At 63.8% G+C, this 57,671-nt stretch carries 47 protein-coding genes and 2 pseudogenes (1 of these 49 only partly in view); 21 read left to right on the top strand and 28 right to left on the bottom strand.

Annotation, left to right across the window (positions count from 1 at the left end; all coding sequences use genetic code 11):
- Nucleotides 1-64: 64 nt before the first annotated feature.
- From IAE34_RS06405 to IAE34_RS06385, 5 genes are all read right to left on the bottom strand, one after another.
- On the bottom strand, nt 65-1,063 hold the full coding sequence (locus IAE34_RS06405) for a 4-hydroxyproline epimerase (RefSeq protein ID WP_200138031.1): 999 nt from the start codon (nt 1,061-1,063) through the stop codon (nt 65-67).
- Between the two features lie 9 nt (nt 1,064-1,072).
- A complete protein-coding gene (locus IAE34_RS06400; protein WP_200138030.1) occupies nt 1,073-1,918 on the bottom strand; it encodes an ABC transporter permease in 846 nt (281 codons plus the stop codon).
- Complete coding sequence (locus IAE34_RS06395; RefSeq protein ID WP_200138029.1) at nt 1,908-2,768, bottom strand: ABC transporter permease; 861 nt, start codon at nt 2,766-2,768, stop codon at nt 1,908-1,910. Before IAE34_RS06395 ends, IAE34_RS06400 begins: the two co-directional genes overlap by 11 nt.
- A complete protein-coding gene (locus tag IAE34_RS06390; RefSeq protein WP_200138028.1) occupies nt 2,765-3,883 on the bottom strand; it encodes a quaternary amine ABC transporter ATP-binding protein in 1,119 nt (372 codons plus the stop codon). Before IAE34_RS06390 ends, IAE34_RS06395 begins: the two co-directional genes overlap by 4 nt.
- Nucleotides 3,884-4,000: 117 nt before the next feature.
- A complete protein-coding gene (locus IAE34_RS06385) occupies nt 4,001-4,852 on the bottom strand; it encodes a glycine betaine ABC transporter substrate-binding protein (protein WP_200138027.1) in 852 nt (283 codons plus the stop codon).
- Nucleotides 4,853-5,354: 502 nt separating this feature from the next.
- Here IAE34_RS06385 and IAE34_RS06380 point away from each other — a divergent pair.
- On the top strand, nt 5,355-6,062 hold the full coding sequence (locus IAE34_RS06380) for a GntR family transcriptional regulator (protein WP_200138172.1): 708 nt from the start codon (nt 5,355-5,357) through the stop codon (nt 6,060-6,062).
- A 144-nt stretch (nt 6,063-6,206) separates the two neighbouring features.
- Here IAE34_RS06380 and IAE34_RS06375 read toward each other — a convergent pair whose 3' ends face one another.
- From IAE34_RS06375 to IAE34_RS06340, 8 genes are all read right to left on the bottom strand, one after another.
- Complete coding sequence (locus tag IAE34_RS06375) at nt 6,207-7,697, bottom strand: aldehyde dehydrogenase (RefSeq protein WP_200138026.1); 1,491 nt, start codon at nt 7,695-7,697, stop codon at nt 6,207-6,209.
- A 12-nt stretch (nt 7,698-7,709) separates the two neighbouring features.
- Complete coding sequence (locus tag IAE34_RS06370) at nt 7,710-8,603, bottom strand: dihydrodipicolinate synthase family protein (protein WP_200138025.1); 894 nt, start codon at nt 8,601-8,603, stop codon at nt 7,710-7,712.
- A 64-nt stretch (nt 8,604-8,667) separates the two neighbouring features.
- Nucleotides 8,668-9,996: an MFS transporter gene (locus tag IAE34_RS06365; protein ID WP_200138024.1), complete on the bottom strand. Its 1,329-nt coding sequence runs from the start codon at nt 9,994-9,996 to the stop codon at nt 8,668-8,670.
- Nucleotides 9,997-10,132: 136 nt separating this feature from the next.
- The gene (locus IAE34_RS06360; RefSeq protein ID WP_200138023.1) at nt 10,133-11,452 is read right to left on the bottom strand and encodes an NAD(P)/FAD-dependent oxidoreductase; all 1,320 of its coding nucleotides are present in this window, start codon (nt 11,450-11,452) and stop codon (nt 10,133-10,135) included.
- Between the two features lie 85 nt (nt 11,453-11,537).
- Nucleotides 11,538-12,260 carry a GntR family transcriptional regulator gene (locus tag IAE34_RS06355; protein ID WP_233630974.1) on the bottom strand — a complete coding sequence of 241 codons (723 nt, stop codon included), beginning with the start codon at nt 12,258-12,260 and terminating at the stop codon, nt 11,538-11,540.
- Between the two features lie 582 nt (nt 12,261-12,842).
- Nucleotides 12,843-14,243 carry a GABA permease gene (gabP, locus tag IAE34_RS06350; RefSeq protein WP_200138021.1) on the bottom strand — a complete coding sequence of 467 codons (1,401 nt, stop codon included), beginning with the start codon at nt 14,241-14,243 and terminating at the stop codon, nt 12,843-12,845.
- 136 nt (nt 14,244-14,379) lie between these two features.
- Nucleotides 14,380-15,282: a DMT family transporter gene (locus tag IAE34_RS06345; RefSeq protein WP_200138020.1), complete on the bottom strand. Its 903-nt coding sequence runs from the start codon at nt 15,280-15,282 to the stop codon at nt 14,380-14,382.
- Between the two features lie 345 nt (nt 15,283-15,627).
- A complete protein-coding gene (locus tag IAE34_RS06340; RefSeq protein ID WP_200138019.1) occupies nt 15,628-16,959 on the bottom strand; it encodes an MFS transporter in 1,332 nt (443 codons plus the stop codon).
- A gap of 651 nt (nt 16,960-17,610) precedes the next feature.
- On the opposite strand from IAE34_RS06340, the gene IAE34_RS06335 reads away from it, so the two are divergent.
- From IAE34_RS06335 to IAE34_RS06290, 10 genes are all read left to right on the top strand, one after another.
- Nucleotides 17,611-18,930 (top strand): NAD(P)/FAD-dependent oxidoreductase, encoded by a 1,320-nt coding sequence (locus tag IAE34_RS06335; protein ID WP_325100974.1) that lies wholly within the window; start codon nt 17,611-17,613, stop codon nt 18,928-18,930.
- A gap of 342 nt (nt 18,931-19,272) precedes the next feature.
- Nucleotides 19,273-20,421: a UDP-4-amino-4-deoxy-L-arabinose aminotransferase gene (gene arnB / locus IAE34_RS06330; RefSeq protein WP_200138017.1), complete on the top strand. Its 1,149-nt coding sequence runs from the start codon at nt 19,273-19,275 to the stop codon at nt 20,419-20,421.
- Nucleotides 20,418-21,428: a glycosyltransferase gene (locus tag IAE34_RS06325; RefSeq protein WP_200138016.1), complete on the top strand. Its 1,011-nt coding sequence runs from the start codon at nt 20,418-20,420 to the stop codon at nt 21,426-21,428. The genes arnB and IAE34_RS06325 overlap by 4 nt, the downstream gene beginning before the upstream one ends.
- Before the next feature lie 4 nt (nt 21,429-21,432).
- Nucleotides 21,433-23,421, top strand: a complete 1,989-nt coding sequence (gene arnA, locus IAE34_RS06320) for a bifunctional UDP-4-amino-4-deoxy-L-arabinose formyltransferase/UDP-glucuronic acid oxidase ArnA (RefSeq protein WP_200138015.1) — start codon at nt 21,433-21,435, stop codon at nt 23,419-23,421.
- Complete coding sequence (arnD, locus tag IAE34_RS06315; RefSeq protein WP_200138014.1) at nt 23,418-24,305, top strand: 4-deoxy-4-formamido-L-arabinose-phosphoundecaprenol deformylase; 888 nt, start codon at nt 23,418-23,420, stop codon at nt 24,303-24,305. The genes arnA and arnD overlap by 4 nt, the downstream gene beginning before the upstream one ends.
- Complete coding sequence (gene arnT, locus IAE34_RS06310) at nt 24,302-25,945, top strand: lipid IV(A) 4-amino-4-deoxy-L-arabinosyltransferase (RefSeq protein ID WP_200138013.1); 1,644 nt, start codon at nt 24,302-24,304, stop codon at nt 25,943-25,945. Before arnD ends, arnT begins: the two co-directional genes overlap by 4 nt.
- Nucleotides 25,942-26,292, top strand: coding sequence for a 4-amino-4-deoxy-L-arabinose-phospho-UDP flippase (locus IAE34_RS06305; protein WP_200138012.1), 351 nt, complete (start codon nt 25,942-25,944; stop codon nt 26,290-26,292). Before arnT ends, IAE34_RS06305 begins: the two co-directional genes overlap by 4 nt.
- Entirely contained in the window at nt 26,289-26,702 is a 414-nt protein-coding gene (gene arnF / locus IAE34_RS06300; RefSeq protein ID WP_200138011.1) for a 4-amino-4-deoxy-L-arabinose-phosphoundecaprenol flippase subunit ArnF, read from the top strand. Before IAE34_RS06305 ends, arnF begins: the two co-directional genes overlap by 4 nt.
- On the top strand, nt 26,699-28,042 hold the full coding sequence (locus IAE34_RS06295) for a UDP-glucose 6-dehydrogenase (protein ID WP_200138010.1): 1,344 nt from the start codon (nt 26,699-26,701) through the stop codon (nt 28,040-28,042). The genes arnF and IAE34_RS06295 overlap by 4 nt, the downstream gene beginning before the upstream one ends.
- Before the next feature lie 220 nt (nt 28,043-28,262).
- Entirely contained in the window at nt 28,263-28,973 is a 711-nt protein-coding gene (locus tag IAE34_RS06290; protein ID WP_200138009.1) for a response regulator transcription factor, read from the top strand.
- A 108-nt stretch (nt 28,974-29,081) separates the two neighbouring features.
- Here the strand turns inward: IAE34_RS06290 and IAE34_RS06285 are convergent, their stop codons facing one another.
- On the bottom strand, nt 29,082-30,017 hold the full coding sequence (locus tag IAE34_RS06285; RefSeq protein WP_442793192.1) for a homocysteine S-methyltransferase family protein: 936 nt from the start codon (nt 30,015-30,017) through the stop codon (nt 29,082-29,084).
- A gap of 67 nt (nt 30,018-30,084) precedes the next feature.
- Here IAE34_RS06285 and IAE34_RS06280 point away from each other — a divergent pair, with 67 nt between their 5' ends.
- On the top strand, nt 30,085-30,906 hold the full coding sequence (locus IAE34_RS06280; protein ID WP_200138007.1) for an ABC transporter substrate-binding protein: 822 nt from the start codon (nt 30,085-30,087) through the stop codon (nt 30,904-30,906).
- The gene (locus IAE34_RS06275; protein WP_200138006.1) at nt 30,903-31,700 is read left to right on the top strand and encodes an amino acid ABC transporter permease; all 798 of its coding nucleotides are present in this window, start codon (nt 30,903-30,905) and stop codon (nt 31,698-31,700) included. The genes IAE34_RS06280 and IAE34_RS06275 overlap by 4 nt, the downstream gene beginning before the upstream one ends.
- Before the next feature lie 20 nt (nt 31,701-31,720).
- On the opposite strand, the gene IAE34_RS06270 is transcribed toward IAE34_RS06275, so the two are convergent.
- From IAE34_RS06270 to IAE34_RS06260, 4 genes and pseudogenes are all read right to left on the bottom strand, one after another.
- Nucleotides 31,721-34,075 carry an FdhF/YdeP family oxidoreductase gene (locus tag IAE34_RS06270; RefSeq protein ID WP_200138005.1) on the bottom strand — a complete coding sequence of 785 codons (2,355 nt, stop codon included), beginning with the start codon at nt 34,073-34,075 and terminating at the stop codon, nt 31,721-31,723.
- Between the two features lie 150 nt (nt 34,076-34,225).
- Nucleotides 34,226-34,684: pseudogene (locus tag IAE34_RS24710) on the bottom strand (methyl-accepting chemotaxis protein); the annotation flags it as partial.
- A gap of 105 nt (nt 34,685-34,789) precedes the next feature.
- Nucleotides 34,790-35,470, bottom strand: a pseudogene (locus IAE34_RS24705) (PAS domain-containing protein); the annotation flags it as partial.
- Between the two features lie 176 nt (nt 35,471-35,646).
- Entirely contained in the window at nt 35,647-37,437 is a 1,791-nt protein-coding gene (locus IAE34_RS06260; protein WP_200138003.1) for a sensor domain-containing phosphodiesterase, read from the bottom strand.
- Nucleotides 37,438-37,674: 237 nt separating this feature from the next.
- On the opposite strand from IAE34_RS06260, the gene IAE34_RS06255 reads away from it, so the two are divergent.
- The 3 genes from IAE34_RS06255 (at nt 37,675) to IAE34_RS06245 (ending at nt 41,308) form a co-directional block, all read left to right on the top strand.
- Entirely contained in the window at nt 37,675-39,603 is a 1,929-nt protein-coding gene (locus tag IAE34_RS06255) for an ATP-binding protein (protein WP_200138002.1), read from the top strand.
- Nucleotides 39,604-39,615: 12 nt separating this feature from the next.
- Nucleotides 39,616-40,107, top strand: coding sequence for a DUF1543 domain-containing protein (locus IAE34_RS06250; RefSeq protein ID WP_200138001.1), 492 nt, complete (start codon nt 39,616-39,618; stop codon nt 40,105-40,107).
- Between the two features lie 64 nt (nt 40,108-40,171).
- Nucleotides 40,172-41,308 carry an MFS transporter gene (locus tag IAE34_RS06245; RefSeq protein WP_200138000.1) on the top strand — a complete coding sequence of 379 codons (1,137 nt, stop codon included), beginning with the start codon at nt 40,172-40,174 and terminating at the stop codon, nt 41,306-41,308.
- A gap of 8 nt (nt 41,309-41,316) precedes the next feature.
- Here the strand turns inward: IAE34_RS06245 and IAE34_RS06240 are convergent, their stop codons facing one another.
- The 6 genes from IAE34_RS06240 to pstS all read right to left on the bottom strand — a co-directional run bounded on the left by IAE34_RS06240 (nt 41,317) and on the right by pstS (nt 46,513).
- On the bottom strand, nt 41,317-41,925 hold the full coding sequence (locus IAE34_RS06240; RefSeq protein ID WP_200137999.1) for a hypothetical protein: 609 nt from the start codon (nt 41,923-41,925) through the stop codon (nt 41,317-41,319).
- Complete coding sequence (locus IAE34_RS06235) at nt 41,925-42,623, bottom strand: hypothetical protein (RefSeq protein WP_200137998.1); 699 nt, start codon at nt 42,621-42,623, stop codon at nt 41,925-41,927. The genes IAE34_RS06240 and IAE34_RS06235 overlap by 1 nt, the downstream gene beginning before the upstream one ends.
- Before the next feature lie 94 nt (nt 42,624-42,717).
- Complete coding sequence (gene pstB, locus IAE34_RS06230) at nt 42,718-43,479, bottom strand: phosphate ABC transporter ATP-binding protein PstB (protein WP_233630991.1); 762 nt, start codon at nt 43,477-43,479, stop codon at nt 42,718-42,720.
- Between the two features lie 74 nt (nt 43,480-43,553).
- On the bottom strand, nt 43,554-44,447 hold the full coding sequence (gene pstA, locus IAE34_RS06225) for a phosphate ABC transporter permease PstA (protein ID WP_200137996.1): 894 nt from the start codon (nt 44,445-44,447) through the stop codon (nt 43,554-43,556).
- The gene (gene pstC, locus IAE34_RS06220; RefSeq protein ID WP_200137995.1) at nt 44,444-45,412 is read right to left on the bottom strand and encodes a phosphate ABC transporter permease subunit PstC; all 969 of its coding nucleotides are present in this window, start codon (nt 45,410-45,412) and stop codon (nt 44,444-44,446) included. Before pstC ends, pstA begins: the two co-directional genes overlap by 4 nt.
- Nucleotides 45,413-45,484: 72 nt before the next feature.
- A complete protein-coding gene (gene pstS / locus IAE34_RS06215; RefSeq protein WP_200137994.1) occupies nt 45,485-46,513 on the bottom strand; it encodes a phosphate ABC transporter substrate-binding protein PstS in 1,029 nt (342 codons plus the stop codon).
- A gap of 223 nt (nt 46,514-46,736) precedes the next feature.
- Between pstS and IAE34_RS06210 the strand changes: the two genes are divergently transcribed.
- Nucleotides 46,737-47,831 carry a catalase family protein gene (locus IAE34_RS06210; RefSeq protein ID WP_200137993.1) on the top strand — a complete coding sequence of 365 codons (1,095 nt, stop codon included), beginning with the start codon at nt 46,737-46,739 and terminating at the stop codon, nt 47,829-47,831.
- Between the two features lie 93 nt (nt 47,832-47,924).
- Nucleotides 47,925-49,991 (top strand): maltose alpha-D-glucosyltransferase, encoded by a 2,067-nt coding sequence (treS, locus tag IAE34_RS06205; RefSeq protein WP_200137992.1) that lies wholly within the window; start codon nt 47,925-47,927, stop codon nt 49,989-49,991.
- A gap of 48 nt (nt 49,992-50,039) precedes the next feature.
- On the opposite strand, the gene IAE34_RS06200 is transcribed toward treS, so the two are convergent.
- The 4 genes from IAE34_RS06200 to IAE34_RS06185 all read right to left on the bottom strand — a co-directional run bounded on the left by IAE34_RS06200 (nt 50,040) and on the right by IAE34_RS06185 (nt 54,419).
- On the bottom strand, nt 50,040-51,368 hold the full coding sequence (locus IAE34_RS06200; protein WP_200137991.1) for a c-type cytochrome: 1,329 nt from the start codon (nt 51,366-51,368) through the stop codon (nt 50,040-50,042).
- A gap of 11 nt (nt 51,369-51,379) precedes the next feature.
- Nucleotides 51,380-53,149: a GMC family oxidoreductase gene (locus IAE34_RS06195; protein WP_200137990.1), complete on the bottom strand. Its 1,770-nt coding sequence runs from the start codon at nt 53,147-53,149 to the stop codon at nt 51,380-51,382.
- 34 nt (nt 53,150-53,183) lie between these two features.
- Nucleotides 53,184-53,903, bottom strand: a complete 720-nt coding sequence (locus IAE34_RS06190; RefSeq protein ID WP_200137989.1) for a gluconate 2-dehydrogenase subunit 3 family protein — start codon at nt 53,901-53,903, stop codon at nt 53,184-53,186.
- Between the two features lie 210 nt (nt 53,904-54,113).
- Nucleotides 54,114-54,419 carry a DUF6482 family protein gene (locus IAE34_RS06185; RefSeq protein ID WP_200137988.1) on the bottom strand — a complete coding sequence of 102 codons (306 nt, stop codon included), beginning with the start codon at nt 54,417-54,419 and terminating at the stop codon, nt 54,114-54,116.
- A 118-nt stretch (nt 54,420-54,537) separates the two neighbouring features.
- Here IAE34_RS06185 and IAE34_RS06180 point away from each other — a divergent pair, with 118 nt between their 5' ends.
- The 3 genes from IAE34_RS06180 to IAE34_RS06170 all read left to right on the top strand — a co-directional run.
- A complete protein-coding gene (locus tag IAE34_RS06180) occupies nt 54,538-55,308 on the top strand; it encodes an SDR family NAD(P)-dependent oxidoreductase (RefSeq protein WP_200137987.1) in 771 nt (256 codons plus the stop codon).
- A 173-nt stretch (nt 55,309-55,481) separates the two neighbouring features.
- Complete coding sequence (locus IAE34_RS06175; protein WP_200137986.1) at nt 55,482-56,732, top strand: MFS transporter; 1,251 nt, start codon at nt 55,482-55,484, stop codon at nt 56,730-56,732.
- Nucleotides 56,733-56,739: 7 nt separating this feature from the next.
- Nucleotides 56,740-57,671 carry the 5' portion of an arsenic transporter gene (locus IAE34_RS06170; protein WP_200137985.1) on the top strand. It continues 322 nt past the right edge of the window, so only the first 932 of its 1,254 coding nucleotides appear in the window; its start codon is at nt 56,740-56,742; the stop codon falls past the right edge of the window.

Raw genomic sequence — 57,671 nt, 5'->3', positions numbered from 1 at the left:
CCTTTGCCTCACGGCTGGCGGCGACCCGCGAAAAATGGCGGATGACTAGAAGCTGTACCTTTGTTCAGACGACCTGAAACCCATGCGCCAACGGATCCTGCTCGTCGACGAACAGCGTGTTCAACCCGATCACCCGCGCCCACCCAGAAATACTCGGCACGATGGCATCGTACTCGCCAACCTTGCAGGCCGATTCGACCCGTCCCAGGTAGGTCGTGCCGATCAGGCTTTCGCTACAGTAGGTGTCACCCACCTGCAGTCGACCCTTGCCGTACAGCTGCGCCAGGCGTGCCGAGGTGCCAGTGCCACCGGGTGAGCGGTCCAGTGCGCTGTCGCCATAGAACACGATACCGCGGCCATCGGCGTGCGCCTGGCGGGCGTCATCGCACCACAGCACATGGTGGACGCCACCGATATCGGCGTGCTCGGGGTGCTGGGGGTTGCACACCGAGGCGAGTGCGCTGCGCAGGCGCCGGCTCTGATCGACGATCTGCGCCGCTGACAGACCCTCCAGCCCTGGCCACGCAGGCTGAGGCTCGACCACGGCGTAGTAGTTGCCGCCGTAAGCGACGTCCACGCTCAGCGTCCCCAGCCCCGGCACCTGCACTTGGACATCACGCTCGTGCAGGTAGCTTGGCACATTGATCAAGCGCACCGAGGTCACCTTGCCGGCTTGCTCGACATACGCCACCTCCACTTTGCCGGCCGGGGTCTCGATGGCCAGCCGCCCTGGCGTGCGCGGTTTGACGAGCCCATGCTCGATCACCACGGTACTGAGCCCGATGGTGCCGGCGCCACACATCGGCAGGCTCCCGCTGACCTCGATGAACAATACGGCGAAGTCGCAATCCTCGCGTACGGTCGGGTAGATCATGGCGCCAGACATCACGTCATGACCGCGGGGTTCGAACATCAGTGCCTTGCGCATCCAGTCATGATCGCGCACGAACATCGCTCGGCGCTCGGCCATGCTCACGTGAGGTAACAGCGGCGCGCCACCGACCACGACGCGCACGGGGTTGCCGCAGGCATGGGCATCGATACAGAAGAACGTCTTGCTCATGGGTATCCCCTAGTGTTGACGAACCGGTTGGCGTTGCAGAAAGCCACGCGAGAGGCGGTCCAACAGCAGCGCCACCGCCACGATCGCCAGGCCTGCCCGCAAGCCCAGCCCCATCTCCATGCGCGTGAGGCCGCGCGTGACCTCGGCGCCCAGTCCCCCGGCCCCGACCAGTCCCGCCAACACCACCATTGCCAGCGACAACAGGATGCACTGGTTCAAGCCGACCAGCAGGCTCGGCACGGCGGCCGGAATCTCGATCTTCAACAGAGTCACCCGGGGCGTCGCACCGAGCGCCTGACCGAGCTCCAGCAAATTGCGCGGTACTTGACGGAACGCCAGGGTGGTCAGGCGCATCATCGGCGCAACACCGTAAATGACCGTCGCCATGATGGCCGGCACCTTACCCAGGCTGAAGATCATCACGGCAGGGATCAGGTAGACCCAAGGCGGTACGGTCTGCATCACGTTGAGGACAGGGCTGGCGGCACGCTCGAAGCGTGGTCTGCGCGCGGCGAGGATGCCCAGTGGAAAAGCGATGGCGACGGACAGCAGCACCGACACCGATACCAGGGCCAGGGTCTGCATGGACGCGGTCCACAGGCCCGAAAGCCAGCAGAAGCCCAGCATGGCAGCGGCCAGCACGGCCGTGCGCAGGTTGATCAGCCACAGCGCCAGCACGCTGATCAGCGCGATCACCCCCCAGGCCGGGAGTGCGAGCAACGCGGTTTCGATGCCGCCAAGCACCGCATCGACGATGCGGCTGATGAAGGCGAATACAGGATGGAAGTTCGCGTTGAGCCAATCGACCATCGGCGCCAGGACCGCACCCAGCGAGAAACGCATGTCAGTGAGCATCGTGCTGAGCCTCGCGTTGGGACGGGGTGGCGTTCTGGGCCATGCGGTCCAGGATCAGGGTAAGGATGACGATCGCCAGTGCCGCATCGATCGAACGCGCGATATCCAGTGTGCGAATGGCGCCATAGATGGCCTCGCCGAGGCCACCCGAGCCGACGATGCCCGCGATCACCACCATGCCGAAGGCCATCATCAGGCTCTGGTTGACGCCGGTCATGATGCTGGGCAGGGCGAACGGTAGGCGAATCATGAAGAACAGCTGCGCCGGTCGGGTGCCGCTGGCCTCACCGAGCTCGATGAACGGGCGAGGTGTCATGCGGATGCCGAGCGCGGTCAGGCGCAAGACGGGGGGAATGGCGACGATGAAAGTCGCTACGAGAGCGGTCGCGGAGCCGTAGCCCAGCAAGGCGATGGCGGGCAGCAGGTAAATGTGGGGTGGCAGGGTCTGCAGCAGGTCGAGCACCGGCTCCACGACGCCATCGAGCTTGGGCCACAGCCCGCCCATCACCCCCAGCGGAATGCCGACCAGCAAGGCCAGCGTCGTGGCCGCCAGGACCAGCGCGAGGGTGCTCATGGTTTCCGTCCACAACCCGAGAAACGCACAGATCAGCAGGCCGATGGCCGTGAGTGCAGCAGAGCGCCAATGGCCTGAAAGCCGCCAGGCCAGCGCGCCGAACACCAGCGCCACCACGTAGAAAGGTGCCAGGTTCAGCACCCAGGTGAGCCCATTGACCAAGCCGGTGAGCACGTCGTTGAGCCACTCGAATACCTGAGCGCCGCTGTCCGTTACCCACTCCAGCCCCGCATCCACCGAGGCGTCGAACGTGGAGGGAAAGGTAGACGGGTTCATGCCTGCACCTCCCGCTGAACGATCGACCCGCCCTCCTCGCTCTCCCGTTCAGCCCCTTGAACCCCGCGCAGCAGGTCGGTTGGCGTGACGATACCCAGTGGCCGCCCCTCCTCTGCGATCAGCACGGCCTCGCTGCGGGAGTGGATCAGGCGATTGATGAGCGTGTCCAAGTCCGCCTGCGGTCCCGCTGCGGGCAGGGTGTCGACGTCCAGGTGCGGGTGCAGCGCGCGCCACGTGTCGAGGCTGGACATCACCGAGTGCGCCTTGACCAGATGCAGCCGCGAGATGCCGGCGACGAAATCGGCGACGTAGGCGTCGGCCGGGTTCAGGACGATATCCTCGGCGGTCCCGACCTGGATGATGACGCCGTCTTTCATGATCGCGATGCGGTCACCCAGACGAATGGCCTCTTCAAGATCGTGGGTGATGAACACGGCCGACTTGCCCAGTGACTTGGTCAGGCCGCGGAACTCATCCTGCAGTTGGCGACGGATCAGAGGATCCAGGGCGCTGAAGGGCTCGTCCATGAGGATGATTTCGGGGTCGCAGGTCAACACCCGGGCCAGGCCCACGCGTTGCTGCATACCGCCGGACAGCTCGCCTGGATAGCGCAGCGCCCAATCGCTCAGGCCAACTTTTTCCAACGAGCGTTGCGCCGAGGCGTGGCGCTCGGCCTTGGCGACGCCCTGCACTTCGAGACCGAACGCAACGTTCTCGAGCACCGTGCGGTGCGGCAGCAAAGCGACACTCTGGAACACCATGCCGATTTGCTGAGCGCGTACCTTGCGCAGGCCCGGGCCGTCGAGCGTGGCCAGGTCCTGCCCCTTCACCACCACCTTGCCGGCACTGGGCTCGATCAGCTTGTTGAGCAAGCGGATCAGGGTCGATTTACCGCTGCCCGAGAGCCCCATGATGCAGAAAATCTCACCTCGCTTCACTTCCAGGCTGACATCGGATACCCCGATCACGCAGCCATGGTCCTGCAGGATCTGCTTCTTCGATGCGCCCTGCTCGCGGCTCGCCTTGATCGCGTCGGCCACCTGCTCGCCGAATACCTTCCAGACACCCTGGCAACTGACCAGCACGTCATTCGTGCAAGGAACTGAATTCTTCATGTCACACCCGTCAACCCAGTCAACGCTGGTCTTGTTATTCAAATCGGTTACGGCAGTGTTGGTAACAGCGTAATGCGGTGAAGGCGGCCCCGGGCAACGAGAGGCCGCGACGTCCCGTCAGGGCTTCTTGATGTTTTCCCAGCGTTTGATCAGCTCGGCGTTGCGCGCGGTCCAGTCGGCCATGGCCTGATCCATCGTCTTGCCGTCCTTGACCTCGCCATTGATGGCAGTGATATCGCTCAAGGGAACGTACACTCCGGCCAGCACTTCGCGGGCATGCGGGTTCTTCTCGGAAAAGCCTTTCTGGCCGATCCAGTAGTAGCCCTGTGGCGGCGGGAACACGCCTTTCGGGTCCTTCAGGAACTTCAAGTCATACTTCTGCGTCATCCAGGAAGGCTCCCAGATGGTGACTGCAACCCACTCCTTGCGGTCAATGGCGGACTTGAGCGCCGCGGTCATGGCCGCAGAACTGCCTTCGAGCAGGTTCAGACGGATGCCGTACTCGGTGACGGCCTTGGCCGCATCGCTCATCAACCCCGAACCCGGCTCGATGCCGATGATCTTGTTGTTGAACTTGTCGGCCTGTTCATTGAGCTGCTCGAGCGAGTCGATCGGCACGTACTTGGGCACCGCGATGCCCTGGTACAACCCATGGGAAACGGGCGAAAGTTTCTCCAGGCGATTCTTGTTGCGGTTCCAGTAATCCTGGGCCACGTAGTCGATCTGCGACGCAAGTATCTGGATATCCCCTTTGCTCAATGCGGCGTAGGCGATACCCCACTCCGAGAACGAAGTGACCTTGACGGTATAACCGGAGTCTTCGAGCACTTTTTTGGTGATACCGGTAATCGGTGTGAGGTCCTCCCAAGAGAGCGTGCCCATCTGGATCACTTTGTCTTCGGCATGCGCGTTGACGATCGTTGCGCTCAGCATTGCAAGTGCACACAGCGCTTTCTTGATTACACCCATTGGCTGATACCTTTTTTATGGAGTTATAAAGTGTCGCCCGGACCGGTCATATGCGTTGTTGGTATTGGCGCTGTACGCAGATGGCAGGCCGTCTGCGCCGAGACTGGCATGGGTACGAGGGGTGGTCAATACGGGCTGAATTCAATCTGTATACTTACTGAATTCATGATCGGGCCGCAAACCGTTGCGTTTACTGCCCTGGCGCCTGTTGCCCGAGATGACAGGGGGTGATGAACTCGTCGTGATTGGGTATCACCTTGTCGTCAATAGAACAGCGCGCGCGCCTGGGTTTCAGCGTACGGTGGCGTAGCCGCGCAAGCGTCATGCAAAAGCAGTGCGTTCGCTTCGCCACGCGCAGGTCGATAACCAAGCGACGCTGTAGTCAATGCCGTAGACTCATGCCGAATACACTCACATCACTGTCTATAGACGTCTTGTCTAACAACATCCTATAGTCATTATTCAAACCGTAGACACCCTCATGACCCAGAAGAAGTTCTCCATGAATGCGTCCAAGACCCCGGATGTGCCTGTCGATCGCAAAAGCGTGCTGAGCGAGGCCTTGCGCCGTCGCATCCTCAACATGGAGCTGGCGCCCGGCGCTGTGGTCGACGAGATCGCGCTGGGTAACGAGTTCGGCCTGTCCCGCCCTCCCGTCCGAGAGTTGTTGCGCCAGATTGCCGCCGAGGGATACATCGAGCTGGAAACCAACCGCGCGCCGCGTGTCGCCGCGATGAACCATGACTCGCTGCGCAGCTTCTTTCTGGCTGCACCACTGATCTACATCGCGACCACGCAGCTGGCAGCCCTGCATGCCAGCCCGGCGGAAATCGAAGTGCTCAGGCAGATTCAGCATCAATTTCGTCAAGCCATCGAGGACAAGGACGTCGAAAACCGCGTCATCCTCAACGATGCATTCCACCTGGAAATCGGCAAGATGGCGCACAACGAATACTTGATGCCAAGCCTGCGCCGCTTGCTGATCGATCACGCACGGCTAGGCCGTATCTTCTACCGCCATCCCACGACCGACGATATGCAACGCGACCTGGAGCTGGCCTGCGACCAGCACGATCAGATGATCGAGGCGATCGAGCGACGGGACCCGCAGGCAGCGACCGAAGTGGTTCAGGCACACTGGGAACTCTCCCGGCGTCGCATGGCCGAGTACACCGCCCCCCGTGGCGTCGAGGTCGCGCTGGCGTATTGACTGGACTGAGGACGCATCTGGGCGCGGCGCGCCCACGATCGCTTGTGGGACGAGTTGGCCAGTGCACAAAAAACCACTGCCCCCTAGAGGGCAGTGGCCAGTTGCGTGCCGAACTCCGTCAGAACAGCGACGCGACTGCTCGCCTCACGAAGCGTTGATCCAGATGGTCTTCAACTCCGTGTATTGATCGTGGGCCCAGATGGACTTGTCGCGTCCCCCGAAGCCCGATTCCTTGTAGCCACCGAACGGCGTGCTCACATCCCCCTCACCGAAGCAGTTGACCGTGACCACACCGGCGCGGATTTCCCGCGACAGGCGCAGCGCATTGCGCAGGCTGCCGGTGTAGGCCGAAGCGGCCAGACCGTAGACGGTGTCGTTGGCCAGCTCGATGGCCTCGTCGAGGGTCTCGAAGCTGGTCACGCTCAGCACCGGGCCGAAAATCTCCTCGACGAACAGCTTGTCGTCGCGGGTCACGCCATCGACGATGGTCGGTTGCACGCGCAGCCCGTCTTCGGTCTGGCCGCCCTGCACGACGTTGAGCTTGTGCTCGGCGGCGTAGTCCAGGTACGACTTGACCTTCTCGAAATGCGCCTTGCTGACCATCGCCCCCAGGCGGTTGTCCGGGTCCAGCGGGTCGCCCAGCTTCCAGTCCTTCAGGTGCTTGGCGATCAGGCCGAGCAGCTCGTCCTTGACGTCCTTGTGCACGATCAGGCGTGAGGAGGCCGAGCAGTTCTCGCCCATGTTCCAGAACGCACCGGCGGTGACGAATTCGGCCACCTCATTCAGGTCCTCGCAGTCGTTCATGACCACGGCCGGATTCTTGCCACCGAGTTCCAGCACAATGCGCTTGAGGTTGGACTCGGCGGCGTATTTCAGGAACAGCCGGCCGGTGTCGGTGGAGCCGGTGAAGCTCACCATCGGGATGTCCATGTGGCGGCCGATGGCCTCGCCCACTTCACGACCACCGCCAGGCACCAGGTTGAACACGCCAGGCGGGATGCCCGCCTCATGGGCCAGCTCGACCACGCGCAGGGCGCTGAGGGTGGTTTCCTTGGCCGGCTTGACCACGATCGAGCAACCGGCGGCCAGCGACGGGGCGATCTTCCAGGCCAACATCAGCAGCGGGAAGTTCCACGGCAGCACCAGGCCGACCACGCCGATGGCTTCGCGTACCACCATGGTCACGGCCGCGTTGCCGGTCGGGGCGGTGGCGTCGTAGATCTTGTCGATCAGCTCGGCGTGCCAGCGAATGGTGTGGATGGTTTCCGGCACGTCGACGTTCTGGCACTCGCTGACCGGCTTACCGCTGTCCAGCGCTTCGAGCACGGCCAGTTCGTGGGCGTTGTCTTCGAGCAGCTGGGCGAATTTCTGCAGCACGTGCTTGCGATCGTTGGGCTGCATCTTCGACCAGGTGCCCTGCTCGAACACGCGCTTGGCGGCGGCCACGGCCAAGTCGACGTCTTGAGCGTCGCACGCGGCGACTTCAGCCAGCTGCTTACCGGTAGCCGGATTGGTGGTGACGAAGGTGCGGCCCGAGATGGCATCGCGGAATTCACCGTCGATGAACGCCTGGGTGCGCAGTTGCAGGTTGGCGGCGATGGCCGCGTACTGGTCCTTGCTGAGCAATTCGGTCATGTCGGGGCCTCCTCAGTTGATGGCGGCGATGGTGGCTTTGAGTTCGCTGACAACGCCCTGCAACGCTTCTTTCTCCGCAGCGTCCAGCTCGGACAGCGGCTTGCGCACGCCCCCGGTGCTCAGGCCGTTGAGCGAGACGCCGTACTTGATCGACTGGACGAACTTGCCACCTTCGAGGAAGTCCATCAGCGGCATCATCGCCGCCATGATCTTGCGACCCTTGTCGAAGTTCTTCTCGACCACGCACGCCTCGTACAGGGCCACGTGCTCGCGCGGGATGAAGTTGGAACCGGCACACACCCAGCTCTTGGCGCCCCAGGCGAAGAACTCCAGGGCCTGGTCGTCCCAGCCGCACGACAGCTGGATGTTCGGACGTTTGATGGCCAGGCGGTGCAGCTGGGCCATGTCACCGGAGCTTTCCTTGATGGCGACGATGTTCTTCACATCGGCCACGGCATCGAAGAATTCCTCGCCCATGCTCACGCTCATGCGGCCTGGGTAGTTGTAGAGCATGATCGGCAGGCCGGCAGCAGCGTCGACCGCCTTGACGTGCAGGGCGATTTCCTGCTGGGTCGGCAGTGCGTACGGCGGGGTGCCGACCAGCAGCGCGTCGGCCTTTATGTCCTTGGCGTGCTGGGCGAAGGCCACGGCGTCTTCGGTGCGAATACCGCCGGTGCCGACGATCAATGGCAGGCGGCCATTGAGCACGTCCTTGGCCTGGGCGGCCAGTTCGGTGCGCTCCTGGGCGGTATGGGCGTAGTACTCGCCGGTGGAGCCGCCGATGATGATGCCGTGGACCTTGGACTCGACCAGGTAGTCGAGCACTTCGGCGAACGCGGCTTTGTCGATCGAGCCGTCTGCGGCGAGGGGGGTGACGGCGGGGGTGTAGATGCCTTCGAATTTCACGGTAGATCTCCAGTAAGTCGTTGGGGTGGAACCGCGCCGTACGCACGCCGCGGCGGAGTGTGGATCAAGCGAGTGAGGCGGCTTGCTGCAGGTTCATCGAACGCGTCTCCGGGGCCAGCGCATAGGACACGGCAAGACCGATGAACGTGACTGCAGCGGCGGCATACATCGTGGCGCTGATGCCGTAGCGATCAAGGGCAATGGGTACCAGCCAGGTGCCGACGGCCGCTGCAATGCGCGAAAGCGAGGTGCCCACACCGACGGCACCCGCTCGAATCTCGGTGGGAAACAGCTCGTTGGGGTAAACCAATTGCAGCACCTGGGCGCCGCCGATGAACAAGGCGTAGGCACCGAACAACAGCAGAATCAACGTTTGCGAACTGGTGCCACAGGCGCCCAGCCCCAGCAGGGCCAGGCCTGACCACAGGAAGCTGTGCAGCAGGGTCGTCCGTCGTCCCAGGGTGTTGAGCAATCGGGTCGCCGTCAGGCAGCCGACCACGAACAGACTGGTGATCGCCACCGAGCCGATCGAGGCCCAATCACCTTTGAGATTGAGCGCACCCAGAACCTTGGGTGCGAAGGCGTATACGGCGAACACCGGTATCACCGAACAGGTCCAGAACACGATCACGAACAACATGCGCTTGCCGTAACCCGAGTGCAGCAGGCTGAAGAACGACAGGGCGCGGGTCTTGGGCTCTTCAGGCAGGTTGCGCAGCGAGAAGCCGTCGCCGTACACCCCCTTGATGATGTCCTCAGCTTCGCCGGATCGGCCTTTGCTGAGCAGCCAGCGTGGTGACTCCGGGGTGCCCACGCGCAAGGCGAGCAACAGAGCGCCTACCACCGCAGCGCTGGCCAATACCAGACGCCAACCCTCCTCGCCTCCGACGTGCAGGATCGCCTCGCCGACCATGTAGGCGCTGGCGGCGCCGGCGAACCAGAGCACCGTCAGCATCGCCAGGCGCGGGCCGCGGCTGTTCTTGGGCAGGAACTCGACCAGCAGCGACGTGGCAACGGGATATTCGATGCCCACGGCGATGCCAATGGCGAAACGCAAGAGAAAGAGTCCGACGGCGGTCTCCACCCAGAACTGCGCCACGGATGCCAGGATGAACAAGACCGGACCGATGAAGAACACACGCTTGCGGCCAAAACGGTCAGTGAGCCAGCCGCCGCAGAAGCCGCCGAAGAAGATGCCGATCAAGGCCGAAGCCGCGATCATGCCCTGCCAGAAACTGCTGAGCCCAAGGCCGGCGGACATCTGCGTCATGGCGACCCCGATGATGCTCAGCACATAGCCGTCCACGAAGGAGCCACCCCCGCACCGCAGGGTCAGCACCTGGTGGAACCGACTGATGGGCACGTCTTCGATCGTAACGCTTGCGTTCGTCATTGTTTTCTCCTGCTACCCTACGGCGCAGCTCCCTCGGCGGACATGCCGCGGGCCGACCGCAGTGTTCAAAGCGGTGTGTCACTGAAGGTGTCGCGCTGCACTGCCCACCGGGCACCTGCTGCAGCGCTGCGTAGGATCAACTCTCCTTGCCGGCCCGGTACTGGCCCCATTTCAGGTTCATGTTGAGCCCCAGCGACATGATCGGGGCTGGGGGGTTGGCGCTAGGGCCAGGGGTCTTGCGCACGAAGTCGATGAGCTCGTTGCTCTCGCCCGCCAGCCAGTCAGCCAGCAGCTTGCCGGTAGCCGTCCCGCGGGTCACACCCAGGCCGTTGCAGCACAGGGCGCCGTAGACGTTCTTTGATAGTTCGCCGAAAAAGCCCATGTGGTTGCGGGACATGGCCAACGCACCACCCCAGGTGTACTCGAACGGCAGGTCTGGCAGCATCGGGAACCGTCGTGCATAGGCGTCGCGGTGTCGGGCTTCGAAGCGCTGCAGGTATTTGGCGTTGGCACGGCCGTCCGGGTTGAAGCTGAAACTGTTGCGGATGAGCAGACGGTTGTCCGGAGTACGCCGCACCGTGGTGCCGAACGGGTCGGCCGGGATCACGCCCCAGTAGGGCTTGCCGCGCAGGCGCGCCTGCTCCTGCTCGGTCATGGGGCGGGTCAGGCTGGCATAGGTGAACACCGGCAGCATGCGCCCTTTGAGGAAGCCGAAGCTCATGCCGAAAGCGTTGGTGGTGAGCACCAGCTTGTCGGCGGTGATGGACCCATTGGGGTGTTTCAGCACGGTCTTGGTGCCGTACTCCACTTCGGTGATGGGCGTGTGTTCATACAACGTGACGTTGGCCGGCAGATTGTCCGCCAGGCCTTTGACCAATGCAGAGGGTTGCACCAGCGAGGTGCCGGGCGTGAACAGCGCCTTGCGGTAGAAGTGCGTGCCGATGTGTTCGGGCAACGCCTCGGCATCGATCATCTGGTAGGGCTGCTCGAGCTTGTCCAGACCGCGGCGGTAGGCTTCGAGCACCGCAATGCCACGGGGCTCGACAGCAGCCTGATACTTGCCACAATGCTTCATCTGGCAATCGATGCCATAGCGCTCCACCAGCTCCTTGAGCAGGGTCTGGCCACTGATGTTCAGCTTGAGCGTGGAGCGGGCGATGCCAATGTCGCCGATGTAGTCTTCCGCCCCGATATCGTGAGGCAGATCGATGGCGAAGCCTGCGTTGCGACCCGAAGAGCCGTAGCCGACCTCTTGAGCCTCCAGCAGCACGATCTGATCGTCAGGGAAATGCAGGGCCAGCTGTCGAGCAGCGGCCAGACCGGTGAATCCGGCGCCGACGATGACCCAGCGCGCCTGAGAGTGACCGCTGTGAGCGGGCTTGATCTGCCGGCCCTTGCTCAGGTGGTACCAACCGCATGTCGAATCGTCGGCGGGCAACGAAGTTATTTTTGTCATTGCAGGAACCCGATGTTGAGAGTGTGTGCTCGTTCCCGGTGGTGACGCAGCACCCGGGATGAACGCGCGCGGAATTGATGAGCCGTTAAACCGCCCCCGTGGCAGTGAATATCCTGGGTAATGCGAATGTGGCCAGTCGATGGCGTGATCGCTCGAAGTACTCGCGCATGAGCACACCGGCAGCTTCAGCATCGCGCCGTTCAAGGGCGCCAATCATCGATTCGTAGTGCTCGTACGCCAGGCGGCGCCCGACCTGCGCGTCATCGGCGCCAGGGTTCGCATCTGCCAGACTGCTCAACCGGGCGTGATCGATCAGCAAGCGGCGCAGGCTCGGAAGCAGGTAATCGTTATGCGCCATGTAGCCGATTTGCAGATGAAACGCGTTGTTCAGCATGAGGTGACGCGCCGCGTCCCGCTGCTCGGTCGCCCTGTTCAAGTCGCGGTGGATGGCCTTGAGTCTGTGCAGCCCATCGGGCAGCGCCTGGCTCGCCGCCAGCTGGATGCTGGCGGTGTAGATCAATGGGGCGGCTTGAAAGAAACCCAGGAACGCGCCTTGGTCCATGAAGGCTGCACGCGGCGGCTTGTTGGCTTCCAGCTCGATGTAGCCTTCGGTCGCCAGTTGCCTGAGCAACTCGCGCACTGGCGAGCGCGATAAGCCGAACGCCTCGCACAAGGCAACTTCGTCGATGCACGCGCCAGGCGCCAAGTGCATAAGCAGGACGCGCTGACGAAGTGTCTCTGCGAGAGCCTGTTTGCGATTGCTCGGAAACGAGCCTGATAGCGGCTGAAGTTCGCTGAACGCATTCATCGCTTGTTTCTTTATTGTCATGGGACTGTGTCTACAGTTTGTATACTGAATATATGCACTGTTAGACAGTGTGTCTACAGAATTTTCATCGCTCTATGCCCTATGCATAATCACTTTTGACCAGCGCATCCAGATACGACGGTTACATGTCTATATACGACTCTAGCTACCTGGACGGCGGCAACTTATCCCAGTCCATTGGGGGATTCTTATTGCTTGTCTTTGGTCGGTGACACGGGGCCTGCGAGGCCAGTCGTAGCACTCGAATGCAGCCGCGTCACTCGGCTGCAGGAGGCCGACCCGGCTACAGGAGCGGCTCGGCGCTGTACTGCCTGCGCCCTTCTCTCGCCCCACCTTCATTCGGGTGCTGGACACTAGGGTCACGGTGACGCTGGTGCAGCCGGCCGGACAGATGGGCGGGCACCACGCCCAGTGTCGACGACGCGGCGGTCGAGAGCGGCCTGGGCATGGCCATCTGCTCGGCCAAGGAAAAATGCCTGGATTGCGTGAGGGGCTGTAGCGAGAGCCGAGATGAAGTGCAGACCGCGCAGGCGTGCTGAGCCTGCGCGGTCTGGCTACTGCCTAAACGGCTGGTGCCACCGGCGGTCGAGCGCCAAGTGGTTGCCGGCGGCTGTGATAGACGCCGATCAGCAGCACACTCAGGGCCAAGCCCAGAGTGAGCGACACTTCAAGGCGGTGTTCCGGCATGACGAACATCACCCCGAGCGCGAACACGATGAAACCAATGACGGCGTAGGTCAGCCATGGGAACAGCCACATCCTGAAGGCGATCACCTGCCCCTGCCGCTCCAGCGTCGCGCGCATGCGCAGCTGGGAGAAGGCGATGGCAAGGTACACCAGCAGCGCGATCGAACCCGAACTGGCCAACAGGAAGCCGAACACGTGGGCCGGCGCGAAGTAGTTGACGACGGTCGCCAGCATGCCGATCAGGGTACTGCCGATGACCGCAGCCCGCGGCACACCCGCCGTTGACGTGCGACCGGTGAGTGCAGGAGCATCACCGCGCCTGGCCAGCGAGAACAGCATGCGCGAGGCGATGTAGATCGACGAGTTGAGGCAGCTGGCCACGGCCACCAGCACCACCACGTCCACCAGCACCTTCGCATAGGGCACGCTCATCAGCTCCAGGGCCCGCTGGTAGGAGCCATGCAACGGCAGCAGCGGATCATTCCACGGCACGACCGAGATGATCACGAAGATCGACAGCAGGTAGAACACGCTGATGCGCCAGATGACCGAGCGCGTGGCACGGGCGATGTTGCGGGCAGGGTCAGCGGACTCGGATGCCGCGATGGTCACGGCCTCCGTACCCAGGTAACTGAACATGGTGGTCAGCAGCGCACCGATGATGGCGGTCCAGCCATTGGGCATGAAGCCGCCGTGCAGGCTGAGCAACTGAGCCAACCCACTGACCTCCCGACCCGGCAACCCACCCGCCAGGGCGAATGCGCCCAGACCGATGAAGCCGATGATGGCAATGACTTTGAGCAGGGCGAACCAGAACTCGAATTCGCCGTACTTGGCCACGCTGAACAGGTTGGTGGCCGTCAGCAACAGCGTGATCGACAGGGCGAAGCACCAGGGTTCGATATGGGGCAGCCAATTGTTCAGGACTACACCAGCGGCGATGGCCTCGATGGGGATGACCAGGACCCAGAACCACCAGTAGAGCCAGCCGATGGTGAAACCGGCCCAGCGGCCGATGGCGCGGTCGGCATAGGTGGAGAACGAGCCCGTGTCAGGGCTGGCGACTGCCATTTCGCCCAGCATGCGCATCACCAGCACCACCAGTGCTCCGGCAAGTGCGTAGGCCACGATCGCCGCCGGGCCCGCCGAAGCGATGGCATGCCCTGAACCCACGAACAACCCCGCGCCGATGACCCCTGCGATGGACAGCATGGTCACGTGCCGCGGTTTGAATCCCGCTGCCAATTGGCCGCTGGATACTCCAGACGTCGTCATAGTTCTGATCCCTTCTTGTGCTTTTGTTAGGGGTGTCGCGCAACAAACGGCACGCGCGCCGCACCACCTTAAAAGAGCTCGTCCGGGGACCAGTTGCCTGAGCGAGCCACTGGCTGCGCTCAGGCGGACATCGGGATCAGTGCGGCGTGGGCTTGCGCCGCGCGCCCAATACCGTGGCCAGGATCACCAGCGCCGCGCCGGCGGCCATGCGCAGCGAAGGCGCCTCATCGAACATCCACCACGCGCCGAGAATGGCGTACACCGGTTCCAGTGCGATGATCATGCCTGCCGTACGTGCTTGCAGGCCGTCCAGGCTCTTGACGAACAGGAACTGCGACAGCCCGGTGCAGAACACCCCGAGCAGCGCCAGGCTGACCCAGTCCTCGGCACGCAAACCTGACTCCGGCAGATGACTGAACACGAACGGCGTCATCAGCAAGGCCACCACGACGTTCTGCCAGAATGCGACCTGAAGCGCCTTCATGCCTTTGGTATGGCGGCGGTTGACCACGGCCAGCAAGGCGAACGACAGGCCCGAGCCCACACCCCATAGCAACCCGACAGTGCCTTCGTCGAGCAGGTCGAACGACGGCACGACCAGCACCAATCCTGCGGTCACCATCAGCAGCAACAGGCCCTCGCTGCGGCCGATGCGCTCACGGAAGCCAATCATGTCGATCAAGGCGATGAACGCGGGAAAGCTGGCGAAACCGAGCGTCGCCACGGCGACGCCGCCGACTTTGACGGCCACGAAGAAGGTGACCCAGTGTGCCGCGAGCAGGGTGCCGGTGAGGCCGAGGATAGGTACGTTGCGCCACGTCAGCGCATCGAGCAGGCGGGTGCCCTTCAGGCCTGCGACGAAGCCCAGCGCAATGAAGGCGAAGGTCGCCCGGCCAAAGGTGATGACACTGGCGTCTGCCAGGATCAGCGCACCCAGGATGCCGGTGAGCCCGAACAGAACGGCGGCGACGTGCGCCGAGAGCAGTGCATTGCGGTGCCCGCTGGCCAGGCCAGCGGTGGAAACGGAGGTAGCGATCATGGCAGTCGTCTCAATAAGGGCGCGAACGCGGCCCGCGCGGTCTCGGCGCGGCGTTGGGTGTGATTGGAAAATTTATAGTTATGGGTGCTACCGGGAACCGGTGCGGGGCGCTGCAGCGTTGGAATTATGAGACGAGGCTGCTTACTCGTAGGCGGTGCGACGGCCCACCCTCAGCGCTGGGTGGGCCGTTGCGCGGATTATGCCGTGTCGAACGTGACGCCTGTCGCCTTGGGAGGACATGTCGTTGTCGAATGTAGACACGCACTTTCGAACCGTCAGACGTGACAAGGCCGCGCGAGCGCGGCCTTGTCGATGTTGTCGGAAGCTGAAGGACGTGGGCGCCGATCAGCGTTCGAGCGAAGCGGCTGCCTCCAGGCTCATGCCACGAGTCTCGGGGGCCAACCATACCGACACCACCAGCCCTGCCAGGGAAATCAGGGCGGCGATGAGCATGGTGCTGCCAATGCCGAGGCTGTGCAGCGAAAACGGCACCAGCCAGGTTCCGGCTGCCGAGCCGATGCGCGACAGAGAAGACCCCAACCCGACGGCGAACGCACGTACCTCAGTGGGGAACAGTTCATTGGGATAGACCAGTTCCAGGACCTGCGCACCTCCGATGAACAGGGCGTAGGCACCGAACAATACCAGTACCAGCACCTCGGAACCGTCGGAGAACACCCCGAGCCCCAGAAGCGCCAGGGTGGACCAGAGGAAGCTGTGGATGATCAGCGGTCGCCGGCCCAGGGTATCGATCAAGCGGGTGGCGACGACGCAGCCCACCACGAACAGCAGCGTGATCAGGATCGAACCGTACGACGCCCACTGACCGTTGAGGTGCAGGGCTTGCAGCACCACGGGGGCGAACGAGTAGACGGCGAACATCGGCACCACCGCCGCACTCCAGAACACGCCGACGAAGAGCATCCGGCCGCCGTAACCCGAGCGCAGGAAGTCGCGAAGCCTGACCTTATGCTCGGCGACCTGCTCGGGCATGTTGGCCAGCGAGAAGGAAGGACCGTAGACACGCTTGATCACCTGCTCGGCTTCTCCCAGGCGGCCTTTGCTGACCAGCCAGCGCGGAGACTCTGGAGTACCCAGGCGCAGGATGAACAGCACGGCACCCAGCACAGCTGCGCTCGCCAGCACCCAGCGCCAGGCATCGTCACCTGCTTCGGCCAGAATCAGGTTGCCGACGATGTAGGAAAGCGCGGCGCCTGCGAACCACAGAATGGTCAGGCCCGCCAGACGACGACCGCGATGTTTCTGCGGCAGGAACTCGGTGAGCAGGGACCCCGCCACGGGATATTCGAGCCCGACCCCCATGCCGACCAGGAATCGAAGGACGAAGAGCATGGCGCCCGACTCGACCCAGAACGTGCCGACGGAACCCACGACGAACAGGATGGGGCCAACGAAGAACAGGCGTTGACGGCCCAGCTTGTCCGTCAGCCAGCCGCCCAGGAAAGCGCTGAAGAAAGTCCCGAGCATGGCTGCGGCTGCGACCATGCCCTGGGCGAAGGCGTCCAACTTCAAGTAATCGGAGAACTGGACGATCACCACGCCAATGATGCTGAGAATGTAACCGTCCAGCAGCCAACCACCACCGGCACGCACGTTCATGAGTGTGTGGAAGTTGTTCAGGGGTACATCTTCTATTGAAACAGTCTGAGTGGTCACGACCACAGTTCCTCTTTGCGTTATTTATTGTTGTTGCTAAAGACGGTGATACCAACAGCGACATTTGCACTGGCTACGGATCGGAAAACTCCGACCCTCGCACTTCAACAGTCAGCCCAATCTGCAAAGGACTCTTTAATCGACACCGCCGCACAGGTGCCTGACACCTGCCCGAGAACGTGCGACAAAATGACTGAAGACATTGTGTCTATCTTATGTATTACGACGTACCGGAGGATAAGCCAAGATCGAAATGGCGGTCAACCGTCCGAGCATTCGAGATCGGGCGGACTCGATGCTGGCTTGGGGCAGCTGATCGAGCGGGGGATTCAGGCGAGTTCACGCCCGCCAGGAGGGGGCCATGGGCGACGGATTGACGCACCCATGAGCCAATTATACTATGTGTATACACAAAGTATTAATCATTTGGTTAGGCGTGGCTTGGAGTGGTGAGACGGCTGAGGCTCACAACTCGAGCCCGCCTGCGCGCAATCCGCAGCATCGACTCCCCCAACGAAACAGGATCCCCAAGCAATGGCAGTGTCACGAAGAAATGTCCTCATCGGCGCCGGTATCGGAGCAGGCGTCATCGCAGCCGGAGGAGCAACGGCCTTGCTTGACGATGGAATCCCGGCCGACCCGGCATCGCGGGTGCGCGTGGACGCCCTGCCTCGGGACGATTCGTCGCCCGGCTGGTTTCACACCAGTCGTGTGCGTCAGCCAAAGGCGCCGCTGATCGGCGACGACAAGGCGCCCTGGGTGGTCATCGGTGGCGGCTTCACTGGCCTGGCCGCTGCCCGCCAATTGGCCCTGAACTTCCCTCAGGACAAGGTGATTCTGGTGGAGGCGCAACAAGTGGGCTTCGGCACATCGGGCCGTAACGCCGGTTTCCTGATCGATGTGCCCCACGACATCGGCGCGCCGGACTACATCGGTGACAAAGCCAACGCGAAGAACATTCTGCACTTGAACCAGCGAGGCCAGGGCATCTTGCGCGACCTGGTGGAGCAACACGGCATCACCGACGCGCACCTGCGCCACTCCGGCAAATACCAGGCGGCCATCGAGGACAAGGGTATCGCTGTGCTCAACGCCTATCGTGGCGGCCTGGAAGCGCTGGGCGAGAAGGTCGAACTCATCGAAGGCAACGAGTTGAAAGACCACATCGGCACGTCCTTCTACCGCAAGGCGCTCTTCACCCCAGGGACCATGCTGGTACAGCCCTCGGCGCTGGTCAAAGGTCTGGCCGATAGCCTGCCTGAAAACGTCTCGCTCTACGAAGACACGGTGATCACCGCCGTGGACTATGGCAAGGAGATCGTGCTCTACCACCCTACCGGTCGTATCACCGCCGGCAAGCTGATCCTGGGCAACAACCATTTCGGCCAGCACTTCGGCTTCCTCGAAAACCGCATGCTGCCGATCTTCACCTACGGCAGTCTCACCCGTGCGCTGACACCGGCCGAACAAGCCAGCATCGGCGGGCATGACTTCTGGGGCGTGATCCCGGCAGACCCCTTTGGCAGCACCCTGCGTCGCACTCACGACAACCGTATCCTGGTGCGTAACAGCTTCAGCTTCAACCCTGACGGGCGCTGCAAGGACGGCTATGTCGAAAAGGTCCGCGTCGCCCATCGCCGTTCGTTCGAACGCCGCTTCCCCACGCTCACCCAGGTGCCGTTCGAGCACACCTGGGGCGGTGGCCTGGGCATGACCCGCAACGGCGCCGGCTTCTTCGGCGAACTACGCGAAAACGTATATGGCGCACTGGCCTGTAATGGCCTGGGCACCGTACGCGGCACGGCAACAGGTACGCTGCTGGCGAACATGCTGGCAGGCAAGATGGAACCACTCACCGAGTTCCTGTTGGCAGCCCCGAAACCGAACTGGAATCCACCGCAGCCCGCACTGTCGATCGGCGTCAACTTCACATTGCGCACCGGTCAGGCTGCCGCCGGCCTGGAAGCCTGACAGGCGACCGGCGGGTGCCTGAGCGCCCGCCTTTCGATCATCGCCCGCTGCACGCCCCGACCGCGCGTACTGGCGCAAATGGCGTTTTTCCAAGCGCACCGGCTGCAGTGGGTACTCGCACGTCCTGATCCCCAGCCCCCGAGCAAGGGCTTGCAGTTTTCAGACGTTAAACAGCCACGACCGGTGGCTGCCCATCTGTGGGCTGACTCGAATTCGACCAATGCCCGTTCGTTCAGGCCCCGTACAGCTTCCCTGAACAATCCCTCGACATACCCTCGCTAGCATCACTGCGCTTCAGGAACCGCTGCGTTCCGTGCGTTCTAGTCCGCTACCGAGGTCTGCATGACCCAGCATTTTCTACCCTTTTCTCGCCCCAGCGTGGGCGAAGCAGAGATCGCCGCTGTCGAGCAGGTGCTCAGATCCGGCTGGATCACCACTGGCGCCAAGAGCCAGGAGCTCGAAGAACGCTTCGCCGCGTCCGTGGGCGGCCAGCATGCCATTGCCATGTCCAGCGCCACCGCCGCGCTGCACATCACCCTGATGGCGCTGGGCATTGGCCCAGGCGACGAGGTGATCACGCCGTCGATGACCTGGGTCTCGACACCGAACATCATTTCGCTGCTCGGCGCCAAACCGGTGTTCGTCGATGTCGATCGAGACACCCTGATGTGCAATGCGCATCAGGTGCAAGCAGCCATCACCCCGCGCACCCGGGCGATCATTCCGGTCCACTTCGCCGGAGCGGCGCTGGATCTGCAACCCCTGCGAGCCCTGGCCGAGCGACATTGCCTGGCCTTGATCGAAGACGCGGCACACGCAGTGGGCACGTCTTATAGAGGCGATCCAGTGGGCGCGCGCGGCACGGCGATCTTCTCGTTCCATGCCATCAAGAACCTGACCTGCGCCGAAGGCGGCCTGTTGGTCACCGATGACGGGGCTTTGGCTGAACGAGCGCGGCGCCTGAAATTCCATGGGCTAGGGGTCGATGCGTTCGATCGACTGAGCCATGGACGTGCGCCGCAGGCCCAGGTGCTCGAACCTGGCTTCAAGTACAACCTGGCAGACATCAACGCGGCCATGGCGCTGGTGCAACTGCAACGCCTGGAAGCGATGAATGCTCGCCGTGAGGTCCTGGCCAGGCGCTACCTGGATCGTCTCGCGGCGCTTTGCATCACGCCGCTGGCGGTTCCGCCCTACCCGTTCCACCACGCCTGGCACCTGTTGGTGGTGCGCATCGACCCGGCCAGCAGTGGCCTGACGCGCGACAGATTCATCGAGGCCATGAAACAGCTCGGCATCGGCTGTGGCATTCATTTCATGCCCGCGCATCTGCATCCCTTCTACCGTGGCGCCTATCCGAGTGTGCGTCTGCCCGAAAGCGAATGGAACGCTTCACGGCTGTGTTCCCTTCCGCTGTTTCCCGACATGACCGTAGAGGATGTCGACCGGGTCGTCTCGGCGATCGAGGCACTGGTGGAGAAACACGGATGAAGCCCATCGCATTCGAGTTGGTGTCGGTCGTGATTCCGGTGTTCAACGAACAGGCCAGCCTGCCTCAGTTACTGGCCCGTACCCTCGCGGCCTGCAACAGGCTGGCTCAGGCCTTCGAGATCATTCTGGTGGATGACGGCAGCCAGGATCGCTCCTCGACCCTCATGCTGGAAGCTGCCTCGGCGCACGGCAGTCCGGTGGTGGCGGTGCTGCTCAATCGCAACTATGGCCAGCACGCCGCGATCCTCGCAGGGTTCGAGCAGTCCAGGGGCGACCTGGTCATTACCCTGGATGCCGACCTGCAGAACCCGCCGGAGGAGATTCCCAGGCTGGTCGAGCAAGCAGCGCTGGGTTACGACGTGGTCGGCTCGGTGCGCGAGCGCCGCCAGGATTCGGCCTGGAGACGCTGGCCGTCGCAGTTGATCAACCTGGCGGTCAAACGGGCCACCGGCGTGGCCATGCACGATTACGGCTGCATGCTGCGTGCCTACCGACGGCCTATCGTCGACGCCATGCTGGCGTGCCGAGAACGCAGCACCTTCATCCCGGTATTGGCCAACACCTTCGCCAGGCATACGTGTGAAATCCAGGTCGCACACTGCGAACGCGAGCACGGCGAATCCAAATACAGCCCGATGGGGCTGCTGAACCTCATGTTCGACCTGGTGGCCTGCATGACCACCCTGCCACTGAGGGCCATGAGCCTGTGCGGCACTCTTCTGCTCGGGGGTGGCGCCCTGTTCACCTGCACCTTGCCGATCCTGTACCTGGTGTTCGATGCAGCATGGGCAGGCGCCGGGCTGACCCTTCTGCTGACAGTGCTGCTCACCCTCTCGGGCCTCCAGCTGCTGGGCATGGGTCTGTTGGGGGAGTACCTCGGGCGCATGTACAGCGACGTCCGGGCGCGTCCTCGGTTCCTCATAGAGCGGGTCGTGCGCAACGACCTGCAAGGCTGCGCTGACGCGATGCCGAACGCCGATACACACCTTCCTGCCAGAGAATCCTGACTCCATGAACGCCAAAGCAGTCGTCTTTGCCTACCACGACTTCGGTTGCACCGGCATCGAAGCCCTGATCGATGCCGGTTACCAGGTAAAGGCCGTCTTCACCCACGCCGACAACCCCAACGAACGGATTTTCTTCCGCTCGGTGGCGCAATTCTGCGCAGAACGCGACATCGAGGTATATGCCCCCGACGACGTCAACCATCCTCTTTGGGTGGAACGCATCAAGTCGCTCGCACCCGACTTCCTGTTCTCCTTCTACTACCGCCAACTGCTCGGCGAGCCTATCCTGGCGTGCGCCACACGCGGCGCCTTCAACCTGCATGGCTCACTGCTGCCACGCTATCGCGGTAGAGCGCCTGGCAACTGGGCGATCATTCAAGGTGAGACCCAGACCGGCGTGACCCTCCATCGCATGGTCAACCGTGCCGACGCCGGGCCGATACTTGCGCAATACCCAGTCGCCATCGCCAGGACCGATACCGGCCTGCTGCTGCATCAGAAGCTGCGCGCCGCCGCCGCCGACTTGCTGCGCGACAACCTGCCGTTGCTGGCCTCCGGTGCGCTGACCGAGGTGCTGCAGGATGAAGCTCAGGCCAGCTACTACGGTCGCCGCAGTGCGGCCGACGGGATCATCGACTGGACACGCCCGGCGAACCAGCTCTACGACCTGATACGCGCAGTGACGCATCCCTACCCCGGCGCGTTCTGCCCGGCCGGCGCTCACAAGCTGATCATCTGGGATGCAGATGTACTGCCAGGCAATCTTGGCCAGGCGCCTGGAACCGTGCTCAGCGCCGATCCGCTGCGCATCGCCTGCGGGGAAGACTCCCTGGTGGTGCGCTTCGCCCAATGCGAGGACCATGGACTGTATCAGGCCGGGGCCCAACTGGGACGCCAACTGGGGCTGGTCGAAGGTGGCATGCTAGGGGCTGCGCACACCACTCCCGCACGGCCGATACGGGTATTGATCCTGGGCGTCAACGGCTTCATCGGCAACCATCTGTCAGAGCGGTTGCTGCGCGACGAGCGATACGAAATTCACGGTATGGACATCGGCTCCGACGCCATCGAACGCTTGAAGCGCAACCCGCGTTTTCATTTCGTGGAAGGCGACATCAGCATCCACTCGGAGTGGATCGAATACCATGTGAAGAAGTGCGACATCGTGCTGCCGCTGGTGGCGATCGCCACGCCCATCGAGTACACGCGCAATCCGCTGCGGGTGTTCGAGCTGGATTTCGAGGAAAACCTCAAGATCATTCGCTACTGCGCCAAGTACGGCAAGCGCGTCGTCTTTCCGTCGACGTCGGAAGTGTATGGCATGTGCGAGGACGGCGAATTCGACGAGGATCACTCCAACCTGGTCGTCGGGCCCATCAGCAAACAGCGCTGGATCTATTCGGTTTCCAAGCAGTTGCTCGATCGGGTGATCTGGGCCTATGGCAAACAGGGACTGCGGTTCACCCTGTTCCGCCCATTCAACTGGGTAGGACCACGGCTGGATCGTCTGGACTCGGCGCGCATCGGCAGCTCGCGGGCGATCACCCAACTGATCCTGCATCTGGTGGAAGGTACCCCCATCCGCCTGGTAGACGGAGGTGAACAGAAGCGCTGCTTCACCGACGTCGCCGACGGTATCGAGGCGCTGGCCCGTATCATCGACGACCGCGATCAGACCTGTGACGGCCAGATCATCAATATTGGCAATCCAGGCAACGAGGCCAGCATTCGACAGTTGGGCGAAGAACTGCTGCGCCAGTTCGAAGCGCATCCGCTGCGTCGACATTTCCCGCCTTTCGCGGGCTTTCAGAACATCGAGAACCGCAGCTTCTACGGCGAGGGCTACCAGGACGTGGCCCATCGCACTCCGCGCATCACCAATGCCCGCCGCCTACTGGGCTGGCAGCCCGGCATCGAGCTCAGCGAAACGGTCGGCAAGACCCTGGACTTCTTCCTCAAAGAAGCACTGGCCGAGCGCAGGAGCGCACAATGATCCGCGCCGGCTTGCGAATCGACGTGGATACCTGGCGCGGCACACGCGAAGGCGTACCCGCCCTGCTCGACCTGCTCGACAAGGCCGGTATCAAGGCGACCTTCTTCTTCAGCGTAGGTCCGGACAACATGGGCCGCCACCTGTGGCGCCTGGCCCGCCCGCAATTTCTCGGCAAGATGCTGCGAACCAAGGCTGCCAGCCTGTATGGATGGGACATCCTGCTGGCAGGCACCGCCTGGCCGGGCAAGCCGATCGGTAGAAGCCTCGGGCCGATCATGCGCCGCACGCTGCAGGCCGGCCATGAGGTCGGATTGCATGCCTGGGATCACCATGCCTGGCAGGTCTGGGCCGGGCGTTGGTCGACCGCCAGGCTCCGCGACCACCTGCAGCGTGGCAGACAATGCCTGGAAGACATCCTCGATCAGCCGGTCACCTGCTCGGCAGCACCTGGCTGGCGTGCCGACAGCCGGATCGTCGCCGCCAAGCAAGCCCTGGGATTTCGCTACAACAGCGACTGTCGCGGCCGCGCCATCTTCCGGCCTCGCCTGCCTGACGGCAGCCTGGGCGCACCGCAGATCCCGGTGAGCCTGCCGACCTTCGATGAAGCCGTCGGGCCGGGGTTGTCGGCCCAGGCATTCAACGACCTCATCCTCGAGCGCCTCGGTCGTGGCCAGGACGCGGTCTACACGGTGCATGCCGAGGTGGAAGGCCTGCGCATGGCGCCCGAGTTCGGTCGATTGCTGCACCGGGCGAACTGCTCGGGTATTGGGTTCGTGCCGCTCGGCGCGCTGCTGCCCGAAGACATCCACGCGTTGCCCAGCGCCCGCCTTGAGCGCGGGGCGGTGGCAGGACGCGATGGTTGGGTGGGGGTGGTGCAAGCATGAGTCGTGCGCAATGTGGGGCGCTGCTGGGCGCCATCTTCCTGCTCTTCTATGTGGTGCCGCTGGGTTTTCATGGCTTGTGGATTCCGGACGAGACACGCTATGCGCAGATCGGCCAGGCCATGCTCCGGGACGGCGACTGGATCGCTCCGCATTTCCTCGGCATGCGCTACTTCGAGAAACCGGTGGCTGGCTACTGGATGATCGCGGCCGGCCAAGCGCTGTTCGGCGAGAACCTGCTGGGAGTGCGTATCGCCTCGCTGGTCGCCACGGCCCTCAGCACCCTGCTGGTCTACTGGCTGGCACAGAGCCTCTGGCGCAATCGCCGTACCAGCCTGCTGGCCGCTACCTTCTACGCCAGCTTCGGGTTGATCGCCGGCCAGTCCGGGTACAGTAATCTCGACCCCCAGTTCACCTGGTGGGTGAACCTGAGCATAGCGGCCACCTGGTGGGCCTTGAATGCTCATGGCAGGGGCCAACGCCTCGCCTTGTGGACCGTGACCGGCTTGGCCTGCGGCATGGGTTTTCTCACCAAAGGCTTTCTGGCCTGGCTGCTCCCGGTGCTAGTCGTCGTACCCTATGCGCTTTGGCACAAGTGCTGGCGGCCGTTGCTGAGCTACGGGCCGCTGGCGGTGGTGGTGGCCTTGCTGGTCAGTGCGCCTTGGGCATTGGCCGTGCATGGCCGCGAGCCCGATTACTGGAACTTCTTTTTCTGGCACGAGCACATCCGTCGATTCGCCGCAGAGGACGCCCAGCACGTTCGGCCCTGGTGGTTCTACCTGCCACTGCTCCTGGCAGCGACACTGCCCTGGGCCGGTTTGTTGCCCGCGAGCCTGAAGCAGGCCTGGCAGCATCGAGCTACTGCTCAGATGGCCTTCCTGCTGCTCTGGATGGTACTGCCGTTCGTGTTCTTCAGCATCAGTCGCGGTAAGTTGCCCACCTACATCATGCCGTGCCTGATGCCATTGGCCCTGATCATGGCGCATGCAATCGACAGGCGCCTGGACGAGCGCCGATCGGCCGCCCTGCGCTTGAACGGCGCGATCAATCTCTGCATAGCGGTGATCGCCGGCGTGGTACTGGCGTATCTGCAGTGGCAACGGCCGCTGTACGTCGATCAACCGCTGCTTCTGATGCTCGCTGCGCTCGTCGTAGCGATCTGGGGAGCAGCCGGACTCACTCAGGTGCTACAGCCGTTGCGCTGCTGGTATGCCCCGCTGCTGGGCCTCTGGACGCTCATCGCCATCCTCCCCGCGGCGATGCCCCACCATGTGGTGTACAACAAGACACCAGACCGGTTCGTGGACGAACACCTGGCGGAACTGGCAGGCGTACGCCACCTGGTCAGCAACGACCTGGGCGCCGCCTCGGCCCTCGCATGGCGCCTGAAGACGTCCGAGGTGACACTGTATGGCACCCGGGGCGAACTCAAATACGGGTTGTCGTACGTCGAGCACAGCCACCGCAGTGTCGTGCCTGAAGCGTTCGATGACTGGCTGCAGGCCCAGCGGCAGAGTGGGTCGGTTGGCATCCTGCTCAGGAGCAAGGACGACTCGCCCTTGACGTTGCCACCAGTGCTGGCGAAAGCCAAACGCTACTCCGCTGGCCGTCTGACACTCCTGATTCTCGAGCAGTCGCGATGACCCTGATGCTCGTGCTCGCCACCTCGTTGCTGACCTGTTGCGCACAAGTGGCGCAGAAACTCACCGCGCGTCGCTGGGCAGCACTGGATCCTGCGGTCTCCTCTGCAGCGCTGATTTGTACTCCCTGGCCCTGGGTGGCGCTGGTCAGTCTGGGATCGGCGCTGGCGTGCTGGTTGCTGGTGCTGCAGCGGATGGATGTAGGTATCGCCTACCCGATGTTGAGTGTGAATTTCATCCTGGTGGCACTGACGGGCCGCTATCTGTTTGGCGAGGTCCTCGATGCACGCAGCCTGGCGGGTATTGCCCTGATCGCCAGCGGCGTGTCGATGCTGGGGTGGATCCGATGACCCTGCACAAGGGGCTGTTCGACGCCTGCCTGAGTGTGGTGCTGGTCAGCCTGGCGCAATTGGGCATGCACTGGGGCATGGCCAGGCTGCCCCATCCTGGCCACTGGACCCAGGATCCGTGGCCCGCCACGGCAGTGGCCTGCGTGGCACTGGCCATCCTGGCCTACCTGATTTCCATGGGTTTCTGGCTCAGAGCGCTACGCCACCTGCCGCTGAGCAGGGCGTACGGGCTGCTGAGCCTGAGTTATGCCCTGGTTTACCTCCTCTCGGCCAGCCTGCCATTTTTCGACACCCGGTTCTCGCCGTCCAGCCTGCTGGCGGTAGGCCTGATCGTCGCCGGCATCTGGCTGATGAACACCTGCGCTGGACACCTCGAGTGCGGCGCCCCGTCATCCAAGGAATCATCATGAAAATCACTGTGTTCGGGAGTGGCTACGTGGGCTTGGTCCAAGCGGCCGTGCTGGCCGAGGTCGGTCATGAGGTCGTCTGCATGGACATCGATCAAGCCAAGGTCGAGACGCTGTCGAAGGGGATCGCGACGATCTTCGAGCCTGGGCTGCAAACCCTGTTGCGCGAGGGACTGGACGGCGGACGGCTGGCGTTCACCAGCGATGCTCGCCTGGCCGTCGAACATGGACGGGTGCAATTCATCGCCGTAGGCACTCCGCCGGGGCTCGATGGCGCGGCCGATCTCACGGCCGTGTTCGCCGTCGCAGAGCAGATCGCCCGCTTTCGCACGGCACCGGTCATCGTCGTCGAGAAGTCGACGGTTCCCGTGGGCACGGGAGATCGGCTTCGGGAGCACATGCAGCAGCGCCTGAACGAGACGGGGCGTCGCCTGGATTTCGAGATCGCCTCGAACCCGGAGTTTCTCAAGGAAGGCGCAGCGCTGGCTGACTGCCGCCGCCCCGACCGGATCATCGTCGGCACCGACAGCGAGGCGGTTCGCCAGGTGATGCGCGAGCTCTATGCACCCTTCAACCGCAATCACGATCGAATGCTGTTCATGGCCCTGCGCAGCGCCGAGCTGACCAAATATGCCGCCAATGGCTTGCTGGCTACCAAGATCAGCTTCATCAACCAGATCGCCGAACTCGCCGAGCGGGTAGGCGCCGATATCGAATCGGTGCGCCAGGGTATGGGCGCAGACCCTCGCATCGGCTACCACTTCATTTATCCCGGTTGCGGCTATGGCGGCTCCTGCTTCCCCAAGGACATGCGGGCGCTGATCCACACTGCCGAGCGCGTGCAATGCCCCAGCGAACTGTTGCAGGCCGTCGAGGCCATCAATGCCCGACAGAAGCACAAGCTGTTCGAACGTATCAAGGCGCAGTTCGGCGAGGACCTTTCGGGCAAGGTCTTCGCCCTCTGGGGGCTGGCCTTCAAACCCAACACGGATGACATCCGCGATGCGCCAAGTCGCGAGCTGATGGAAGCGCTGTGGGCCCATGGTGCACACGTCAATGCCTACGATCCGCAAGCCATGCTCGAGACCCAGCGCGTCTACGGTCACGATGATCGACTGACCCTGATGGGAACACCGGAGGCCGCGTTGACGGGTGCCCACGCCCTGGTCATCTGCACGGACTGGCAGCAATTCAAGGCCCCGGACTTCGAGGCGATCAAACGGCGTCTGGACACACCGGTGATCATCGACGGACGCAATCTCTACGACCCCGAGCGGATGGAGCGCCATGGGTTCGTCTATTTCCCGATCGGCAGAGGTCGGTCCTGTACTCACACCGTGTGAGGGCTGAACGGCACTGCGAACAGTGAGCGTCGACTTCACCGCGATCAGTTCAGGAAAAGCCCACGTGCTGGTTCATCAGGTTCCCGGTAAAACGCCTGGCACGTATCGCTCGATCGCGCTCAAGGACGATCGTGAGTGCGAATGGGTCCTGTCCAACGTTGCCGATCTTTATCGAGCCACGCGGCCAGGGCCACCTGGACAACCTTGATCGAGGTATCCCTTGTCGCAGCGCCCCATACTGATAATCGAAGGCCAGCCCGGCACGGCCAACAGCCTGCTGCCGTTCATGCGACGAGAGGGTTTCGATCTGGTGATCGCGCCTACCCCAACGGTGGCGCGCGGACTCATCGTGCGACTCGACCCTTTGCTGATACTGCTGGACATGCCCGCTTCGCGCACGACCTGTCGCCCGATGCTGGTGGAGATACGCCAGTGCTGCGCCTCGCCGCTCATCGTATTGTCCGCAATGGTCGATGAATCGGAAAAGATCGGCGCGCTGCGTCTAGGCGCGGATGACTATCTGCACAAGCCGTTCAGCCCTCGGGAAGCCATGGCGCGGATGCAGGCCGTGCTGCGGCGTGTGGAACAGGCGCAGCAACCCGGCGTGATCCTCGAATGCGAAGGCGTCTGGGTCGATCTCCAGGGACTGGTGGCAGGCGTACGCACCGGTCGCGCAGGCTCGACGCTGCTCGCCCTGACCAAGACCGAGCTGCTGCTGCTCGCCGCGCTGCTCAAGGCGCCGCACAAGACCTACAGCCGCGATGAACTGCTGTCCCTGAGCATGCCTGCCAGCGACGCCTACTGCCGGGTGATCGATACTCATATCCATAACCTGCGACACAAGCTCAGGGCCGCGGGTGTACACGGCGTGCCGCTGACCGTCCGCGCGGCCGGGTACCGCTTCAATGCGTTCCAGGCCCCCGCGCTGTAACGGGCGCAGGCGCCTAAGGCTGTCCGCTCGTGAGGGCGTTCGATGTGCTCAGGCGGCATCCTGCGCTGCATCCTTTGATCTACACGGACCGCGCGATCAAGATCGAGGTCAGCGCAACTGCCGTGCCAGCTCGCCGATGTGCTCGGGGCCAATTCCACAGCAGCCGCCGATCATGCTGGCACCGCGGCCACGCCAGCCCTGTGCCCATTTCAGGTAGCCTGGCGGGTCCAGATCATCGCGCAGTTCGTCCAGGCCATCGTTGGCGGTCGCTTCCTTGGACTGCGGGGGGAACGCGTTGGCATAGGCGCCAATGGCGACATCGGCAGCACGCTCATCGATGACACTGCGCGCGACATCGATCGCCCCTCCGATCACCTCGGGCTGGCTGCAGTTGAACAGTACCGCCGCCGCACCCAGTTCGATCACGGCGGCAACGGCCTCGGCGACCGGCTCGCCGGAGCGCAGACGCGGCACCTCACTCACATGCTCGTCTTCCAGGGTGAAGGACACCCAGAATGGCTTGCCATCGTCGGGAAGGTGGGACCGGATGGCGCGCACTTCGGCGATCGCACTCTGGGTTTCCGCCAACCACAGGTCGACATGCGCGGACAGGCCCTGCACGAGGGGCGTCAGAACCTCGGCGACTCGCTCGGGCTGAAACAGGTCCGGTCGATAGGAACCGAACAGCGGTGGCAGCGATCCGGCCACCCGCACCGGATGATTGGCCGCCTGGGCGGCACGCCGGGCCAGTTGGCCGGCGAGGTCCGCCAGGCCCTGTCCTTCAGCGGCGAAGCGCGCTTCGCCGATATGGAACGGTACCACTGCGTAACTGTTGCTGGTGATGACCTGGGCGCCGGCCTCGATGAAACGGGTATGCACGCCGACCACCGCCTCGGGCGCTTCGGTCAGCGCCAGAGCGGACCATTCCGGTTGGCGAAAAGGTGCGCCGCTGCGTTGGAGTTCACGGCCCATGCCGCCGTCGAGAATAACTGTCGCAGGTTGATTCATATAACCTCTCTGCAGGTTCTTATGAGGAAAATTCATTATGAACGCCGGATTTATACCTATTAAATATCCGAATTCACTTTTCGCCAACCATTCAGGTACTTACATGCGTTTTCCAGCCTTGCTCGGCGCCGGCCTCGTGCTGCTCGCTACCGCCTCATCCGCCATCGCCGGCGCCACGCTGGACCGGGTCGAGTCGCGCAAGGAACTGGTCAACGTGCTGATGGAAAGCTATCCGCCGTTCTCCTTCCTCAACGAACAGAACCAGCTCGATGGTTTCGATGTGGACGTGGCCAAGGCAGTTGCCGAGCGCCTGGGGGTCAAGCTGCGCCTGGAGACGCCCTCCTGGGACGTCATCGCCGCCGGGCGCTGGAGTGGGCGCTATGACATCTGCATCTGCTCGATGACCCCGAGCAAGGCGCGCGCCGAGGTCTTCGATTTCCCGGTCGAGTACTACGCCTCGCCAGCGGTGATCGTGGTCAATGCCAAGGATGACCGTATTCACGGCGCCAAGGACCTGGAGGGGCGCAAGGTCGGCCTCACCAGCGCGTCGAGTTACGAAAGCTACCTGAACAAGAATCTGGTCATCGAGGGGGACGAGAACCGCAAGATCGATTACCCCTTCGACTTCGTGCAGATCGCGCCTTACGACACCGACAACGTCGCGTTCCAGGACCTGGGCCTGGGGGCTGGCGTGAGGCTGGATGCCATTCTTACCAACCTGGTGACCGCCAAGCCTCGACTGGACCAGGACAAGCGCTTCAAGCTGGCCGGCTCGCCCCTGTACGAAGAGCCCAATTCCGTAGCCATCGAAAAAGGCGACCCGCAGTGGAATGCCAAGGTGCGTGAGGTGTTCGCCGAACTGAAGGCCGACGGTACCCTGACCAAGCTGTCGGAAAAATGGATCGGTGCCGATATCAGCAAATGAGCGCGCGACCACCCTCCTCCAAACCGTTACTGGGCTTCAGAACTCGCCTCTACCTGACATGGCTGGTACTGCTGGTGCTGTTCATCGGCTTTTTCCTGAGCTTCGATCTAAAATTTTCGATCATCCTGGAAAAATTCCCGAATCTGGCCGGTTTCAAGCTGGGGCCCAATGGTTTTCTGCAAGGCGCGGCGCTGACGCTGTTCCTGTGCCTGTGCGCGATGCTGGCGTCCGTGCTGCTGGGTTTCGCCGCTGCTCTGGCGCGCCTTTCCACCAGCGCAATCCTGGTCGGGCTGGCCAGTTTCTACACGTCGTTCTTCCGCGGCACGCCGCTGTTGATCCAGATCTTGTTGATCTACCTGGGACTGCCGCAGATCGGGCTGGTCCCCGGTGCGATCAGCGCCGGCATCCTGGCCTTGTCGTTGAACTACGGCGCCTACCTGAGCGAAATCTTTCGTGCAGGGATCCTTGGTGTGGCGCGAGGGCAGCGTGAGGCAGCACTGGCGCTGGGCATGCGCGGCCGACAAATCTTCAGTTGCATCGTCCTGCCGCAAGCCATGCGCGTAATCATCCCACCGACCGCCAACCAGTTCATCTCCATGCTCAAGGATTCGTCGCTGATCTCGGTGATGGGTGTGTGGGAGGTGATGTTCCTGGCGCAATCCTATGGCCGCTCCAGCTACCGCTACCTGGAGATGCTGACCACCGCGGCCGTGATCTACTGGGTGCTGTCGATCCTGTTGGAGCTAGTCCAGGCACGGTTGGAGCGGCATTTCGGCAAGGCCTACCAACGCTGAGGGCCCTCCTGAACGAGGAATCAGCGCACTTGGTCGGTAGCAGGGACCGCTCGCTCGAGCTGGGCAGCCGATGGCGCTGCGCGGTGCAGCGTTACCGGCACCGACTTGGCGGCAGGAACCTTGCTGCGCTCGGCATGGTGCCACAACGGCACCAGTGGATTGCACTCCGGGTAATAGGCAGCCGCGCAGCCTTCCGGAATGTCGTAGCCGATGATCTGCAGAGGACCCGCTTCGCGCAGGACCTGTGGCTCTACCGCCGTGCGCAGGGTGACCCAATCACCCGCGGCGAACCCGAGGCGCACCAGATCACTGCGATTCAGGAACACCACGCTGCGGGTGCCGTGCACGCCCCTGAAGCGGTCGTCGTAGCCGTAAACGGTGGTGTTGAACTGGTCGTTGCTGCGCAGCGTCATTAGTTGCAGCACGTCGCGGGGTGGCTCCTGGTCGAGCACGTCGTCGTCGGCATTGAGGCCCTGGGGCGCCACGAACTGCGCCTTGCCCGACTCCGTGGGCCACTGACGCTGATTGACCGGGATGGGCCGATGGAAGCCACCGGTCTGCCACATGCGCGTCTCCATGTCATGAAAGATCTCCGGGTACACCTCGGCGATCGCCGCGCGAACGCGTGAGTAGTCCTGCCGCCACTGTCCCCAGGCGATGGCATAGCGCTCGCCCAGAAGCGCTTCGGCCAGGCCGGCGATGATCGCCACCTCCGAGCGCAATTGGTCGCTGGCCGGTTCATTGGTGCCCAGCCAGCCGCGCACGCAACCGGTGCTGTCCTCGGTGCTGTAGGCTTGGACCTGGCCATCCTGCCGATCGATTTCGATGTGTCCCAGACACGGCAGAAGCCAACCGTCGGCGCCGGGGAGCAAGTGGGTGCGATTGAGCTTGGTCGCGACCTGCACGTTCAGGCTGAGACCGCACCAGGCTTGCTCCAGGCGCAGCGTGTCCGGAATCGCTCGGAGGAAATTGCCGCCCAGGCCGATGAACGCCTTGACGCTGCCATCGAGGATCGCCTCGCAGGTGTCCACGGTCGCTAGCCCTTTTCGCGCAGGTACGTCGATGCCGAACAGCGCCTTGAGCTTTTCGGACGGGACCTTGGCAGGGTCCTCGGTGATGCCGACGGTGCGCTGCCCCTGGACGTTGGAATGGCCGCGCACTGGACAGATCCCGGCACCAGGCTTGCCGATGTTGCCTCTGAGCAGGAGCAGGTCGACCAGCATCTGCACGTTTTCCACACCGTGCCGATGCTGCGTCATGCCCATGCCATACACCACCATGACCCTCTCGCTGCGCGCGTACACCGTGGCAGCGGCCTCCAGGGCGGCGCGACCCAGGCCGGAGCGCCGCTCCAGGGTTTCCCAGCTGTAGCGCTCGACGGTGCTGCGCAGGTGCTCGAAGCCTTGAGTGTGCTCGGCGATGAAGGCATGGTCCAACACGGCCGGGCGGCCTGCGGCGCGCGCAGCCTCGTCCATGGCCAGCAAGGCCTTGATGATGCCGGTCACTGCCGCCAGGTCGCCTCCGATCTTCACCTGGTGGTACTGGGTGCTGATCACGGTGGACTCTGGGCCGATCATTTCACGTGGCGACTGCGGGTTGACGAAGCGCTCCAGGCCCCGCTCGCGCAATGGATTGAAGGTAATGATGGGGATATGCCGTTTGCGCGCCTCCTGCAAGGGATGGAGCATGCGCGGGGCGTTGCTGCCGACGTTCTGACCAAAGAAGAAGATGCAGTCGGTGTGCTCGAAGTCGGCCAGGGTAACGGTCCCCACAGGGACGCCGATGCTCTCCTGCAGGCCGACCGAGGTACTTTCGTGGCACATGTTCGAGCTGTCCGGCAGGTTGTTGGTGCCGTAGCCACGGGCGAGCAACTGATACATGAACGAGGCTTCGAGCGACGCGCGGCCCGAGGCATAGAACACCACCTGTTGCGGATCGAGGTCACGCAACTGGGCGCCGATCTGTGCGTAGGCCTGCTCCCAGGTGGTCACCTGGTAGCGATCGCTGGCCACATCGTAACGCATCGGGTGGGTCAGCCTGCCCTGCTGCTCCAGCGCGTGGTCGCTCCAGGTGCGCAGCTCGGTCAGGGTATGCGCGGCGAAGAATTCCGGCCCGGTGCGACGGCGCGTGAGTTCCCAGGCCGTGGCCTTGGCGCCGTTCTCGCAGAACTCCAGGGCGTGAGGGTCGCCAGGCTTGGCCCAGGCGCAGCTGACACAGGCGAAGCCCTTGGGCTTGTTCTGCTTGAACAGCGCCAGCGGCGCGTTACCCATGGCCTGCTCTCGCCAGAGGATGGCCATGACGGAACGGGCCGATCCCCAACCCCCGGCAGCCGATTGATAGGGCTTGTAGTGAACCTGGGGGTGGATGAGCGACATGGGGCCGTCTCGCTGTTCAGAAGAGGGAGTCTGAAGGTTCGAGAAAGTCCTTGGAATGAAAGTTCAAGCGGCGTGACGCTGGCCAGGGCAGCCTTTTGGATCCCCGGGCGACCGCACACGCCTGAGGCGTCCCCGCGGCCACCGAACGCCTCAGGCCTTGACCTCGGTATCGACGGAAATATGCGTGGCGAAGCGTCCCACCGCCGTCACCACTTCCTGGGCGCCCTCCTGGATTTCGGTGATCACCTTGCCGGCCTGGCTCGCCAGGGACAGACCCATCTCCGCCTGTTTTCTGCTCTCGCCCATGCTCAGCACCGCCTCCTCCACCAGGGTGTTGTTCTTCTGCACCACTTCGACGATTTCCTCGGTAGCGACGCTGGTGCGTCCAGCCAACTTCCTCACCTCGTCGGCGACAACGGCGAAACCGCGGCCTTGATCGCCAGCGCGGGCGGCCTCGATGGCGGCGTTGAGCGCCAGCAGGTTGGTCTGCTGGGCGATTCCCCCAATGGTCGAGACGATGGAAGTGATCAGCTGCGACTGGTGCCCCAGCGCTTCAACGCCGGCCGAGGCACTGCTGACCTGGCTGACGATACGGTTCATGGTCTGCACCGTGTCGGTCACCGCCGAGGCCCCCCGGCGGGCAGAATCGTCGGTCTTGCGCGATACGTCGTACGCCACCCCGGCCGCCGAGCTGACCTCCATCTCGTGGTGCACCTGATCGGTGATGTCGGTGGCGAACTTGACGATCTTGTACAGCTGGCCACGGGTGTCACGCACCGGGTTATAGGAGGCTTCCAGCCATAGCTCACGCCCGGACTTGTCCAGGCGACGGAAGCGGTCGGCGACGAACTGGCCTTCGTTGAGCCGCTGCCACAATTGGTGGTAGGCAGGTGAATTGCCGTAGACGGCGTCGCAGAACATGCTGTGATGCCTGCCGACGATCTCGGGCAGGGTATACCCGACGGTGTCGAGGAAATTCTGATTGGCATTGATGACGGTGCCATCGAGTTCGAATTCGATCACCGCGGTAGAGCGCGACAACGCGCTGATGAACTCATCATTCTCCCGGGCCTTGTTGATCGCGGCAGTGACGTCGATGCCGTAGCCCGACATATGCGTTACCGTGCCATCTTTGCCCTTGATGGGACAGAAGGCCGCGCGCATCCACACCAGGCGCCCGTCGGCTGCGATGTAGCGGTAGTCGTCGCTGACGCCGGTGCCGTTGCTCACCGCTGCCATGAAGTTCTTGTAGCACTGCAGTTCCTTCACATAGGTGGGCGTGATGCCGGCCAGGGAACTGCCCACCAGGCGTGAAACCTCGACTCCGACCAGGCGTGCGAAGTTGGCGTTGGCGGCAGTGATCTGCAGCTCGCGGTTCAGTGTCAGCTCCAGCATCTGCTCGCTTCTGCTGCGCTCGGCACTGCGCAACTGCTCGACTTCGAGCTTGAGCCGGTCGATCTCTTTCTTCAGATTGGCGTTGAACATTCTCGCATCCCTTCAGTGGGCAGTAACCGTAGTTGCAGAAGGTCTTCGACCTTCGATGGTCGAGGACGTCGGTGGCACGATGAACGCTAGAAAACGGTGGTCGGACGCCCGCCTCCCTTGACCAGCCAGGTGGCCAGGTCCGTGGCCGGCATGGGCTTGGCATAATAGTAGCCCTGGCCTTGGTCGCAGCCCCATCCTCTGAGCAGGTGGTGATGCAGGTCGGTCTCGATGCCTTCGGCCACGACGGTCAGGCGCAAGTCGCGCAGCAGGCTGACCAGGTTGCGGATGATGTGCCATTCGTTGCTGCCCGGCTGCAGGTTGGCCAGCAGCGAGCGGTCGAGCTTGACGCTGGTGGCCGGGATCTTGCGCAGGTAGACCCAGTTGCTGTAACCGCTGCCGAAGTCGTCGATGCCGATGGCCACGCCCAGGCTGCGAAAGCGCTGCAATTGCTCCTGCACCAGGTCGAAGTCGGTGACCAGCACGCTTTCGGTGAACTCCAGCTCCAGGTGCCGGGGATCGACGCCGTGGTCACGCAGTGCACGGGTGAGATCATCGAACAGATGGCCGTCGGTCAGGTCCAGGGCGGAAATGTTCAGCGAAACCACCATCTCCAGCCCGTCGGCGCGCCAGGCGGCGAGTTGCTGGCAGGCATGGCGCATCACCCAGCGGGTGATGCCACGGATCGACGCCGTGGTCTCGGCCAGCGGGATGAACTCGGCCGGGCTGATCGGGCCGAGCGCGGGGTGCGTCCAGCGCAGCAGGGCCTCGACAGCCACGCAACGGTTGACGCTCAGGTCGATTCGCGGCTGGTACACCAGGCACAGCTGGTCGGTGGCGATCAGCGCCCCCTCCAGGGCATTGAGCAGCGTGGTGCTACGACGCAGGTGGGCGTCGATCAGCGGATCGTAACCCAGCCAGCGGCGCTCGCTGCGACGGGCCGCATCGGTCATGCTGGCCAGCAGGCGCAGTCGGTCGATGGAAGCATCGGCTTCGACGCCCAGTTGCAGCACGCTGATGCCTACGTCGGCGAAGACCGGCACGTTCCCACAATACAGCGGCCGGCTCAACGCCGCGACGATAGTGTCCAGACGCGCGTGCAGCAACGCCGGTTCGCAGTGCTCCATCACCGTGAGAAAGCTTAGGGTTCCGGTGCGGTACAGTCGCGCGCCAGCGGGAAACGCCGCCAGCAGCGCCTCCTTGACCGCGAGCATGAACTGCACGAAGAACTCGACACCCAGCGTCTTGACCAGGCCGTCCATCGCCGAGGCGGCGATCGGCTCGATGAATACGGCCGTCTGGCCCTCGAAGGCATGCCCCTCGTGCAGGTCTGCCTCGAAGCGCTTGCGGTTCGGCAGCCCGGTCATGCTGTCGTAGAAATGCTGCCGGTGGATCGACTTCAGCCGCGCTACCACGATGTCCGCGGCATTGGCCAACAGCGCTCGCTCCCGAGTGTCCAGCACTGGGCGCGACTGGTGATCGATGATGCACAGGCGCCCCAGACTCAGGCCGGGACTCACCACCAGCGGCGCCCCGGCGTAGTAGCGAATATGAGGCTCGCCAGTGACAAGCGGGTTCTCGGCGAAGCGCCAGTCCTGCCGGGTGTCGCAGACTTCGAGGATCGAGTCCAGGTGCAGTTCATGGGCACAGAATGACCACTCGCGTGGCGTTCGGTCACCTTCCATACCGATACGCGCCTTGAACACCTGATAGTCGCGATCGATGATGCTGACCAGTGCCGTCGGCACCTGAAAGTAGCCGCAGAGCATGGACACCACACTGTTGAGCACAGGATCGGACCCATTCGCGATCGCCGATGTGAGCCGGTCGACCTCGACCAATCGCAGACGCTCATTCTGCGCGATTGTGGAAACTCCCATGGCACCTCCTGATAACCTGATGAAACAATGACCGACCTCAATAGCGGCATTTAGCCAGCTTAGACAAACAATACACTCATGCGCAGTGACCAGCCTTGGTCGGGGGGAGCAATAAAATCTATTGGACCGCGGAGGGCGAATAGCCTATTTGTCCGCCGGGAAACACCGTGTTTAAGGTGTAGTCAGGTTGTCGGCCAACGAGCCGATTGATTGAACACTTGTGAGTCGGAGGGCTATTTGGCCTGTTACAAAGGATGGACCGTCCGCCTGGTCAAGCGCTGGGAGCGCGCGCGCTGGCATGATGCGAGCCGCTACCTGGGCGCCATCGTGATCGTTGCCTTGTGCTGCATCGGCCGGGCGCAGATGCCGGCGACCGCCCTTCCCTACCTGTTCTTCATTCCTGGGCTGATGCTGATCGGGTTCTGGTTCGGCATCGGTCCGTCAGCCTTGGGCTGCACCCTGGCCGTATTCGCGGCCCAGTATTTCTTCATCGGACCACTGGGTTTCACCGCCGACTGGGGGTCGTGGGCCAACAGTGCGAGCTTTGGCGTGGTGACCTTCATCATGGCACTGGTCTGTGCCCTGCTGCGTCGCAGCCTGAATGCGCTGGGACAGGCGAACCTGAGCCTGATTTCGCAAGCGCAGCGCCGCAAGGACGAGCGCGACAGCCTCTGGAACCTCTCGCCGGACCTCATCTGCACCTTGTCGGATGAAGGTGGCTTGCTGACGATGAACCCGGCCTGGGAGCGGCAGACCGGCTGGAGCGACCAGCAGCTGCGCGAGGGCGCGTTCGATAGCCTGATTTCGCCCTCGCAAATCGTCGATGCCCTGCGCAGCCTGAACGACCGTCCGGTGGCGGAACTCGACACGCAAAGCGTGCGCAGCGACGGCCAACCCCTGTGGCTGAACTGGCGGATCGCCGGGCGCCCTGGTCGCTACACCGCTATTGCGCGGGATGTGACCCAGCTCCGGGAGCGCCAGCAAGCGTTCGAGCAGGTCAGCTCACAATTGCAGCAAAGTCAGAAAATGCAGGCGCTTGGCCAATTGACCAGCGGGCTGGCCCACGATTTCAACAACTTGCTGACCGTGATCACCAATACCCAGGACATGATCGACAAACGCCTGGCACAAGGCCGCCACGGCGAGCTGCAGCGCTATGTGGCGCTTGCCAGAACGGCGACGCGTCGCGCCAGTTCGCTGACCCAGCGACTGCTCGCCTACGCCAGACGCCAGCCCCCGGCCAGCGAAGCGGTGGATGCCGGGCTGTTGATCGACGATATGAAGGACCTGATCGGCCGAACCCTTACCCCGCAGATCGACTTCGACGTGCTGGCCAGCGCCAGCCGCGTGCTGTGCTATTGCGATGTCCACCAACTCGAGAGTGCAGTGATGAACCTGTGCCTGAACGCCCGCGATGCCATGCCCCAGGGCGGTCGGTTGCTGATCGAAGTACTGTCGGCGTCAGTGGGCGAGCGGCAAGCCGATACGCAGCTTAGGGCCGGCGAGTATGTGCACGTGCGCGTCAGCGACACCGGCACGGGCATGCCCGATAGCGTGGCCGAAAAAGCTTTCGAGCCATTTTTCACCACAAAACCCTTGGGTTCCGGCACTGGCCTGGGACTGTCGATGGTCAGGGACTTCGCCCTCCAGGCCGGGGGCACCGCGCGTATCGAGTCGAAGCTGGGGCAAGGTACCCGCGTGAGCCTGTTTCTACCGGTGCATGCCGATGCGTCGGTGCCAGCCGCAAGCGACGATGGCGACCTCCTGATCGACACCGCTGCGCGGCTGAACGGCTGGGCACTGGTGCTGGACGACGAGGCAGCCGTGCGTGAATTGCTGGTCGAGGTGTTGCGCGACATGGGTCTGCAAGTCACCGAAGCGGCCACGGCCGAGCAGGCACTGGCGCAGATGGCCGAACGTGCCGACCTTCACTTGCTGGTCACCGACCTGATTTTGCACGGACCTCTACGCGGCGATGCAGTCGCGGCGCAGGGGCGTGCCCTGCACCCACGGATGCGAGTGCTGTTCGTCTCAGGCTTCATCGATGCCGCCGAGGTGGTGAGTCAGTTTCCCGAGCGGGTCGCCCATCTGGCGAAACCCTTCACCCTCCAGCAGTTGCAGGCCAACGTCGGGCGCTTGCTCGACCGACCAGTCGCACGGCTGTGACAGGAGATACCCATGCTGTTCATCGTCATGCTGGGGGGACGCCATCCCCGCGCCAATATCGAAGTCCACGATGTGGTCTTCGCCCATGCCGCGTCCTTGTCCGACACTTACGGGCAATTGCGTGAAGCGTGGTTCGGTAGCGCCAGGGGGTTGCATGTCGACTCCTGGCTGGAAGTCGACGGCATCGACGGCTATCGCGTCGAGCTGAGCCAGGCAGCACCGGGACCGGACGCCATGAAGCTGTTCTTCATCAATCTGGGCGGCTATGAGCCAGGCGTGTTCGGCGAGGCGCACCGCTACCTGCTGGTGACCGCGCGCGACAAGGCCGCAGCCAAGGCAACGGGTAAGCGGCAGATGACTCGAGGGTGGTCCCAGGCGCACACCGACGCGGTGCTCGACGTGGATGACTGCCTGCCAGTGGATCAGGTGGAAGGACGCTATGTGCATCTGGTACAGGGCCCGCATCGCCCGATCGTGCAGCGCAGCGACTACCTGCTGATCTGAGGGGCATCGATGCCAGCTCGGCTGCGATCGGCTATGCTGGCCTTCCTTCTGTCATGAGATTGTCATGTCGTCTGCCGCTAGCTTGTCGTCCACTCAGCGCGCCGATCGGGATTCGCGCAATGCGGCCCAGGTTCTGGGACTGTGCCTGCCCAGCGACGTATTGCTGTATTTGCTGCTGCCCATGTATGCGGCTGATTTCGGTGTCACCCTGGCCCAGGCAGGCGTGCTCCTGGCGGCCAATCGCCTGGTGCGCATCGTCGGCTATGGCTGGGTGGTACGCTTCTATGCCCGCCAGGGCGATCGCGCGGCCTGCAGCCTGGCGGCGCTGGGCGCTGCAGGGTCGGCGCTGGGCAGCGCGACCCTTTCGGGCTTCGCCGGGCTGCTGGTGCTGCGGCTGATCTGGGGACTGTGTTTCGCCACCTTCAACCTGAGCACGCAGACCCTGGCGACCGCCGAGGCCCAGGGGGCCGCCCGGCGAGCCGGTCGATCGCGAGCGACGCTGTCCATTGGGCCCATGCTGGCGCTGCCGCTGGGTGCGGTGATGGCCCAGACCTACGGTCCGCGCAGCGTGTTCCTGATCCTGTGCGCCAGTGCGCTGCTGGGCCTGTGGCGGGCCCGCGCCTTGCCCGCTGAAGGCCATGAGATCGGCGGTCCTGGCGGACGCCGCCTGAAGCTGCCCGATAGCATCGCGACATGGTCGTTCATCGAAGGGGTGACGCTCGATGGCCTGTTCATCTTCGGGTTGTCGCTCTACGCCCAGGTCCATCTTGGCGAATCGGGTGTGCTGGCCGCAGGGGGATTGATGGCCGTGCGCTACCTGAGCGAAATGCTCTTCAGTCCCTTGGGAGGGCGGCTGGCCGAGCGTTTCGGCGCACTGCGCATGCTGGTCATGTTGTCACTGGCCACGGCGCTGGCGCTGCTGGTGTTCGCCAGCCAGTGGCTGTTCGTCGGCGCCTTTTTCGTGCTGTTGTTGCGCGCGCTGCAACTGCCGCTGGTGGTCACCCTGGTGGCGCGGCGCAACCCGCAGCAGCGGATCCAGGCGCTGGCCGGCAACGCGGTGTGGCGCGACATCGGTGCCGGCCTCGGGCCGATGCTCGCCGGCGTGCTGCTGCCCAGGGTGCCGGCGTTATGGGCCTACGCGGGTGCCGCCGTGGCGATCACCCTGGCCGCCCTGGCCTGCGCGCGCTCCAGGCGACACTGAAGCGGCTCTCAGGACAGCAGTGCCGACGCCGGCGCGCGGTGCCTCGACGGCTGCTGCCAGGCCAGCTGGGCCTGGACGGCGGCAGCGGCGGTCTTGACTTTACGGGTCCAGTCGCCATCTTTCGGACACACCACCACGACCCGGAAGCCATGGTCGTCGCCTTCGATGCCTACGCCCTCGGAATCGTCGACGTGCAGGTCGATGTCGAAGGCCGACGGCAGCTTGGACGGGCCTTTTTCCAGCCCCCTGGCGGCCAGCACCTGCTGGTGACGGTCGCTGTTGACCACGCCGTCGACGCGGATGCCATAAAGCAGCAACCAGCGACGGATGTAGGCCGGGGAGCGTCCGGACGAAGTGTAGATCCAGATGCTGTAGCCTTGGCGGCGCAGGTCGCGCATCAGCGCGCGTGTACCGCGGCGCAGCGGCTCGCCCAGCCAGCGGTGCACCCAGGTGGGCAAGTTGCTCAGCTCGGCCGGGCTGTGGTCGGGCAGGCAGGCCAGGGTGTCGTCGATATCGAAGGAAATGCGTACCTGGGGACGGCTCAACAGCCGGGTGACGCCCTGACAGGCACGTCGTCCGCTACTGCGCCACTGGTCCAAGCGCGAAGCGCGGTTCATCAGCGTACCTCCCCGGACAGTCGAGGCGAGGCACTGCGCAGGAAGAAGGCATCCGGTGCCGGCGCCTGGGCTTCGAGGAAGGCCGCGTACTTCTTCTTGATCTTGGGCAGTTCGTACAAGGCTTTCACACCATGCTTGGCAGAGTTGCGGATGACCGACGACGGGTTGAAGTAGCCTTCGGCATTGTCCAGCGTGAGCACGAAAGGCGGCAGGCCAGCACGCATCAGCAGGTAGCTGACGATCAGCGAACCGGTCCGGTTGTTGCCTTCGATGAACAATTGCGGCTTGCTCAGTATGCGCACGTAGACACCTGCTGCTCGCTTCCACACCGAATCGCTGCGGTACGAGCAATACCAGTTGTACAGATCCTTGATGCCACCTTCGACATTGTTGAAGAACTGCTCCTCGGTGGCGACCAGGTGCTGGGCGAACTCCCGGCGCCGGGCCGGATCGGTACCGCACAGCACGGTAGCGTTGATCTCCAGCATCAGGTTCACCTGTTGCAGATCGAACAGGTCCACGCCCCGCGCGACATACTCGTCAATCAGCGCGTAGCCTTCAAGTACATTGTGCAGCACTTCGTCGGTGAACGGATCGCGCGGCTCGGTGAAGTGGCGGCTCAGCGCGGCGAAACGGCCCTGCACCTCCCGCAGGGCACGCTCGACGGCGCTGAGGTCTAGACGACGTGTCGCAGGCATAGGCAATCTCTGAAAACACGAATGGAAACACGGCCAAGGGTCGCCGAGGCCTTCCTGGCCTGGGACCGCTCGACCGCTCGGAAGCCTGTGGCGCTCAGCTGAACTTGCCGCTGATGTAGTCACTGGTCAGTTGTTCGCGCGGATTCTGGAAGATCTCGGTGGTCGGGCCCATCTCCACCAAGTAACCGGTACGCGTGCCCTGGGAAATGTCCACCGAGAAGAATGCCGTGGTGTCGGCGACGCGGATGGCCTGCTGCATGTTGTGGGTCACCAGCGCAATGGTGTAGTCCTTCTTCAGTTCGACCATCAACTCCTCCACGCGACGGGTGGCGATCGGGTCCAGGGCCGAGCAGGGCTCGTCGAGCAACAGCACTTCCGGCTCGGTGGCGATGGCACGGGCGATGCACAGGCGCTGCTGCTGGCCGCCGGACAGGGACAGGCCGCTGACCTTGAGCTTGTCCTTGACCTCGTCCCACAGGGCGGCGCCCTGCAGGGCATGCTTGACACGGTCGCCGATGTCACCTTTGTAGCGGTTCAGGCGCAGGCCGAAGGCGACGTTGTCGAAGATGCTCATGGAGAACGGGTTGGGTTGCTGGAACACCATGCCGATGTAGCGGCGCACCACCACCGGGTCGACGCCCTTGCCGTAGACGTCCTGGCCGAGGAAATGCACGTGGCCTTCGAACCGGAAGCCTTTGACCAGGTCGTTCATGCGGTTCAGGCTGCGCAGCACGGTGCTCTTGCCGCAGCCGGAGGGGCCGATGAATCCGGTGATCTTGTTCTTCTCGATCGGCACATGGCTGTCACGCACGGCCATGAAATTGCCGTAGAAGATCTTGTCCAGCTTGCAGTCCATCACCACTGGTGCCGGGTCGACCAACGGAGCGGCACGTTGCGCAGTCGATACGTTCAAGTTGTAGGCTCCCGTACTCAATACTTTGGCTTGCCGAAAATACGGCTGAGAATGTTCACGATCAGCACGATCACCACCAGCACCAGCGAGGCCGCCCAGGCGAGCTCGAGCTGGTTGTCGAACGGCATGCCGGAGAAGTTGTAGATCAGTACCGCGAGCGACGCGGTGGGGTTCATCACCGCCAGGCTGCCGTCGTGGAAGATCCAGTAGTTGCTGAACAATGCAGTGAACAGCAACGGCGCGGTTTCACCGGCGGCGCGGGCGACGGCCAGCATCACACCGGTGAGGATCGCCGGCATGCCGGTCGGCAGGATGATCTTCCAGATCACCTGGGCACGGGTGCAGCCCATGCCGTAGGCCGCGTCCTTCATGATCTTGGGCACCATCTTCATGGCTTCCTCGGCGGTCAGCACCACGATCGGCAGCATCAGCACGGCCAGCGCAATGCCCCCTGCCGGGGCCGAATAGGTGCCGGTGGTCATGACCACCAGGGCGTAGGCGAACACGCCGGCGAGGATCGACGGCAGGCCGGTGAGCATCTTGGCGGCGAAGCGCGAGGCATTGGCCAGCTTGCTGTCCGGGCCCAGTTCGGCGAGGAAGATCGCGGCCAGGATACCCACCGGCACGGCGATGGCGGCGGCGATGCCGACCATGACGAAGGTACCGGCCATGGCGTTGCCGAAGCCGCCGCCCATCTCGAATCCGGTCGGAGGCAGCTCGGTGAACACTTCCAGGCTCAGACGTGCGCCGCCCCGTGTGATCAGCATGTACAGCACCGATATCAGCGGCACGCTGGCCAGCAGCGCCACGCACCAGACCAGCGTGGTCAGGCACAGGCTGCGCAGGGCACGGCCTTCGAAACGGCGCTGCAGGCTCGGCAGTGCGGCCACGGGGGTGGTGAGGTCAGTCATGATTTATGTCCCCGCTGGGCGTAGAGCATGATCAGCGATCCGACGACGTTCACCAGCAAGGTGATGAACATCAGGACCAGTGCGGCGTACATCAGCACTTCGACCTCGTTGGGCCCGGCTTCGGGGAAGTTCAGCGCCAGCAGCGCCGCCAGGGTATTGGCCGGGGCGAACAGCGACAGGGTGATGGTGTTGGCATTGCCCACCAGCATCGCCAGGGCCATGGTCTCGCCCAGGGCGCGGCCCAGGCCCAGTACCAGGGAGCCGAAGATGCCGGTCGCGGCCGAAGGCACCATGACCTTGAGGATCGCTTCCCAATGGGTGGTGCCCATGCCGTAGGCGGCCTGCTTGGTCTTCATCGGCACGCTGGTCAGGGCGTCCTGGGACACGGCCGCAACCGTGGGCAGGATCATGATCGCCAGGACCAGGGCCGCCGGCAGCAGGCCGGGGCCGCTCAGCGACGTGCCGAAGAACGGAATCCAGCCCAGCTCGCTGTTGAGCCAGGTGGTCAGGGGGCGGATCGCCGGGATCACCACGTAGATGCCCCACAGGCCGTAGACCACGCTGGGGATGGCGGCGAGCAGCTCGACGATGGTGCGAAACACGGCCGCCAGGCGAGCCGGTAGAAAATCCTGGGTGAGGAAGATGGCCATGCTGATGCCGAAGAAGCCGGCGATCAACAATGCGATCAAGGCGCTGTAGAGCGTGCCCCAGATCGCCGGCAGAATGCCATATTTGCCTTGGTTGACATCCCAGACGCTGCCGAACAGCACGTCGAAGCCGTGCTTCTCCATGCCGGGCAAGGCCTTGCGTCCGACTTCGTAGATGAGTGCGAAGACCAGCGCCAGGACCAGCACCACGCCGATGCGGGCCAGTGCGCGGAAGGTCCGGTCGACCAGGAAATCCTTCGCCGAGGGCGGCTGGCACGCGGAATTGGGGTTATCCGGAATGGCAAAAGGTGTGTTCATGAAAGGGTTCCGGGACAGGGGGAAAGCGAGCGGCGGGCCTTGTCAGCGGCGCCGCACGCATCCTGACGACGCTTACTTGATGTTCTGGGCAGCCTTGCGCACCTGGTCGACGACCGAGGGTGGCAGCGGGATGTAGCCCATCGAGTCGGCGATCTTCTGACCTTCGGTCAGGCTGTACTCGACCATGTCGCGCATGGCTTTGGCCTTGGCCGGGTTGCCGTTGTCCTTGCGGAAGATCATCCAGGTGTAGGAAGTGATCGGGTAGGACTTGGCGCCGTCCGGATCAGGCAACCAAGCCACCAGGTTCTCCGGCATGTTCACCGCAGCCAGCGCCTCGGCGCCGCTTTCGGCGTTGGGCACCACGTACTGGCCGGCCTTGTTCTGCAGTTCGGCGAAGTCGACCTTGGCCAGCTTGGCGAAGCCATACTCGATGTAGCCGATGGCGCCTGGGGTCTGACGCACGGTGGCGGTCACGCCATCGTTCTTCGGCGACTTGATGAACTTGTCGGTGGCCGGCCAGTTGACGGTGTTGCCTTCGCCCAGTGCCTGCTTGAACTCGGCGTTGATGGCCGACAGGTGCTTGGTGAACACGGCGTTGGTGCCGCTGGAGTCGGCGCGGACCACCACGGTGATCGGCAGCTCAGGCAGTTTCATGCCAGGGTTGGCCTTGACGATCTGGGGGTCGTTCCACTTGGTGATCTTGCCCAGGAAGATGTTGGAATACACATCGCGTGGCAGTTTCAGGCCTTTGGGGCTACCTGGCAGGTTGTACGCCAGCACGATCTCACCGGCCGTCATCGGCAGCAGTTGCACGCCCTCGGCAACCTTGGCGATCTCTTCATCCTTCATGGCCGAGTCGCTGGCGGCGAAATCGACGGTCTTGTTCAGGAAGTCCTGAACGCCGGCACCGCTACCTTTGGACTGGTAGTCGACGGTGACGCCGTCGGTCTTCTTGCTGAAATCCTTGAACCAGGTCAGGTAGATCGGGGCCGGAAAGCTGGCGCCGGAACCTGTGAGGCGGACGTTCTCTGCAGCGAAGGTCGAAGTGGCGCTGAGCGAGACCGCAACGGCGAGTGCAGCAGATTTCATCAGGCGTATCATGGAAAAGCGCTCCGTGTGATGGCCGGCACACTGTGCATCAGCTGTGTGACAACTTTGTGACTGTTGGGTGGCAAAGTGGCAGCCGACACCGACCCGTCCGCCGTTGGTCGTGGCGAAATGTCGCTAAGGCGAACCGAACCGGGCGTCAAACAGTCCTCCCTCCAGGTACCCAAAAAAAGTGCCGCGGGCCCCGTGAAGCCCTTACCTGACCTGGAGAACCTCGATGACCGACCACATCCCCGCTGCCACCACCCCGCTGCGCTTCGAGCCGGGCTTCGAGCAGATCCCCGACGACGAGGCCCAGACCAGTCAGGAACTGGCCGAGACCCTTAAGTCGATCATGCAGAAGACCTTCGAAGACCGTGGTCACTCCGATCGCAGCGTGCACGCAAAAGGACACGGTCTGCTGCAGGGCACCTTGACCGTGCTCGACAATCTGCCACCGCACCTGGCCCAAGGCGCCTTTGCAAGGCCTGGCACCCTGCCGGTCTACCTGCGCCTGTCCACCAACCCTGGCGACATCCTCGATGACAAGGTCTCCACGCCGCGCGGGCTGGCGATCAAGCTGGTGGGTGTAGAAGGTGCGCGGCTGCCGGGCAGCGAAGGCGACACGACCCAGGACTTCGTCATGCAGAACGCCAAGGCCTTCACCGCCGCCACCCCCAAGGAATTCCTCAAGACCCTGAAGCTGTTGGCCAAGACCACCGACAAGGCGCCGCGGACCAAGGAAGTGCTGTCGGCGGTGCTGCGTGGCGCGGAAAAGGTGGTCGAGGCCTTCGGCGGCGAAAGCGGTACCCTCAAGAGCCTGGGTGGTCACCCGCAGACTCATATTCTGGGCGAGACCTTCACCACGGTGGCGCCGCTACTGTATGGCCAGCACTACGCCAAACTGGCGCTGGTGCCGGTTTCGCCGAACCTCACCGCACTGACCGACCAACATGTGGACTTCGACGGCGATCCGAACGGGTTGCGCTCGGCCGTGACCCGGCATTTCGAGCAGTCGGGAGGGACGTGGGAACTGCGAGTGCAACTGGCCACCGATCTGGACAAGATGCCCATCGAAGATGCCTCGGTTCAGTGGCCCGAGGACCTGAGCCCGTACGTGACCGTGGCGCGGGTAGAGGTTCAGCCGCAATTCTCCTGGTCCGAGGACAAGGTGCGGGCGATCGACGACGGCATGGCCTTCAGCCCATGGCACGGCCTGGCCGCTCACCGCCCGCTGGGTGGCGTGATGCGCTCGCGCAAGCCTTCCTATGAGATGTCGTCGGCGTTCCGTGCCAGCCACAATGGCTGCCCGATTCACGAACCGCGCGGCTGACTACGAGCGCCATCGGGGACACGCATCGAACGAACGAATCCCAGGCAGGGCCGTCATAAAAAACAGCCCATGGACGCTGCCGAGGATTCGCGAATGACCCAACCCGATGACGCCTACATCCAGTGGCTGGAGGAGCGCTCGATGCTGCGCGCTTCCCAGCAGCGCGCCCGCCTTTACGCGGGCCAGTCCAGGCTGTGGCAGAACCCTTATGCCGAGGCACAGCCTCGGCGCGCCAGTGAAATCGCTTCGGTGTGGCTGACGGTCTATCCCGATGCAATCATTGCGCCCGAAGACTGCAGCGTGCTTGCCGCGCTGGGCCACGAGGCGCTGTGGAAGCGCCTGTCGGAGATCGGCATCCAAGGGATTCATACCGGCCCGATCAAGCAATCCGGTGGCATTACCGGTCACCGGACCACCCCGAGCATCGACGGCAACTTCGACCGCATCAGCTTCGACATCGACCCGCTCTACGGCAGCGAGCAGGAGTTGGTGAAGATGAGTCGACTGGCCGCCGCCCACAATGCTGTCACCATCGACGATCTGATTCCTTCGCACACCGGCAAGGGCGCGGACTTCCGCCTGGCTGAACTGGCCCATGGCAGTTATCCGGGCCTGTATCACATGGTCGAGATCCGCGAGGAGGACTGGTCGCTGCTGCCGGACGTGCCGGCAGGGCGCGATGCCGTGAACCTGCCGCCGACGACCTGCGACGAGCTCAAGCAGCGCCATTACATCGTCGGCCAACTGCAACGGGTGATCTTCTTCGAGCCTGGGGTCAAGGAAACCGACTGGAGCGCCACGCCGCCCATCGTCGGGGTGGATGGCAAGACCCGGCGCTGGGTGTACCTGCACTATTTCAAGGAAGGACAGCCTTCGCTGAACTGGCTGGACCCGACCTTCGCCGCCCAGCAGATGATCATCGGCGATGCCCTGCACGCGCTGGATTGCCTGGGTGCGCGCGGTCTTCGCCTGGATGCCAACGGGTTCCTGGGCGTCGAGACCCGGGCCGAAGGTACTGCCTGGTCGGAAAGCCACCCGCTGTCGCTGACGGGCAACCAGATCATCGGCGGCATGATTCGCAAGGCCGGCGGCTTCAGCTTCCAGGAGTTGAACCTGACTCTGGACGACATCGCCCAGATGTCCAAAGGCGGCGCCGACCTTTCCTACGATTTCGTCACGCGCCCGGCATACCAGCATGCGCTGCTGACCGGCGACACCGAATTCCTGCGCCTGATGCTCAAGGAAATGCATGCCTTCGGCATCGACCCGGCCTCCTTGATCCACGCCTTGCAGAACCACGACGAACTCACGGCCGAGCTGGTGCACTTCTGGACCCTGCACGCCCATGACATGTACCTGTACAAGGGCCAGACCCTGCCCGGCAGCGTGCTGCGCGAACACATCCGCGAGGAGATCTACGAGCGCGCCTCGGGCGAGCATGCGCCCTACAACCTGCGCTTCGTCACCAACGGCATTTCCTGCACCACCGTGAGCCTGATCACGGCAGCCTTGGGCATTCGCGACCTGGAGCAGTTGACCGATAGCGACATCCAGCAGATTCAGCGGGTGCACCTGCTGCTGGTGATGTACAACGCCATGCAGCCGGGCGTCGTGGCGGTTTCCGGCTGGGACATGGTCGGCGCCCTGCCCTTGCCAGCCGAAGCCGTGGCCGAGCGAATGGTCGATGGCGATACGCGCTGGATCCACCGCGGCGGGTATGACCTGGCCGGTTTGAACCCCGAAGCCGAGGCGTCGGTGCGTGGCATGCCACGGGCGCGCAGCCTGTACGGCAGCCTCGACGAGCAGCTGCAACGCCCGGACTCGTTCGCCAGTCAGGTCAAGAAATTGCTGGCGGTACGCCAGGCCTACGGCATCGCTGCCAGCCGCCAGGTGCTGGTGCCCGAGGTGAGCAGCCCAGGGCTGCTGGTGATGGTGCACGAGTTGCCGGCGGGGCGCGGCACGCAGATCAGTGCCCTGAACTTCGGCGCCGAGGCCATCAGCGAAACGCTGCAACTGACCGGCTTCCACCCGGGACCTGTGGTCGACATGATCAACGAGACCGTGGAAGGCGATCTGGACGAAGACGGTACTCTGGTGATCAACCTCGATCCGTTCGAAGCCTTGTGCCTGCGTATCGTCAACAGCAGCGGCCACGCCTGACTCGGCAGGCGGCCCCGACCTAGCGCTCGGGGCCGCACACGCGAGCCATCAATGCTGCGCGTCGATGGCTCGACGAATCTCCCGAACCTGCTCCTTGCTCACCTTCGAAGCCGAATTCGACCAGCCCTGGCGCAGGAACGAGGCCAGCTCGGCCACTTCCTGGTCGTTCAGGCGCTTGGCGAATCCGGGCATCGGCAGCACCGAAGGTGCGCGCTCGGTGGACGGCGTACTGGCACCCTGGAGAATGACCTGCACCAATGCGCGAGGGTTGTCCGCATTGACCACGGTCGCGCCATCCAGGCGTGGGAATACCTGCTCGGCACCTTTCCCTGAGACGAAGTGGCACGCATTGCAGTTGTCCAGGTAGAGGCGCTCGCCAAGACTCAAGTCCTTGGCGGCGGTGAGCCGCTGCTGGGTCTGGGTGGCAGCTTGGGCCTGGGCAGGCTGGGTCGATGCCGTTGCAGATCCCAGGGACTTGAGATAGGCCGCCATGGCCTGCAGGTCGGTGTCGCTCATGTGCGAGGTGCTGTGCAGGATCACATCGGTCATCTCTCCGGCCACGGCGGCCTGGGTGTTGCGGCCGGTGCCCAGATAGTCGATCACCTGCGCTTCGCTCCAGTGCGGCAACCTCCGCAGCGAGGGCACGTTCCAGCCGTTGAGCTCGGTGCCGGACAGGTACAGCGCGGCGCTGTCGTCCAGCGCCTTCTCCTGCAAGGTCACGGCGCGAGGCGTGTGACACGAGCCACAGTGGCCCAGCCCCTGCACCAGATAGGCACCGCGGGCAACTGCCGACTGCTCGACGGACGACGACGCGGCCTCAGGTGCAGGCGCGGGGGCGAACAGGGCACGCCAGTAGGCCAACGGCCAGCGAATCGAAAGCGGCCAGGGCACGCCGTTGTTGCGGTTGGCCTGCTCGACCGGCGCCACGCCCTGCATGAAGTAGGCGTACAACGCCTGGGTGTCGGCATCGGTGACCTTGGCGTAGGACGGATAAGGCATGGCCGGGTACAGGGCGCTGCCGTCGTGGCCCACACCGCGCCGCAGTGCCCGTTCGAACTGGCCGTAGGTCCAGTTGCCGATGCCGGTGCGCTTGTCCGGCGTGATGTTGGTGGCATACAGCGTGCCGATCGGCGAGGCGATACCCAGCCCACCAGCGAAGGCCTTGTCGCTGCCACGTGCGGTATGGCAGGCCACGCAGTCACCGACCCGAGCCAGGTAGGCGCCCCGCTCGATCAGCGCTGGGGTGACCGGCTCGGTCATGCGGGCCTGGGCATCGCCGACCTGGTTCAACCAGCCCGCCAGGAGCCAGGCCGCCAGCAACGCCGCCAGCGCGCACAGCAGGATGGCCAGCACCACGGAGCCTTTACGAAACCTCATGCGTGCCGTCCTCATGCCTGCACCAATGGGCCAGGGTTCTTCAGGTACTGGTCCTTGATGGCCTGGGCCGAAAAGAGGGTCAGTGCACCAATCAACGCCGTGGGGTTGGCCTGGAAGTTCTGTGGGAAAGCGTTGCCACCGGGTACGAAGACATTGTGTACGTCCCAGCTCTGCAGGTAGCGGTTGAGCGCGCTGGTACGGGGAGAGTCGCCCATGACCGCACCGCCGACGTTATGGGTGGAGACGTACTTGGTGATGTCCCAGTGGTCGTCCATGCCCAGGTAGTTCTCGCTGTAGCTGTCCGGACCGAGTTCTCGTGTGATGTCGCGCACGATGCCGCGCAGGTACTGCTGCAATTTCAGCTCATTGGGCTTCCAGTCGAAGGTGATGCGCAGCAGCGGCTGACCCCAGGGGTCTTTGTAGGTGGGGTCGAGGTCGACATAATGCCCGCGGTAGGACATGCAGCCGGTGGAAATGCTGACTTTCATCGAATGCCCGTACCAGTCCTGCATGCCTTCCTTCCAGCCCTGCCCCCACTGGGGCGTACCGGCGGGCAGCGAGGTGCCGATCGGGGCGCCGCTGGCCTGTGAACTATGGATCTTGGCGCCGCCGATGATGCCCAGCCCCGGGCCGTCGAAGTTGCCCGGAGAGATGTCGTTGAACATGCGCCCGGTGGCACCGGCAGTGGCGAAGGGGTTGAAGCGCCGGTCCTTGAAGAACAAGGTGGTGTCGCCCACGCTCAGGTAGGCGTAATTGCGGCCCACCACCCCTTCCCCGCTGATGGGATCGTAGGGTTTGCCGATGCCGGAAAGCAGCATCAGGCGCACGTTGACGAACTGGAAGGCGGCCAGCACGACGATGCGCGCGGGCTGGAACACTTCGTTGCCCTGGCCGTCCACGTAAGTGATGCCCCGCGCGGTCTTGCCGTCGGGGTGCAACTCGACCCTGAGCACGTTGGCGTTGACCCGGTAGTCGAAGTTGTCCATGCGCTTGAGGGCATCGAGTACCGCCGTTTGCGGCGACGCCTTCGAATAGTTCAGGCAGGGATACTTGCTGCAGAAGCCGCAGTAGTTGCACGGTGCGATCTGGTTGCCGTAGGGGTTCTTCCATGCCCGCGAAACGTTCGCCGACGGGTTGGGAAACGGGTGATAGCCCAGCTTGCGTGCCGCCTGGTCGAACATCGTGCAGTTCAGGGTGTCCTGCAGGGCCGGCAACGGGAAGGGACTGGAGCGCGGGCCTTCGAAGGGGTCGCCGTCGACCATGATCTGCCCACCGAGATTGCCGGTGTTGCCGGACAGGCCGCAGATCTTGTCGAAACGGTCCAGGAAGGGTTCGATTTCCTCCCAGGTGAAGGGGTAGTCCTGGATCTGCATGTCCGCCGGCAGCGTGCCCGGGGCGTAGGCCTGGTCGGCGTAGGTCTTGAGCTTGAGGTCGGTGGGCGTCGGGCGGATCAGCACGCCGGTCCAGTGCAGGCCCGAGCCGCCGACGCCGGTGCCGGGCACGAACGCGCCCCACTGCCGGGTCGGCAGAGCGGTGGCCTGGAGGCCGTGGCGTACGGTGAGTGCGCCGTCACGTGGCGCGAGCATGATCTTGTTGCGGATGCCATAGGCATATTGGTCGGCCGGTTTGGGATAGCTGAAGTCGGCATTGCGACGATCTTCCCCACGCTCGAAGGCGCGTACCTTCAACCCGGCCTGGGCCAACTCGATACTCATCAGCGAGCCGGTCCAACCCAGGCCGACCACGGCCACGTCGACTTCATCGTTGGTTAGCGTTGCCATGGATACCCCTTGCTTGCAAAGACGTGAATGCGGTTCATGCGCGATCTCCGGACAGGCTCACCGGCCCCAGCGGATAGACCACCTCGTGCTGCGCGACCCATTCCAGGTAGCTGGCGCGTGCGCCGGGGAAGCCGATGGCGACCCAGGCCTTCATGCCCTTGTTGCCGCCATAGATCGGATCGGCCAGCCAGCCCTGTCGGGTCAGGTTGAGCAATTCGGTGAAGAACAGCGGGCTGCTGAGCAAGGGTTCGCCGTGTTCGGCGAAGTCGATCTCGCCCTTTTGCAGGCGCCCGAGCATCTGTTCGCGGGCGCCGAGACTCAGCAGGGCGAAGGGATGGCCGTAGTTCATCACGGCAGCGTGCTCGACGGCCGAGATGCCCTTCTGGAAGATCTGCTGGAGGGTGTAGGGCAGCTGATAGCCGAGGGTGGCAGGCGCTTGGGCGTCGAACGGGCCTTGCAGGTAGACCTCGCTGCCCAGTCCCGCGGCGAGTTGCTGGTCGATGAAGATCGGCACGTTGGTTTCCAGGGCGCCGGGGCCACGACCGTCTGCGGGAATCAGGCGGTCGCAGGCGGCAGTGATGAAGGTCCACTCGGAGCGACTGAAGAACGTTGGTGTGTAGCTTTCCAGACTGGGCGCGATCATCTCGGCGGCCATGGCGGCGCTCAGGCCATTGACGGCCACGCCCATTGCCGGGAGCGCGATCAGCGAGGACAGCAGGAACTTGCGCCGCGAGGATTGTTTGGCTGAAAGCATCGGGTTCACCTGTGACGAGCCGCGCACGGCGTGCACGTCTGCGCAGCTCCACAGGTGAGGAGGCTGGGATCGGAAACGTCAGGCCATGCGCTTCGAAAACGGTGCGCCGCAGACTCTGTGGCCGGCTGGCGCAGTCAGTTACAAAATGTTACTCACAGGTGGACCGCTTCGCTTGCTGCAACGTTCCGTCAGCCTTGCTGCACGCAGCGATTACAGCGTCTGCTCCAGCGACAGGGGAATGCGAAGAGGGGCCAGCGGCCCTTCGCGCTGGCCGCACATCTCGTCATGCACCACATGCTGCACCAGCCAGCAGGGCAACGGTGGGGTGTGGGCCAGAAGTTGGCGCAGTTCGGTGGTCGAGCGCAGGCGCATTACCTCGCCCTGCGCGTCGTGCAGCGACTGCGGCCCCTGCGTGGTGAGCGCACGCAAGACATAGAACCCGCCCTCCAGCGAAAGCAGCTCCAGTTCCTGAATACCCCCGGATGCCGCCATTTCGTTCAGCTTGTCGATGTTCATGGGAACCTCGCGGATGGTGAATGAAAGCGCTCGACTGTAAAGTTGTACACGCTTGATTATTTGTACAGGCTAGACCAGATTAATTCCCTGAATCTTCAACCACGCACAGGAGAAGGGCATGGCACTGATCGCAGGTTTGACGGGCCAGGCCACGGTGCTGGTATGTGGCGCCAGTCGCGGCATCGGCCTGGCGCTGTGCGAGCAGCTGCTGGCCCGCGATGATGTCCACCGCCTGTTCGCAGTGGCGCGCCAGGCCACCGGCAGCGAAGGCCTGCGCTCATTGGCCCTGCAGTACCCCTCGCGTATTCGCCTGCTGGACTGCGACGCTCGGGATGAATGGGCGCTGGCCGCGCTGGCGAGTACCGTGGGCGCCGAGCGCCCTCATCTGCACCTGGTGCTGTGCACCCTGGGCGTGCTCGACGAAGGCCCGGCACGGGCGGAAAAGTCGCTGGCGCAACTGGACATGGCCAGCCTGCAGGCCACGTTCGCAAGCAACAGTTTCGCGCCAATCCTGCTGCTCAAGCACCTCATGCCCTTGCTGCGCAGGCAGCCGACGACCTTCGCGGCGCTCTCCGCGCGAGTCGGTTCCATCGGGGACAACCGGCTAGGTGGCTGGTACAGCTACCGCGCCAGCAAGGCCGCCCTCAACCAACTGCTGCGCACGGCCAGCATCGAGCTGCGCCGGCTCAATGCCCAGGCCACGGTGCTGGCACTGCACCCCGGTACCACCGATACGCAACTGTCACGGCCGTATCAGGCGAACGTACCGAACGACAAGCTGTTCGACACGACCTTCACCGCCGAGCGTTTGCTGGCGCTGATCGCCCGACACGGGCCGGCGGACAGCGGCAGTTTCCTGGCCTGGGACGACCAGCCGATCCCCTGGTGATCGGGGCTGGAACCTATGGCGCGAGGCCGCAGTCATTGTGCTCAGACACCTTGATCGCGAGGAGCTCACGCGGCCATTCAAGTCACTGAACCGTACGCATCGCGCTTGGACCGATTCACGGCGGGCTCGCTTCCTGCGACCTCGCCGCTCCTGGGCCTCACCGAGACGCCATCTTGGACAACAGCACTCCACTCGCTTCCCATCAACGCGGCCTCGATTGGCTGAATTTCTTCCTGGCCGACGTGCGCGACGGCCTGGGCCCCTACCTGGCCATCTATCTGCTGGCAGTGCACCAGTGGCAACCGGCAAGCATCGGCCTGGTGATGACCCTCGCCGGCGTCGCGGCGCTGCTGGCGCAGACGCCGGCAGGCGCTTTGATCGACCGGACCCCGGCCAAACGGGCCGTGGTAGTGGTCGCCGCCCTGCTGGTGACCGGCAGTTGCCTGCTGCTGCCGCTAATCTCCTCCTTCACCCTGGTGGCGCTGACCCAGACCATCAGCGCCTTGGCGGGGTCGGTGTTCGCGCCGGCCATCGCCGCCATTTCTCTGGGCATCACCGGGCCCAAGGCGTTCACCCGCCGGGTCGGGCGCAATGAAACCTTCAACCATGCCGGCAATGCGTTCTCGGCGATGCTGGCCGGCGGCCTGGCCTACCTCTTCGGGCCGGTAGTGGTGTTCTACCTGATGGCGGTGATGACGGTCGCCAGCATTGTCGCGGTCAGCCGCATACCGGCGACGGCGATCGATCATCAGGTGGCGCGAGGCCTGAACCATGGCGCGGCCGGCGACGACACACCCGCTGGGCTGAAACTGCTGCTGCACAACCGCACGCTGCTGCTGTTCGCCGTGTGCTGTGCACTGTTCCACCTGGCCAATGCCGCGATGCTGCCGCTGGTGAGCCAGAAGCTCTCCCAGGTGGACTTGCGCCTGGCGACGCCGCTGACGTCCGCGTGCATCGTCGCCGCGCAACTGGTGATGGTGCCCATGGCGCTACTGGTGGGCGCCAAGGCCGAGCACTGGGGGCGCAAACCCTTCCTGCTGGCCGGTTTCCTGATCCTGCCGCTGCGCGGCGCCTTGTACGTGCTGTCGGACAATCCTTTCTGGCTGGTGGGGGTGCAATTGCTCGACGGTATCGGCGCGGGCATTTTTGGCGCGCTGTTTCCGATCATCGTCAAGGACCTGACGGAGGGCACCGGGCGCTTCAACGTCAGCCTGGGCGCGCTGACGGCGATCTTCAGCCTCGGCGCTGCGCTGAGCCCGGGCGTCGCGGGCCTGGTGGTGCAATCGGCGGGGTACGATGCCGCCTTCCTCACCTTGGCGGGCATCGCCGCTGCGGCCTTCGTGCTGGTGCTGGTGGCGCTGCCGGAAACCCATCCCCGTTCCGCTGGTGCATCGACCCCGATGCCCACTGCCGCTGGAAACTGAACGATTCATGAGCGTCCCTTCGACCACGTTGATCATCTGGGGGGTGGCCGCACTGGCCACCTGTGGCGTCATCCTGCGACCGTGGCGAGTCCCCGAGTATGTCTGGGCCGTGGCCGGCGCCCTGCTGCTGACGCTGTGCGGCCTGATGCCCTGGCCATCGGCGCTGCACGCAGTGGCCGAGGGCGGGGACGTCTACCTGTTCCTGATCGGGATGATGCTGCTGGCCGAAGTCGCCCGGCAGGAAGGCCTGTTCGACTGGCTGGCGCGCTACGCCGTGGTGCATGCCCGGGGATCGGGGCAGCGCCTGTTCGACCTGGTGTTTCTGGTCGGCACGCTGGTCACGGTGTTCCTGTCCAACGACGCGACGGCCGTGGTCCTGACGCCGGCCGTGTATGCCGCCTGCCGGGCGGCCAAGGCCGAACCCCTACCCTACCTGTTCATCTGCGCCTTCATCGCCAACGCCGCCAGCTTCGTGCTGCCGATCTCCAACCCGGCCAACCTGGTGGTGTTCGGCAGCCAGATGCCGCCGTTGCTGGAGTGGCTGCGACAGTTCGCCCTGCCCTCTGTCGTGGCCATCCTGCTGACCTATCTGGCGCTGCGCCTGAGCCAGCGTCGGCAGATTCGCCGACCCCTGGCGCCGAGCATCGACCCCCAGCCGCTGTCACGCGGCGCGCAACTGTGCGCTGCGGGCATCGTGCTGACCGGTGCCTCGCTGCTGCTGGCATCGGCCCTGGACAAACCGCTGGGATTGCCGACCTTCTGCGCCGGGGTGGCGACCACCGCGCTCATCCACCTGAGTGGGCGCCGCAGCCCGGTACCGGTGCTACGGCAGGTGGCCTGGGGGGTGCTGCCACTGGTGGCGGGCCTGTTCGTGCTGGTCGAAGCGGTGGCCCAGACCGGGGTCATACGCGAGTTGGCCCATGCTCTGGCCGCGCTGGC

This window comes from Pseudomonas sp. S30 (assembly GCF_016518545.1).
GTDB lineage: Bacteria > Pseudomonadota > Gammaproteobacteria > Pseudomonadales > Pseudomonadaceae > Aquipseudomonas.
This window is presented reverse-complemented; position numbering and strand designations above follow the sequence as displayed.

What these genes read in the sequence shown, in the direction of transcription:
- IAE34_RS06405 (WP_200138031.1), bottom strand. Translation starts at nt 1,063, where the DNA reads ATGAGCAAGACGTTCTTCTGTATCGATGCCCATGCCTGCGGCAACCCC.
- IAE34_RS06400 (WP_200138030.1), bottom strand. Translation starts at nt 1,918, where the DNA reads ATGCTCACTGACATGCGTTTCTCGCTGGGTGCGGTCCTGGCGCCGATG.
- IAE34_RS06395 (WP_200138029.1), bottom strand. Translation starts at nt 2,768, where the DNA reads ATGAACCCGTCTACCTTTCCCTCCACGTTCGACGCCTCGGTGGATGCG.
- IAE34_RS06390 (WP_200138028.1), bottom strand. Translation starts at nt 3,883, where the DNA reads ATGAAGAATTCAGTTCCTTGCACGAATGACGTGCTGGTCAGTTGCCAG.
- IAE34_RS06385 (WP_200138027.1), bottom strand. Translation starts at nt 4,852, where the DNA reads ATGGGTGTAATCAAGAAAGCGCTGTGTGCACTTGCAATGCTGAGCGCA.
- IAE34_RS06380 (WP_200138172.1), top strand. Translation starts at nt 5,355, where the DNA reads ATGAATGCGTCCAAGACCCCGGATGTGCCTGTCGATCGCAAAAGCGTG.
- IAE34_RS06375 (WP_200138026.1), bottom strand. Translation starts at nt 7,697, where the DNA reads ATGACCGAATTGCTCAGCAAGGACCAGTACGCGGCCATCGCCGCCAAC.
- IAE34_RS06365 (WP_200138024.1), bottom strand. Translation starts at nt 9,996, where the DNA reads ATGACGAACGCAAGCGTTACGATCGAAGACGTGCCCATCAGTCGGTTC.
- IAE34_RS06360 (WP_200138023.1), bottom strand. Translation starts at nt 11,452, where the DNA reads ATGACAAAAATAACTTCGTTGCCCGCCGACGATTCGACATGCGGTTGG.
- IAE34_RS06355 (WP_233630974.1), bottom strand. Translation starts at nt 12,260, where the DNA reads ATGAATGCGTTCAGCGAACTTCAGCCGCTATCAGGCTCGTTTCCGAGC.
- gabP (WP_200138021.1), bottom strand. Translation starts at nt 14,243, where the DNA reads ATGACGACGTCTGGAGTATCCAGCGGCCAATTGGCAGCGGGATTCAAA.
- IAE34_RS06345 (WP_200138020.1), bottom strand. Translation starts at nt 15,282, where the DNA reads ATGATCGCTACCTCCGTTTCCACCGCTGGCCTGGCCAGCGGGCACCGC.
- arnB (WP_200138017.1), top strand. Translation starts at nt 19,273, where the DNA reads ATGACCCAGCATTTTCTACCCTTTTCTCGCCCCAGCGTGGGCGAAGCA.
- IAE34_RS06325 (WP_200138016.1), top strand. Translation starts at nt 20,418, where the DNA reads ATGAAGCCCATCGCATTCGAGTTGGTGTCGGTCGTGATTCCGGTGTTC.
- arnA (WP_200138015.1), top strand. Translation starts at nt 21,433, where the DNA reads ATGAACGCCAAAGCAGTCGTCTTTGCCTACCACGACTTCGGTTGCACC.
- arnD (WP_200138014.1), top strand. Translation starts at nt 23,418, where the DNA reads ATGATCCGCGCCGGCTTGCGAATCGACGTGGATACCTGGCGCGGCACA.
- arnT (WP_200138013.1), top strand. Translation starts at nt 24,302, where the DNA reads ATGAGTCGTGCGCAATGTGGGGCGCTGCTGGGCGCCATCTTCCTGCTC.
- IAE34_RS06305 (WP_200138012.1), top strand. Translation starts at nt 25,942, where the DNA reads ATGACCCTGATGCTCGTGCTCGCCACCTCGTTGCTGACCTGTTGCGCA.
- arnF (WP_200138011.1), top strand. Translation starts at nt 26,289, where the DNA reads ATGACCCTGCACAAGGGGCTGTTCGACGCCTGCCTGAGTGTGGTGCTG.
- IAE34_RS06295 (WP_200138010.1), top strand. Translation starts at nt 26,699, where the DNA reads ATGAAAATCACTGTGTTCGGGAGTGGCTACGTGGGCTTGGTCCAAGCG.
- IAE34_RS06285 (WP_442793192.1), bottom strand. Translation starts at nt 30,017, where the DNA reads ATGAATTTTCCTCATAAGAACCTGCAGAGAGGTTATATGAATCAACCT.
- IAE34_RS06280 (WP_200138007.1), top strand. Translation starts at nt 30,085, where the DNA reads ATGCGTTTTCCAGCCTTGCTCGGCGCCGGCCTCGTGCTGCTCGCTACC.
- IAE34_RS06275 (WP_200138006.1), top strand. Translation starts at nt 30,903, where the DNA reads ATGAGCGCGCGACCACCCTCCTCCAAACCGTTACTGGGCTTCAGAACT.
- IAE34_RS06270 (WP_200138005.1), bottom strand. Translation starts at nt 34,075, where the DNA reads ATGTCGCTCATCCACCCCCAGGTTCACTACAAGCCCTATCAATCGGCT.
- IAE34_RS06260 (WP_200138003.1), bottom strand. Translation starts at nt 37,437, where the DNA reads ATGGGAGTTTCCACAATCGCGCAGAATGAGCGTCTGCGATTGGTCGAG.
- IAE34_RS06250 (WP_200138001.1), top strand. Translation starts at nt 39,616, where the DNA reads ATGCTGTTCATCGTCATGCTGGGGGGACGCCATCCCCGCGCCAATATC.
- IAE34_RS06245 (WP_200138000.1), top strand. Translation starts at nt 40,172, where the DNA reads ATGTCGTCTGCCGCTAGCTTGTCGTCCACTCAGCGCGCCGATCGGGAT.
- IAE34_RS06240 (WP_200137999.1), bottom strand. Translation starts at nt 41,925, where the DNA reads ATGAACCGCGCTTCGCGCTTGGACCAGTGGCGCAGTAGCGGACGACGT.
- IAE34_RS06235 (WP_200137998.1), bottom strand. Translation starts at nt 42,623, where the DNA reads ATGCCTGCGACACGTCGTCTAGACCTCAGCGCCGTCGAGCGTGCCCTG.
- pstB (WP_233630991.1), bottom strand. Translation starts at nt 43,479, where the DNA reads ATGGACTGCAAGCTGGACAAGATCTTCTACGGCAATTTCATGGCCGTG.
- pstA (WP_200137996.1), bottom strand. Translation starts at nt 44,447, where the DNA reads ATGACTGACCTCACCACCCCCGTGGCCGCACTGCCGAGCCTGCAGCGC.
- pstC (WP_200137995.1), bottom strand. Translation starts at nt 45,412, where the DNA reads ATGAACACACCTTTTGCCATTCCGGATAACCCCAATTCCGCGTGCCAG.
- pstS (WP_200137994.1), bottom strand. Translation starts at nt 46,513, where the DNA reads ATGATACGCCTGATGAAATCTGCTGCACTCGCCGTTGCGGTCTCGCTC.
- IAE34_RS06210 (WP_200137993.1), top strand. Translation starts at nt 46,737, where the DNA reads ATGACCGACCACATCCCCGCTGCCACCACCCCGCTGCGCTTCGAGCCG.
- treS (WP_200137992.1), top strand. Translation starts at nt 47,925, where the DNA reads ATGACCCAACCCGATGACGCCTACATCCAGTGGCTGGAGGAGCGCTCG.
- IAE34_RS06200 (WP_200137991.1), bottom strand. Translation starts at nt 51,368, where the DNA reads ATGAGGTTTCGTAAAGGCTCCGTGGTGCTGGCCATCCTGCTGTGCGCG.
- IAE34_RS06195 (WP_200137990.1), bottom strand. Translation starts at nt 53,149, where the DNA reads ATGGCAACGCTAACCAACGATGAAGTCGACGTGGCCGTGGTCGGCCTG.
- IAE34_RS06190 (WP_200137989.1), bottom strand. Translation starts at nt 53,903, where the DNA reads ATGCTTTCAGCCAAACAATCCTCGCGGCGCAAGTTCCTGCTGTCCTCG.
- IAE34_RS06185 (WP_200137988.1), bottom strand. Translation starts at nt 54,419, where the DNA reads ATGAACATCGACAAGCTGAACGAAATGGCGGCATCCGGGGGTATTCAG.
- IAE34_RS06180 (WP_200137987.1), top strand. Translation starts at nt 54,538, where the DNA reads ATGGCACTGATCGCAGGTTTGACGGGCCAGGCCACGGTGCTGGTATGT.